Genomic DNA, 57671 nt, shown 5'->3' with positions numbered 1-57671 from the left:
TCATAACGTTACCTTAAGTTAAAAAAATGAAATAAATCAATGCAGCCAAAATTATTCTATATATCACATACGGCCACATACCAAAGCGATTAAGCCACTTCAGGAAAAAGTGAATTGCAGTTAAAGCCATGATGAAAGAAGTGACTCCGCCTACTAAAAAGGCAAGCGAATCGATATGAGTGTCACTTGCACCAACCTCAAGTAATTTGGCACTCGCAGCCAATGAAGTAATAGGGATAGCAAGTAAAATGAAAAACGTGAAGCGGCTTCTCGGCTTAAACCTAGCAATGCCACTGTAGATGAAAAACGCGGACTTATTTATCGCATGCGCCTAAATATGAAACAAAGCACCATCATGGTTGAAGGTAAAGAGATAAAACTGATACCTGGAATGGCGGTAACCGCCGAAGTGCAAACGGGCAAGCGACGTATTATCGAGTTTTTTATTGCACCGTTATTGAGGTACAGACAAGAGAGTATTAGAGAGCGTTGATCACGACGTTGAATAATTAGAGGCCATAAGATTATGTTTTTTTTATTAGTTTTGATTTTGCCGATTATTTTATTTTTTTCCAAATGGTGTACTCACTATATTCAACCCGGCATGACGAAATTACTGAGCTTCATCGGGGTGCTGTTCACCTGTTACATGATACTGATTGGTGATGAGGTCTTAGGGGGAATTCAGTTTGGTTACCTGTGTTATTTATCTCCAAGACTAGAGGTGTTAACGGATGAGCTTGAAGGTAGAAAGATTAGATCTACATCCAGTATAACGGAAGTAAAGCTATCACCTGTAAAAATCAAAGAAGAGCTGGTGGTTATGAAAGATGTGGACACAGGACAACCTATTTTTAAATATTCATATTATCGTTTTTACGGTGGTTGGTTGGCACATTGGATCAATTTTAATGGCTTTAAAGGACCCTATTTTTATTCTAACACCTGTAATCAAGGTTCAGGTAGTAAGCTATTAATTATTAATAATAATATAGTAGTGGAAGAATAACGTTTTAAAAATTAAATACTTGATTTTAGATAAGGGATTATAAGATGACAGATATTAGAGAAGCGTATATCAATGCACTGTTAGCGGATGCAACATATGCCGTTAACAAAGTGATAGAAAATGATGACAAGACTCCACAAGAAAAATTATTGGATGATCTTTCCGACCGACTAGGTGAAAGCTTAGCCCATTATGTTGTCGCTAACTTCGAACTCGATTTTGATTCCATCATTAATACCAGTGAAGAGTGGCTCTGCTTGAGTGCGCTGATTAGCGTAAATTGTTCATCGAGTCTGACATCAAGAGAGCGGTAGCCTTTTTTAGGATAAGATTGTGCTCCTCAAGACGAGCTATTTGCTTCTTCAGCTCACGGATTTCAATTTGTTCAGTAGTAATCGGAGATGCTTTTGGTATGCCACCCTGGCGTTCTAGTTTTAACTGTCTCACCTATTTATCCATAGTGGACTTACCTACGTTCATCGCCTTTGCAGCTTCGATGATGTTATGGTTTTTATCGAGGACTAATTGGGCTGCTTCAAGTTTGAATTCAGCACTAAATGTTTTTCTGGTTGTCGATCTCATGTGTTCACCTAAAGTCATCTACGAGGTAATAATATCACCTCTATTTAGGTGGCCAAAATTAGTGTGCCACTATAATCCATAGAAATCTTAATCCGAAACTAACTGATTAGAGTAAAAATCTAACGCGTTTTTGTCCAGAACCTTACTAGCGGGGCCCGTCAATAGAAAGGGTAGTTATTATGCAACAACTTAAATTCGGTAAGATCAAAAACTACAAAGACGATCGTGGCTTCGGTTTCATCTTCTCGGAATGTAAATTCATTCACCATGCAATCATGGGTTCTAAAGAAGTGTTCTTTCACATCAAACAGGCTAAGAAGTTTGAATCCACACTGAAATCAGCTACACCTCAAGAAGACCTATGCTTCTGGCTTACTACAGAAACTACTCGTAAAGGCGAGGCCGTTAAGCAGATGTGGATCAAGCTATCCGACATCCCTCAAGATATTCGCGAAGGTAACGCCGAGTTCATTAAACAAGTAGCAGAGAATATTAAGATCTATGAAGCAGCTAAAGCAGAGAAACGTGCTCGTGAAGCTGAGGAGCGTATTCAGCAAGAGGCTCTTCGTAAAGCACGTGAAGTTCGTGATTCTGAACTCAATGCCCTGATTGTAGCTGCACGTAGCCAAGGGTTCTCAACTAGTGGACAATTGTCAGCATGGATTCGGGCTAATAAGCTGTGGACTAAATATCCGACACTAACAGGCGACTTGACTATGCACGATGGCGAGGTGTCATGGAACTTTGGGGCAGCTATTGACCCTCAGTACTACAGGCAGGTTTGCCAAGCTTTAGGTCTACATAACGCGGGTTCTAACGCAAGAGCTGGAGCTTTCCGTTCGTATGCAAGTATGGAGCGTTAATGTAAGGAGGTGTAGTGGTTAACAAATAATGGTCACTGGACTGGAGGTTTTGCCATACTTCTGATAATTCGCCGTAAGCTAAATTAGCAAAATAGGTGGCACGCTTTTGTCCAAAAACGAGTCACATATCTTTTTTAAAATAAACAGGCTACACCGATGTTAAACAGGAGAGCCATGGTGATTAGCGAGACGACCGTCCGCCCCATGGATGGGGCGGTCGAGCATCCACGGATGGACTCGCTGCGTGTCGTCGAGCAAATACCATGGATCGCCCTTCTATATTTAACGTTCTTCTATCCCAAAATGAATTGCATGGGTATCCAGCCAAGGTTGTACTACATAATCAAAACTGCCCGTTCGGGTATAAATGAGTCGGCTTAATGAGATGGTGCGACAGGCGTCATCTCTATCCCACGAAACAGCTGATAGCGGTCGATATCATCATCGAGATATTGGATATTCTGCGTCCATTGCCATCCCCCCGCTTGATTTTGAGCCTGAGTTTGAGTTTGAGTTTGAACCTGAGCCTGAGCCTGAGCATCAAAGAGTAACTGGATCAACGCGGGTCTCGCATTGACAACCCCTTCCCCTAGCAGGGAATAATCCCCATTTTGTCGATATAAACTAAAGACTTGCTGTTTATCTTCCGCCACACCGTCGTAATAGGTCAGTAATACTTGATCGCCCTGCTCCCTAAACCACCAAGTTTCGCTAAAGGGCGCCTTCGTGCCGATACTCACAGATAAAATCAACTGGCGCTGATCGTGGGAGCAAAAGCCCGTAACGGCCACTTTTTTCGGAATTTCCCCCGCCTTGGCAGCATCACCCGCCCATTGCCCCACCAATTGTGGACAAAATTCCTTGAAACTGACCTTAGCGGCCATGACTGAGAAGGACGAAAACACGCTCAGTACAATGGCAAGACCCAGCATAAGGTTCAAACGGTCGATTTTAAGCGGCATATCTCTAGCACCTATCCGAAACAGATCAATACATTAGCGTTAAAAGCATCAATCGACAAATCCCCTAACGCAAACGACTCTTTTAACTACGGAATGAGCGCTTTTGTATTGCCGTCAGCCTGATTTTTTAGCGCCGATATCAACCTCCTTTGAGCTGAGATACCCAACAAAGATTCACAGTTGCTTACATAACAGCTTATTCAGGCATGGCGGGTTTTCATGCTAACTTGCCACTTAGCAAAAATACGCAACATCATAATCCTAGTAACTGTTTGTATCACAAGGAGACTCATAGTGAAGAAGACAGGCATTTTATTACTCTGTTTACTGATGCCCTTTAGCTCGGCATTTGCAGAACAGGGCAAACCACTCTCAGCGGAATTACTTTGGCAACTCAAGCGTATCGGTAGCCCGATTGTATCCCCAACGGGCGAACACATCATAGCGCCAGTCACAGAGTACGATCTCAAAGCTGATAAAGGCTCGACCCAGCTGTGGCGTTTCGATGGCAAGCATAACCGAGCGATCACAGCCAAAAGTTTAAGGGTGAGCGAGCCCGTGTTTTCCCCCGACGGCAAAACCTTGGCATTTGTGAGTCAGCGCAATGAAGACGAGGCGAGCCAAATTTACCTGCTGCCGATGGACGGTCCGGGTGAAGCGCAGCGCTTAACCGATATTCCCACTGGCGTTAACAGCATTAAGTGGGTTGGCAAGCATCTGTATTTCATCAGCAATATCTTCCCTAATCAAAGCTGGGAAGAAATGAAAACCCAGCTCGCCACAGATACAGACAATAAGGTTTCCGCCCATCAATGGAACGCCTTGCCCTATTCCCAATTTGATCACTGGTTAGATGAACGTCGCCAAGCCCACGTATTTAGAATTCCGGCCAAAGGCGGTAATGTCGAAAACATCACCCAGCCTGTGGGCCATGAATTACCACGCTCAGACCAAAGCAGTGCAAGCTATGATGTTTCCCCCAATGAACGCTGGATTGCCTTCAATGCCTACGGCTCAGAGAATAAAGTCGATCCTAAAATTGATATATTTCTCGCCACGATTGGAGATAACAAGGCCGAAAATCTCACCGCAGATAATCAAGCGCCAGATCTGAATCCTAGCTTTAGCCCTAATGGTAAAACGCTCGCCTTTACCCGCCAAAAAATCCCCGGTTTCTACTCCGATACCTCAAGACTGATGCTGCTGGATATCGACAGCCGTAAACTCACAACACTCACTGCTGACTGGGACCGTTCAGTCTCTCAATTCAGTTGGACACCCGACAATAAGGGCTTTTATGCCACAGTGGAGGACGCCGCCACAAACCGCATTTACTCTATCGATGCCAAGAACGGCAAAGTAAAAGCGATCACAGAGGCAACCGATTTTAGCCAACCCGCCATAGGCAAAGACGGCGAACTGATTGCCACCAATCAGAGCTTTTTGTATCCCGCTCGCTTGGTCAGCATCAATCCTCGCAATGGTAAGATTGAACGCCTAGAAAACTTTAACGACGATATTCTCAAAGATGTCGACCTAGGTACCTATGAATCAGTGACCTACAAAGGCTATCAAGGTAAAGATATTCAAATGTGGGTTCACTATCCCGCAGGGTTTGATCGCAGCAAAAAATACCCACTGTTTATGCTCGTCCACGGCGGGCCACACAATGCCATTACCGACGGTTTCCATTACCGTTGGAACGCGCAAACCTTTGCCTCTTGGGGTTATGTCACAGCGTGGCCAAACTTCCACGGTTCGAGCGGCTTTGGTCAGGAATTTGCCGATTCCATTAATCCCGATTGGAAGACAAAACCCCTCGAGGATGTGCTCAAAGCGGCAGACTGGTTTAAACAACAAAGCTGGATAGACAGTGATCGCATGGTGGCGGGTGGTGCAAGTTATGGTGGTTACCTGACCTCGATTATTTTAGGTCAGCCGCATCCCTTTAAAGCGCTATTGATCCATGCTGCGGTTTACGACATGTATGCACAAATGGCATCGGACTTTGCCGTACATAGCACCCGATTTGGCAACTATTGGGATAATCCAGAACTGTATAAAGCCATTTCGCCCCATTACTTTGCGGCTAACTTCAACACTCCAACCTTAGTCAGTCATGGTCAACTCGATTACTTAGTGCCGGCGACCCAAGGTTTCGAGCTGTTTCACACCCTGCAAAGTCGACATGTTGAATCGCGGATGATTTATTTCCCCGATGAAAATCACTGGATTATGAAGCCTAATAACTCAGTCTACTGGTATAACGAAGTGAAGAAGTGGATGACCCACTTTGCCGAACCTGGCGCGCGTTAAACGCGATTCATAGATACAAAAAAGGTCTGCAATGCAGACCTTTTTAATGGGTTTACTTAAACTAAAGCGTAGGCTAACGCTTTAGTTTGAAATGACTTAGCTTGAAATGACTGAGCTTATTGGCCAAAGCCCGTGGCTTTAATATCCACGGTTTGCACTTTGCCATACTTAGCGGCGATAGGTGCAATTTTAGCCGCGTTGCCAATCAGCACAAATTGCAGATCTTTTTGCGGGAAGTAAGTTTTCACGAGCCTTTGAGTTTCTTCTAAGGTCAAACCATCCACCTTAGCTTGGAACTCATTGATAAACTTATCATCGAAGCCGTATAGATACATGCCAGACAATAATCCCGCCAGTTGGCCTGAGGTTTCAAACTTAGGTGGGAACTGACCTTTCACATAGGCTTTAGCCGAATCTAAGGTGGTTTGATCTACGCCTTTCTCCCATAAACGAGCATAGGTTTTCAGTGCGAGATCAATCGCTTCTTGAGTGGTTTCCGTCTTAGTGAAAGTGCTAATAGTAAACACACCCGAATCGGTATAAGGACTAAAACCTGAGCGTGCGCCATAGGTTAAGCCAGCGTTTACCCGCAGTTCGTCGTTAAGCCAAGAGGTAAAACGACCACCTAAAATAGTATTCACTACCGTTAAACCGACATAGTCTGGGTTGTCACGACTAATGCCTAAACCGCCGATAACAAAGGTGGTTTCGATTGCATCGGGTTTATCCACCAGCAAAACTTTCGCCGCAGTTAACTGAGGCAAGCCTTGATTTAAGTCAGGCTGCACCAGCTTTTCGCTGCCTTTCCACTGACCAAAGGTTTGTGTCAGCTTGGCCTTCATCGCAGCAACATCAAAGTCACCCACGACGGTAATCGCAGTATTGACCGGTTGGTAGTAACTCTTATGGAAAGCACGCAGTTGCGACACAGTCACTTGTTCAAGCGAATCGCTGTTACCCGAAGCCGCATTACCATAAGGATGGGCACCAAATACCAGCTTATCGAAGTAACGACCAATCACCGCCCGTGGGCTTTCTTTATCTTGCTGCAATCCCGCAATCGCGCGTTGCTTGAGTTTATCGAACTCGGCGGCGTCAAAGTCTGGCGTTAACATCGCCGCGCTAAATAAGCCCAGCATGGCATCAGTGTCTTTCGCCATAAAATCGGCGCTGAGATAGCTGCCTTCTTTATCCGCTTCCGCGCCTAAACTTGCACCGAGAAAATCCACTTGCTGCTCGATATCCGCCTTAGATTTACCCGCCGCCCCTAACAACAAACCTTCTGCCGTCATTTGCGCCACGCCTGCAGTGGTGTCATTGACAGCACCCGCACGTACCACGGCATTTAAGGTCACTAAAGGCACTTCGCGCTGCGGCATTAAATACACAGTTAAGCCGTTATCCAGTACGAACTTGTCGTAACTTGGCATCACAAAGCTGCCAGTTTCAACGCGTTTTGGCGCCGATGTCGTAGCACAACCCGCTAAGGCTAAACTTGTGCCTAGGGCTAATGCGGCCATTAACTTAGAAGGTTTCCCGATTGATGCCATCTTAAGTGATTTCATTGCTGTCGATTTCATTGCCATCGATTTCGCTGCCGTTGATTTCATTGAGAGATCTCCTCGTTTGCCGCCAGCACAGCTACAGTGCGATTCGATTTACGTAAATAGGTTTGGGCAACACGTTGAATATCCGCTGGCGTCACCTTGTTATAGGCTTCTGGCGCATTAAATAGCTTGTCGTAACTGCCAAAATACATCTCATAGGTGCCTATGGTATTAGCCTTACCATTAATGGTTTCCATCGAACGATAAAAATCCATCAACTTGATATTTTTAACTTTATCCAGCTCTTGCTGAGTAACACCCGTTGTCGCAATCGCATCGATTTGTTCAATCAGCGCCTGCTCCAGCGTCGAGGCTTTCACCTCAGGTGTGGCAACACCCATCACATAGAAGAGGTTCGGGTCGACCGACATAGGCATATAGGTTTGCGCCTCTAAGGCCACTTGTTTATCAACCAGTGATTGATATAAACGCGAGCTATTACCTTGGCTTAAAATCGAGCTTAATAAATCCAACGCATAAAAATCTGCGTGAGTCGCAGCCGGAATATGGTATGCCAGCATCACATTCGGTGTGCTCACCGATGCCTTTTGCACAAAGGTACGACGCTCACCCTTTTGCTCAGGTTCTACGGTGCGAATCGCTTTAGGCGGAGTTTGTGCCGGAATAGGCGCAAAATACTTGTCGGCCAAGGCTTTAACTTGGGCAACCTTTACATCACCGGCAATCACGACCACGGCATTGTTCGGCGCGTAATAGGTTTTGTGGTACTGCACGAGATCTTCCAGCGTCCAAGCGGCAATATCCGACTCATGGCCGATCACCGACCACGAATAAGGGTGAGCTAAAAATGCCACGCCTTTGATCTCACCTTCAAGGGCATTCCAGTTAGAGTTTTCTAAGCCAGTGGAGCGCTCCGACTGCACTACGCCACGTTCGCTATCGACCATAGTTTGGTTGATATCTAAGTTAGCGATACGGTCGGCTTCGAGATCGAACATAGTTTCAAGCGCATTGGCAGGGAACCAATCGGTATAAACCGTCATATCTTCAGTGGTATACGCATTGTTCGCGCCACCTGCGGCTTCCATAGTGCGGTCGAACATTTTCGGGCCGTACTTTTTTGAACCGTTGAACATCATGTGTTCGAAAAAGTGCGAAATACCGGTAATGCCGGGCACTTCGTTACGTGAACCGACTTTCCAAAACAAATACATGTTGGCATTGGGAATTGAGGCATCTTCTAGCACCATGATTTTCATGCCGTTATCTAGCGTGAAACTCTTAATGTCTTCTGCCGTGGTGGCCTGTGCTTGGCTTAGGGGATTCAAAAGTCCCATGGCCAACACAAGAGCCGATAGCGTGCGCTTCATCTTGTTCGCTCCTTGCTGTAAATATCCACATATAGAGGTAAATTGTTTAACAAATCAAGCGCAGAAAGCGTATCCCGCGCCGGTTTTTTGTAAGCTCAAGTTATACCGAAGAGCTTACGGAATAACGTCTGTCCGACTTATTGCGCATTTAGCGCAGTCAACGCCACTTTAGTCATGGCCTCAACCCCGACTTTTAGCGCACTTTCATCCACATAAAATGCCGGAGAATGATTGCTGGCCGCGGTTTCTGGGTCAGTTCCCTTTGGCGTCACCCCGAGGAAGAAAAACATCCCCGGCGCTTCTAAGGCGTAATAAGAAAAGTCTTCGGCACCTGTGATTAATCCAGGTTCAATCAGCATCTTATCGCCCACCACACTGGCAAGCACAGGACGCATGCTAGCGACTAACTCGGGATTATTGACCACAACAGGATAACCAGGGTGGATCTCTGTGGTCGCGCTCGCACCAAGCGTTTTCGCCGATAACTCGGCCATTTCAGCTAAACGCACTTTGATATCGGCGCGCATGGGCTGGTCGAAGGTGCGAATCGTACCAATCAGCTCGACTTCATCGGGAATAATGTTAGAGCGAATGCCACCATTAACCGCACCAAAACTCACCACAGCAGGGGCTTTAGTGATATCCACCTGACGGCTGACAATCGTTTGCACATTGGTAATAATTTGCGCCGCGGCGACAATAGGATCGACCCCATTCCAAGGACGCGAACCGTGGGTTTGGCGGCCTTTCACTTTGATAGTAAAGGAATCTTCACTCGCCATCGCTGGACCACTGCGCACACCAATCATGCCACTCGGCATACTCGAGGTAACATGCATACCAAACACTTGGTCAGGTTTACGCTTAGCAAACAGCCCTTCTTTTAGCATCAATTCTGCGCCGCCTTCTTCCCCGTCTGGCGCGCCTTCTTCGGCAGGTTGGAAGATAAACATCACATCACCCGCGAGGCTGTCTTTCACTTTCACGAGGTTTTCAGCCACGCCCATCAACATGGCCACATGGGTATCGTGCCCACAGGCATGCATCACCCCCACCTTTTGATCACGATAGGTATCGGTCGCTTTAGAAGCAAAGGGCAAATCGACCACCTCAGTAACAGGTAAAGCATCCATATCCGCCCGAATCGCAATCAACGGACCAGACTTGCCACCTTTCAGCTTTCCGCCTTTTAAGATTGCCACCACGCCAGTATGCGCCACACCCGTTTGAACTTCTAAACCTAATGATTTCAGATGCTTTTCAATAATCTTGCTGGTGCGAAACTCACGATTAGACAACTCAGGATGTTGATGTAAATCGCGGCGCCAGTCGATCACCTTTTGCTCCACACCCGCCGCCAACTTAGCCGCATCCGGCATAGCACTGGTCGCCGCTTGCGCCGAACTCAAACCCGCGCCCATAAAGCTCAAGGCTAAGGCCGAAGCGAGTAAGGTCTTGGAAAAAATGGCTTTGTTTGCTGAGGATTTAGAGCCAAATGCCTTCGGGATTGCTGATTTTGAGATTGCAGATTGTGATACAGAGGGTAAAGTCATAGCGATAACCTATTGTTGTTTTTATAAGCTACCTAAACTACACGGACATTGAGGAATTGTTAACAGATTTAATGATGAAGGTAAAAGAGACAGTGCTTTATTGGAGACGGTCTCTAGTCGTCATTCCCGCAATACTTCTGAGCGGGAATCCAATTTAAACCATCATTCCCGCAATACTTGTGGGCGGAAATCCAACGTTGAGTAGAGCCAGCCCAAGGAAAAAGGTAAAACAGATTAGCTACTTGTCGCTCAACAGACTCAGCATTTATCTATACTTTCACCATCAACCCAGCTTTGAATGAGTTTAGTGGTATCAGACCAACTGTCTGACATACCATAAGCTTCGACAAAGGATGGACAAGTACTGAGTGCGCTGATATCAACACGCATTTGATAGAAGCGATTCCAGTTGGCATGTACTACCGAGGCTAGTGTGACTGTATTCTTTCCAGTATCTTGTTTCTCAATAAATGTATTACTTGTTCCACCAACAATTTCTTGTACTCCATGAGCAAAACAGCGATTCAATTGTTGTTCTATAATTGCAACGGTTTCTTGATGGCTTTTGCCAGAACAAAACGAATGCTTAGCCTTTCCAGCCGCTTTAATTTCATCAACAGACTTAGGGACTGATACACATCCCGCTAAGGTCATGACCAAACATATAGTCAAACACTTTCCCATGATATCTCCGTAACGTATTAATTTTTTTATTGTAAAATGTATTCTCAAAGACAAGTTAAACAACGTAACATTAACAATTTACATTGCCTACAAAAATCAATGTGATCTCAACAACTAGAAAAATAAATCAGGGCATGCATTAAAATACCCATCCCATACCTGTTCATCAAGAATAGGGCTGATAGCTCTATGCTAAAGAAGAACATGCGATATTACTTCTTTATAATCTCAGCGATTAAGCACTGCCATTACAATGACACGCAGCCAGTCCATCAATGGATAAATGACTATAACTTTAGGCGCAAATTTGCATGACCATAGGCTGATATGCATTCTCTATGTCTCGCATTGAATCAGTTCTCTAGAGATTTGATTCATCTTAAGGGAAAAAACCGCCCCAGAATAGCCGCAAACTGGGCAATAGGACGGGGTTTAGCGGCTGACGTGAATCAGTCTGGTGTAGAGTGATTCACGGGCGAGTTTTTGACGCTCAAAGCAGCTGGGCGGTACGCGTAGGCAGCCTTTGCTTATTAAATGCTGGACGCTACTGAGGAATTTTAATATTAGCCAGCTCCATTTGCTCTTTCGGGTTCCAGTTTGGCGGAATCAACTTTTTATTGCCCCACCATTTACAGTTATCTTGTTTAACCCACTTGCGACGGATCTTAGCAAGATGCTCGGGTGTAGAGTGCAGATCAAATTCTACACCTGACTCAGAGCCACAACACGCGCAGATTTCAAATGTGGTGCAGCTGAAATCATCTAGAACCGTTATATCTGCATAACCGCAGATTGGACACCCTTGCTTGTTCATACTCATGGCATTTAACGCCCTGTTAAGGGGGGGTAATGCATGGCTATAATCGTGAGGAACGAACGTCAGCCATGCGTTAGATGTCCATGCCTTAAACAGCTTGTATGGTTTTAGTAACTTACAGCCCAGATAAATATAGCTATTTGACAACAACTTACAGTGAATATTACTTTACCGACTTTTGAATAAGTTACAATCAATTGCTTACCTAAATAGGCACCCAATATAGAAAAAGGTAAAGCATAAAATGAAAAGTAAGCCACTAAAATCAACGCTTCATGCCTAAGGGAGTGTTCGGGATTTACATAAAAGCTATATACCCAAAAACCTTGAAGGGATAATACTGTGATTAAACCAAGCGCGATTATAAGTGCAATTATTAAAGAGTAATTCCGCATTCGTCCTTCTTAGTATTTATGCGCTGCGCGTTTATTACATTAGACCTATTAAAACGCGCAAGCTAATCAGTTTAAAAACACTCAAAAGCATCTACATTTAAATACGACTCTATATCCATGCATTGTAAGTCACTTTACGATAGAGCCAAACATTAGGCACATAGATGAGATTTTGTCGGGCAACTCGTTCGTCAGTTTTCGATTCACTCAACAAGTGCTAGCAAAAAATTGGTTATCCCGCAACTGCGAAAAATGATCGTGTGCAGGGCGTGAATCAGACTAGGTAAGTTTGATTCACGGATTTTAACGACCATGTATTTAAACCTCGTCCTAAAGACATTTAATAAAACCTTCAGGTCATACATTTTCATTGATAAATGCCTTGAAAACATCGGACTGGCCACCCTCTGCTAAACAAGGCCAAGTCGCTATGCATCATTGGTAAGATAGACCAATTTAGATTGTCTATTTTGTCACAATGCCATAGTCAGCACGAAAGGATTTTAACCCTCGGCTTGAAAATTGTAGGGCACGGGTGTCGAGGACTTTCTCTGCCCAGCCTTTAGCCAAAATATCCTTAAGAACCCATTGACCTAGAACACCCGCAAGATGACTGCGACGCTCGCTCCAATCGAGGCATGACTTACATAAAGGACGGCGAGATTGACGACTTTTCGGTACATCGAATACATCATCTGGTGCACCCAGCAACGAGTGTTCTACGCCACGTTTGGCAAAAAAGGTCATCCCTGCCGCGGTGATTTTTGTTTCGCCCCCTTCATGGGCGATCAAATCCTGCCGACTTAAGCTGTCGTAAAGTGCAACCCCCAATTCACCCGCGAGATGGTCATAACAAACACGAGCCAGTCTCAATCTAGGGTCCGCAGGTCCATGGATTACCTTAGGGCTTGCAATGGCCGCGCTCATGTTGAGCAGACTTTCCAACAGTTCGGCCACTTGGCGGCTCTGCAGCTGAAAATACTTATGCCTCCCCTGCTTACGCACGAGCAATAGTTCACCTTCAACCAACTTAGTTAAATGGCTGCTGGCAGTCTGCGGTGTGATATCTGCTTCAAGAGCCAGTTCTGTCGCCGTCAATGCCTCTCCGCCCATTAAAGCTATCAACATACGTGAGCGGGCGGCGTCGCCAATCAAGTTGGCAATAAAAGCGATGTTAGGTTCCATGCTTGTAATCTCATTTGGGGACAGTTCGATAACCATCGAAGCATTAAGTTTTCAGGTAATTACAATGCAACTAAAACCTTTACCACACAAGTCAATGGCGCCAAACACTATGAAAATTACCTGTTTTATCGAATACAAAATAGACCCCTTCAAATTGGAACAATTTGCCCAATATGCTGAAAACTGGGGCGATATCATTCCAGCCTACGGCGGCGAACTCCTTGGCTACTTTCTGCCACACGAAGGCACCAACGACACTGCATTTGGTCTCATTAGCTTCGATAGTCTGGCCCACTATGAACGCTATAGAGACAAACTGAAGACAGAAGCCGCAGGCAAGGCAAATTTTCAGTTGGCCAAGCAAGGAGAATTCATTTTGAGTGAAAAACGCAGTTTCCTAAAGCCGATTGCAAAGACCTATCAAAGAGCTGCGGAGACAAAACTATGATGGTAGTTATTTTTGAAGTCGTGCCGAATCCCGGCTGCCAAGAAAGGTATTTAGAGATAGCCGCCGACCTGAAATCGAGCCTGAGTGAGATTGCAGGATTTATTTCAATCGAACGGTTTCAGAGCATGGTCAATCCCGAACGCTTATTATCGCTGTCATTCTGGGAGAATGAGGCTGCGGTACAAGCTTGGCGACAACAGATATATCACCGCGAGGCGCAAACTCAAGGACGCGAACAATTATTCGCCGATTATCGTCTGCGGGTTGCCGAAGTTGTTCGTGACTATGGCATGTTCGACCGTGCTCAGGCACCAAGGAGCAACTGATATGCTGCTACTTGAGTATCTGAACGCCAATTTTTATACTCGGCAACAACTGCTCGAAGTGACAGGGCAGACAGAAGCTAGGTTGATTAACTACCAAACTCAAGGCGTTATGCCTGCATGCTCCTATCGACTGCAGCTCAGCATAGTTTGCGATTCTGTCTTTGGCACACATAATGAACAGCTGGCAATTGAATACTATGCCAAAGGCTATGGCGCTTGGTTAACTATGCTGCATCAACTCGATACAGACACAGACATTTATCCCATCTTTCAGCGGCGCTATCTTGAAGCCATTGAAAAATTAACCGCCCCAGAAGGCAACGGCCTCGAGCGGATTCCAGACACCAATCTAGAGCAACATATACAGCAGGAATGGGAGCATTTCCTAGCGGGCACCTATGGCTTATGTACTCAATCTGGATTACCGGAAGATATTGCCGCCAAAGAACTCGCCATAATCACAATTAACGCTTTAACCAGCAAAGACGAGCTGAGTCATAAAGAGCTGCTCAAACTGACAACGGCAGTCACGCTGCTAGATGAGGTCAGCGCTGCATTTGCGCCGCACGAAAAATCCCGAAGTTCCCGCTATCGTCTAGTGGATGAAATACGTCGGCGTTATCGACTAGCGGATCACGCCAACACATAGCCTTAGCTGCAAAGGACATGATTTCAGTTAAACAACTACGACTGCATTAATTTACTTTATGCATCTCTTTATATAAAAACACTACGTCTTTATCGATGATTTCGAGTCGCCAGCCATAGTGCTGCGCGAGCCATTCGAAGGTCGCTTCGGCGTAAAAATTGATATGGGTAGGGTCATTTTTATAGTGCCAGGTGGCAAAGGCGGTTTGATTTTGCACGCGCTTGGTCATCACAGCCAAAATACCCTTGGGTTTTAATAACCTATCAAGTTGGGCAAGCAAACCTGCGGCATCGCTCACATGCTCTATGACTTCAGTTAACGTTATAAACTCGTATTGGCGAGCCAAGGCTTCAGGATTGTTGGCGTAATAAAGGTCGTAATTATCGATTTGATAACCCCGCGCCTTTGCCATCAAGCTCAAGGCTTTGCCTTCGCCGCAGCCAAAATCGAGCCCTTGTGCCGCAGTGCTAACACGGCTAAGTAGTGGCTCGAGTGTGCGGTTTAAAAAGGTTTGATAGCCAAAGTCATTGGCATGATTCTCGTGCTTATCGTACTCGGCTTTTTCTGCCTCGGCCGAGAGATAAAACTCAGGAGGCACGCTCACCAGTTGGCAGGTTTGGCATTGATGGTAGTCGCGCTTTTTATCTTGATGATAAGCGAGCAATTCAGTGCCATGGCATAAGGGGCAGATATTCAACAACAATTCCTAGGATAGTAAGGTGCATAGTAATGAGAATAGTCGCAATGCCAACAAATAATGCTCGCACAGCCTGGCTGAAATCGACTGTGTCGATGGCATGATTATGGCTTAGGGATTTTACGCTCTTTTGCCGCGGCTTCTTTTGCTTCCCGTAAATATTTTTGCTCGCGACTTTCCCTCTCGTCGAACTGTTTCTGTGCCTTGAGTTTTTGCTGAGCCTCCCAATCATTGGTTTGGGACTGCTGTTTGATTTTATCTTCTCGCTCTGCCCTCTCTTTGGCCGCTTGGCGCGCCTTTTCTAATTGGGCCTGCTCTAATCGCTGGGAGTCTATGCGTGCTTTATCGGCTCTTTGCTCTAGGGTTAATTTTGGCTTGGGGGCATCGGCGGCATCGGCTACAGCAAAATGAACACTGGAAATCAGTATGAACGACATCAACATTTTTGAGATAAGCACCTTAGATAAATGCGCCATTTCCGGCCTCCTTTATTTGGTCATCAGATGGATGAACGATAACAGCCAACTCAAACACGATGCGAAAAACATAGCATAAAATCTGTCAAAGTTTGAAATATGCAGCAGGTGTTCTTAAAAAATATGCTTAAATACAAGTCTTAAACTACACTTTTTGAGTTTCTATTTGAGTGAAACAACAATTAGGTTTATTTTTAACCCCATTGGAATGATGTACTATTGGGCAACTTCGTATCAACGAAGACCTAAAAAATAGGATGTGACCTTATATGTGTCACAAGGGAGTATCCTAAATGATCAGATGGCAACACTTACTTAAGAAACTCAGTACGGATGATCCAGTACTGCAAGAAAAGCTGTCGCTCTGGCAAGCACATCCCCACAAAACTCCCCTAGCCTTAATTCAAGGCTTCAGCTTTATTAGCGCCAACCAAGCGACACTCGGTTATTTTGAGACTGAGTATGACGCCTTTGTGAATGCGACGCCCTATGACTTTTCTCCGAGAATTCAATCATCCGGCCGCAACAGTGTTGAATATGCGAGGGAAATGATCCTTGAAGCCATTGCAGGAAATAATGTTGAATTCAACTGGCTACACTTGAGTCAACTCGGCAATGAACTGCCAACTCGAGTAAACCTTTATCGCTGCTATCTGCAGCAACAGCCCGTTGTGCTCGTGGAATTTCAAGCGCTCAATCGCCGTAATCAAATGCGCGAAATTATTACCGATGGCTTTGCCCATATTCCTAAAGAGATTTTGTCGACGACGCTCGAGGAAAGTGCCGAAGCTGTGTATATCACAGACTCAGATGATCAGATTTTGGCCGTTAATAAAGCTATGTGCCGTATTTGCGGTTATAGCGCCGAGCAGCTTATTAGTAAAACCCCTGAATTTTTAGAGCTAAGAAGCCATCATTTAGGAGAAGAAACCGAATGCCAAATTGCACTAAAACAAAGGGGCTTTTGGCAGGGTGAAACGTGGAAAAGACGTTCAGATGGTAGTAATTTCCCTGCTTGGCAAAGTAGTCGAAAAATCATTACCGAAGATGGCGCTCACTATAATGTGAATATTTTCAGTGACATTAGTACCAAAAAGTTGTTAGAAACTCAGCTGACGACCCGTGCTATGTACGATACCTTGACTGGATTGCCAAACCGGTTCCACCTTAAGCAGATCCTCAATAGTGCCCTCGAAAAACTTAAAACCGATCCCTTAGCATTAGGTGCGCTGATGTTTTTAGATCTCAATGGGTTTAAAAATATCAATGACAGCTTCGGCCACTCCATGGGCGATAGAGTATTACAACTCGTCGCAGCCAGACTCGAAGCCGGTTGTATCGAAAAAGCAGACATAGCCAGGATGGGTGGAGATGAATTTACCTTAGTGCTGCAAGACTGTAGCTGCAAGGATGAAATCCAACTGTTTGCAGAACTGATACTCAGCTTATTTGAGAGCCCCTTTGAAATTGAAGGACAAAAGTTTTTCTTAGGCACAAGTATCGGCATTGCACTATTTCCGACCCACAGTGATAAGGCGGGACAACTGATAAGTCTTGCAGATACGGCTATGTACTGTGCTAAAAAGAGCTTACCGCACCTCGTATTTTACGATAAGGCTATGAGCCAGGCCGCAGAGTTAAAGCTGCAGTTAATCAATAGTCTAAGACATGCTCACAGCTTAAAACAGTTCACTCTCGCCTATCAGGCCATAGTGGATTTACACACAAATCAAACGATTGCAGCCGAAGCATTACTGCGCTGGCAAAAATCACCTACCGAGTATTATGACGCTGCCGACTTTGTACCATTGCTGGAAGAAACAGGGTTAATTGTCAGTATTGGTCAATGGGTATTAGAACAAGCTTGTGTGCAAGCGGCACTATGGCGGGCACATAATCAGGCAGACTTTAGAATTTCAGTCAATGTGTCACCACTGCAATTGGAACACTTAGACTTTATCGACCAAGTAATTAACGCCTTGGACATGGCTAATTTACCTGCTGAAGCACTGATTTTAGAAATCACCGAATCGGCACTGTTACGCCAACCTGAGCAAGCACGACTCACACTCAATCGCATCAAAGCTTTAGGTGTCAGCATTGCTATTGATGATTTTGGGACTGGGTTATCTTCACTCAGTCGCTTAGGCACTTTGCCCATAGACAGTGTAAAAATTGATGCCGAGTTTGCCTTGCGTTTAAACGAAGTGTCAGGACAAAAGCTCTGCAATGCCATAGTGCAGCTCGCACAGGCACTGGATATTCACTTCGTCGCCGAAGGCATAGAGACTCAACAACAAAGAGACATAATGACAGACATGGGCCAAGGTTTTGCCCAAGGATTTCTTTTTGGTTATCCGAGTTCAGTCGATAACTTCACCCAAACCTTTCTTGCGGAAAAACATATAGCTTAAAGCTCGATAGCCCTGCCAGCACGCCATCAACTAATTGTGATTAACAATGGAATCACTCCCCTGCAAAGCCAATTATTGACTGGCAAAGCACTTTCAACATTCGCACCGAACAATGAACACCTATGCAACTGTTTTCTAGGAAGAGTTTGATTAGAATTAGAGAAGAAACAGAGGCGTTACAGAAGTATTCTTGCGGAAAAACATATAGCTTAAAACTCGATAGCCCTGCCAGCACGCCATCAACTAATTGTAATTAACAATGGAATCATTCCCCTGCAAAGCCAATTATTGACTGGCAAAGCACTCTCACTATGATTAACAAAAACATATAGCTAAAGCTCGATAGCCCTGCCAGCACGCCATTAACTAATTGTGATTAACAATGGAATCACTCCCCTGCAAAGCAATTGGCTGGCAAAGCTATCTCATCATTTGCTGCGCAAATGAATCCTTATTATTAAACCGTATTTCACACTAAGTTAGCGTGATCTGAATAAGATTTTGACTATTTTAATTCGTACGCAGTATCAAAACTCAATAACTTAAAAGCACTGATTCAGACCTAAAACCTCTAAGACTAAATAATATCAAACCAATCACTTGACCTCGCCGTTAGGTTTGTTTGAGTTTTGATAACGCGCCTGCACAGTGCTCGGCATCGCCTTAATCCGCAGTTCAACCATAGCATCAAATGCCGTCATTAACGGCTGAACATCAAGCCTAGGCTCAAGAGCGCTTAGCATATAAGCACAAGCTTCTAAGGTCGATAAACTGTCGCTACGACTCGACTTACGGATCCGGTAGCGCGACTCATAACCTTCAGCCAAATGCACCGCAGGATACTGGGTTAACCAAGGATTCAACTGCAACATCTTAAATGCCTTACGCCAAGTACCGTCGAGTAAGAGCAATACACAATCTGGATTGATAGGCTGCTGTTCAACACTCACACTTTGCTCAGAAGGATAGACGAGATAAATCGGCTTATTACACGCCGCTAAATGTTCCCGTAAACCATTGAAGTCGGCCTCGCTTTCGCCCACATAAACTTGCGTTTCAGCAACAACAAGACTCAATACCCGCACACTATTTTTTTTATGTTCGACTTCACTCGGGTGCTGTAAAACCACCAACTGAGTCATTGGAGAGATAGGCTGAACACTCGCGCACAGACAAGCATTCTGGGGATAACGACAAATAGCACAATATTGACGGGACAAGCATTACCCTCGGTTTGAGTAAGTTATTTTACGAGTATACCAAAGGATAAAGGGGTGTTAGGCACAATAAAAATACCCACAGTTCGCGGTCAAACAAACTGTGGGTAAAGGGTGTACTCTGTGATTAACAACTTTGTAATTAACCTGTGCCGCGAACTAATGCTCGCCAGCTAACTGCTCTTGATGCCAGTGGTCAAATCGACTCAGCGCCATCATCAACAATAAACCGATAGGAAATACGCCCATCACTAAGGCCACTGCGTAAGGTGCGGTTAAACTCGTTTGTTGTACGAGTCCAGCAAGCACGGATGCGCCGCTCATCTGAATAAAACCTAACATAGCCGCCGCCGTTCCAGCTCGTTCACCGAAGGCCGACAGGGCCATACTGGTTGCAGGGCCAAGTAAGAAGGAAAATCCCACGCCTAACATCAACATAGGCAACATAAAGGCAAACGCTGCCATCATTCCAGTGCTCGGACCGAATTGCTGACCCGCCACAGTGATAGCGGCAGACAGAACGAGTATGGACAGCGCCAAAATCGTTGTCGGACGATTACCGAGTTTGCGAATGACCAGCGGCGCCGTAAAACAGGCCACGATATTAAACACAGCATTGAAACCGAATAGACCACTGAACATGAGCTCAGAAAGCCCTAAATGCCCAATCAGCCACACAGGCGCATACGACACGTAACACAAAATCGCCGCCATCGCCGACATACAAGCAAAGGCATAAAACAAAAAGTGAGTGTTACCCAGTACAGGCTTGTATCGACCCCAACGGTAAAGCGGCCCTGTGGTAACCGTATTGGCAGGTCGAGTCTCGGGTAAGCGATAACCGACAACGAGCAACATCAACATGGCATATAACGTCATGAAAACGAAGGTTGAACGCCAACCAAATTGCATTGCCAATAAACCGCCTAAGGTCGGCGCTAATGCAGGAATAACGCAAATGGCACCATTTAAGTAACTGTAAATCTTAGCGCCTTCCTTTTGATCGTAGCAGTCACGCACCGCGCTAAACACCACGATAGAAGTCGAACAGGCAGCTAAACCTTGCAGCAAACGGGCAATCTGTAACCAATGGAACTCGATAGCCGCAGCGGCTAAAAGGCTGCTCGCACCGTAGAGTAAGACTCCAAAGATTGCCACAGGACGGCGGCCATAACGGTCGGCTAATGGCCCGATCAACACTTGGCCTAAGCCCATGGCGAATAAAAATAATACGATCGTAGATTGCACATCACTGGCAGATACGGCGAATTCTGCCGCCATAGTTGGCATTGAAGGTAAGTAAATATCGATTGCCAATGGGCTGAGAAGCACCATTGACATCAGGATAGGTAATAGATTGCGCCGCATAAATAATCTCAGTTGATCAGGAAAAGGTATTTCAGTGGGCGCTATTTTAATTAACTCAAGGTATGAACAGAAATGGTATAATTTCCAAAGTAAATTTCCTCTGAGGAATATCTGTGAATATCGACAACTTAGCCAGAATCGATCTTAACTTGCTGGTCATACTCAAAGTTCTGCTAGAAGAGCAAAGCGTGACTCGCGCCGCCAGCCGATTACATATCAGCCAGTCAGCCCTCAGTAAGAGCTTAAATCGGCTCAGAGAAACCTTAGATGATCCCCTATTTCAGCGCACGGCCCACGGCTTAAAACCGACGGCGCACGCCCTAATTCTTGGGCAAAAACTGCCGAATATTTTGCAAGACTTATATCAACTCACCCAGCCTCCGACCTTCAATCCCGCCAGTAGCAATCGACAATTCTCCTTTGCCATGGTGGAAAGCGCCTATGAAACCTTAATCCCATATTTTATCGGCCCTATGCTGACCACGGCGCCTAATGTAAAACTTGACTCCTATGTCTGGACCGAAAAATCGATGCAGGATTTACAACAAGGGCAAATTGACTTTGGTATTTCAGGGCGGGACTTGCATCCATTGTCCGATTTTCAGGTGGATCGCCTGCCCGAAGGGATTGCCTATCAAACACTGTTTACCGATCAACAAGTGTGTTTAGTGCGTGAAGACCACCCGCTGATGGCGGCGCTCACTTCAGAACAATGGAAGCTCCCACTCTACCTCGACATGGCCCATGTGCAGGTTCGCTGTGAAGGCAGCGATTGGTGGGCACTGGATTACTTTCTTGCCGATCTCGGCCATCGACGCCGGCTCAGTACGACAGTACCCGATTTTTATGGTGCCGCCAGTGTATGCGCTCACAGCGACTTAATCTTCACTCTGCCCTCGAGCTTTGCAAGGCACGCCTGCCAGCTCTATCCGCTTAAACTACTGCCCTTACCCTTCGAATTTATGCCCATGGCCTATGTGCTGTTATGGCATCAAAGAAATGATGAAGATCAAGGGCATAAATGGATTAGAGAAACGATTTGTCAGAGTGTCGCTAAGTTATTTACTCCCGCAGAAATGCTTTAACACACCAAATCACCATCAATAAAAAAGCCCGATAAAGCAAAGGCGTTATCGGGCTCTTATCAAAGTGAAGCTCTACAAATAGTGGCTACAGAATAAAGGTCGCGACCTGTGCATTAAGATCATTAGCGCGGGCTTTTAAGTCTCGCGCCTGTGCCAAATCAGCCATGGCCGAGGCGGTAATCTCATCGGTCACATCTTTAATCGCAACCGTATTTTGGGTGATTTCACCCGTCACTTGAGTCTGCTCTTCCGCTGCAGTCGCAATTTGGCCTGCCATATCTGAAATCACGTTGACCGCTTGTGTAATCTCTTCAAGGGCTTTTGCCGCCGCATTCGCATCATCAACACTGTGACCCGCTAATGCTTGGCTGCTTTCCATCAAGCTGACGGCTCTAGCAGTCGTACGTTGCAGCGTTTCAATCGTGGTGTGCACTTCTTGGGTCGAATCCTGAGTACGGCGTGACAGTACACGCACTTCATCGGCGACCACGGCAAAGCCACGGCCCTGTTCACCAGCACGAGCCGCTTCAATAGCCGCGTTAAGCGCTAATAAGTTGGTTTGCTCTGCAATCCCTTGAATCGTTGCTAGAATGCTTGAAATTGATTGAGCATGACGGCTCAAATCCCCAATGACATCGGTCGCTTGAGTGACTTCATCGGCCAACGAATTAATCGAGTTACGGGTTTTATTGACTAACTCTTTACCCTGTAAACTGCTGGCTGCAGATTGTTGAGCGGCCGTCGCCGTGTTTTCAGCATTGGCCGCAATCTCATTGGTCGCACTTGCCATTTCAGTTACCGCAGTCGCGACCATAGCGACTTCCTGTTGCTGACGTTGCAGTTCAGCCACCGAGGTTTGCGTGGTGGTAAGACTACGTTCAGCATCAGCATCTAACTCATTCGCTAACTGACGGATATGGCTGATCAACTGATGTTGACTACCGACAAAACGGTTAAAGCTGTCGGCAAGTACGCCCACTTCATCTTGAGTATCGACAGAAATACGCTGAGTTAAATCACCGTTACCATCGGCGATACGCGCCAGTGCCTGCGATACTCGGCTCAACGGGCCCAGTAACATGCCAACTAACCAAGAAATCGCTAACACACTCAAGAGCAATACAAGTGCCGATAGCCCCAGCTGAGTAAGTAACAGGCTCGTGAGTGGCGCTTCTAGCGTTTCCTTATCAAGCACTAACACTAATTCCCAATCTGTATTAGGAATATCAACGCTCCAAACTAACTTGTCGCGTCCTTCATTTTCAAAATACATAGGTAACAGAGTGCCAGATGCACGGCTCTGTTCAGGCAAGTTACGATTCAGCTCATTATCGATATCACCTATAGGTTTCATCGTCTTAGCTTGATCTTTATAAGCGATAACCGTGCCGTCTTTGTGCATCATGATGGCATAACCGTTGGCCGGTAACTTCATCCGATTAACACCGTCCACTAGGCTGGCGATAGATAAGTCACCACCCACAACACCTTGTGCGGTAGGCTGCGCCATAGTCACAACCAGAATGTTATAAGCCACATCCACGTATGGTTTTGTCAAAATAAGACCGCGCTCACTGGTGGCTTGTTGATACCAAGGGCGGCTACGGGGATCATAGCCCGTTCGGTCTATACTCGGATCAGAATCCAGCATTTGCCCCGCTTGGCTCCCAAAATAAGTTAACTGGAAACGGCCCGACGCTTGTGCTTGTTGTAATGTATTTAGGCTATCACCCTCAACTTTACTCGCCAGTGCCCCCATAATATCTTGGCGGCCAGCCAACCATTCTTGAATACGCTCTGCCTGCTGCTCACCTAAGCGTTGCACTTGTTCTAGGCTGTTTTGTAACAGCTGGGACTTTTGGCTGGAATAACTTTGCCATGACAACAAACCAATCACGAGTGAAAGGGCTACCACGACGGAGAACAGAATTTTTTGCTTGAGCGAATATGAGTTCATGTTGGCGTCTAATTTATTAACAAAGCAGTGAAATAAGAGGGTGTCTGAGCGAGTTGAACAAACATTTACATCCAATGTAATAAGGCGGCTAACTGAGTTAAAACTGCAGCTTAATCTGAACTGAATTTTCTCATACTCTGTACAGTTCGCAAAGAAGTTGCTCAGATTTACATCAAAAAGATTCGCGTTAAAACATATAATTAACCGACTGTTATTCGATGAACAACATGAGCGACCTCGAGATCACATCTCAAGATGATACGTAACAGCTAAATAGCCTTAGAGGTAAAATAAAGTAAATTAATCAAGATTAACGTGACCTAGACACACTCGCTATTGCACACTAAATGTCCACTGCCTATCGAGGAGTTCTTATGATTTATCACCAGTTCCAACAGAGCCCGCTGCAGACCCGAATTTCTGGCCCACGGGCTTGGTTAGCCATGGCGCTTAGCGTTAGCCTGATCTGTTTATCGCTATTTTTATTGCCCTTCGTGCTTTTATTTGGAGCTATTGCGCTCGGTTGTTTAGTCCTGTTTAGCCGTTTTTACATGGCACGTCAGTTGGCTAAATTTAACCAAGCACAGGCAAACGCCAAGCAACATGCCCATGCAGCAGAAGAGCCACAGAGCCAAGTTTATGGTTCAGAAACAATTGTTAGGGAAACGAATGCAACGCGCTATCAAGGGCGAACTTTTGAGCATAAAGAGGATGAACACTAGTTCAATCGAAGCAAAACTGCGCTTAAGCGAGTAAGGTCTGTGCGCGATTAAGGCTATGAATTTCCGCGGGATCTTGAGTGACTTTAAGTACATTTTCAATCTGTAATGCAAGAGAACGCCAAAGAGGCTCGATAATATCAGCCTCTTTTTTATTGGCATTTTGTCGCGCCAGCTTCAGCAAAGCGGCGGCTCCCACAACATCAACTCGCCCTAAGATACCGTCGGCCAGCGCCATACTCAGCTCGATCATCGCGGGCACACTGTGGCCATATTTAATCACTTGGCGCAGATAATCCTCAGCCTGAGTCAAGTCACTACCAAAGGCATTATCATCATTAAGCATATGCTGTGCCCGCGTCAGCATGGCATCGAGTTGTCCTTGCTCGGCAGCTTCTGCCATCCAATACTCGCTGGCAATCATATCTCGAGTACAACCGTCACCATTGGCGAGCATTAATGCCAAATGATACTGAGCGTGGGGATAACCCGCTTGTGCGGCTTTACTTATAAAATGATAGGCTTGGGTTATATTTTTTTGCTGATAATGCAGCACCCCCAAGTTCGCCATCGCTTCGGTTTGCTCACCCTCCGCTGCGCGCTGTAAGTATTGCTGCGCTAACTTGCTATCGGGTTGAAACGACTCACTGCCGACAAGATAAAAATATCCCAATAACGCCATCGCATTGACGACCCCAGCCTCGGCCGCCGTCGCAATAAGTTGCTCACCTTTCGCCACCTCTGGCACACCTTGATAACCGTGGATCAAGGCCACACCGTGCTCATGTAAGGCTTCCATATGCTTAGGCGCCGCAAGGGCAAACCAATAGGCGGCACGGGCAAAACGGTCAGCGGCGCTGATGTGGGAAGTAAGAGGTAAAACGCCAGAAGGTTCTGGATTAGAAGTAGCTTCAGCTGAAGTGGCAAACTCTTGATCTTGTTGCTGCTCTTGCTCTTTCAGTATCAGAGCCTTGGTCTTAAAGGATATCCCCACTAGATATTGGGCTTCGGCGTCATCTTCCATCACAGCGCGGTAGCATAAATCCTTCGCCGTCAGAGTATCAGATGCTTCATAACGATAATCAGGTGCGACTTGGCCTTTAACCTTGGGATACAAGTGTTCGACTAGCGCCAAAACATCTTTAATAGATTTTTGCGCCAGCGCGAACAATTGCGCTTGGGTCAGGTGATATTTTTCAGGATGAGCGCCGCGGTTACCGTCGGCCCGCAATCGATGCAGGGCGCGGGTCGTCTTAACATCAATAACACGCTGCTGATTTAGTTGCTCGATCCTGTCGTATAGATTCGGACTCGAGAACGCGATTTGCTTATCTTGTCCCAGTAACTCAGTAAGCTTGTGGGTAAAGCTGCGAATGTGCAGTAGCGACTGAGTCGGCACATCCTGCACATAGCTTTTCGCTTTGAGATAGTCATCACTCAAGGAAGCCGAAAAATCTTGGATAAACTCACTATCCTTAATGACTGTTTTCGTCCCCATGAGTGATTCCCTGCAGGCTGAATTGAGTTTACATTACTCGACGCTTGGTTTTTTCGACACCATATATAAGCGGAACAAAGCCACGTTAACGAATAAACCAATGAAAGACATAAAGGTATCCGATAGCATTTGCAGCGGCAATCCGCCCATAGCGGCGGCACCTGACAGCAGATTACCCACCACAGAAAGAGGCAGATATAGCATTAATAGTGCAATAGTTTTCAGCACGATAGGGCCACTAAAGCTAAAACTGCCCTTGATGGCTTCCAGCGGTGTTAAACGCTCAACCACGACCATAAAGTTCACATAGGCCAAACGGGCGAAGAGATAGAAGCTAATAACCAACCCCACCAGCCACACAGGACCAAAGGCAGCAAACAGCATCACTGGCGCTAAAATCGCTAAACCAGAAAACACCCCAGCTAATAATAGTGGTGGAACAAAAGGTAAACTGGCCTTCAGCACCATGCCAGCAGAAGGACTATGCCCTTGAGAACGCAGTTCTAAAAACAGTGTCAGGGCGGCGATTAATACCGAAAAAGTGAGCAGTAACAGCATCATGGCGACCATGTGTGGTGCGCCAAACTGTGGATTTTCAAGATCGACTTTACTCATCTCTACGCCAAGCCACAACTGGATCCCCACTTGGATCAAAAGTAATGGAATCGTCAGCATAGCGAGTTGCGCCAGATGATTACGGAAGAAGTTATAGGCTTCTGACAAAATTGCGGACAGTGACATGCGACTTTCCAAATAATTGAAATGAATTAACACTTAGAATTGCCGCTAAGGATACCGAAAATCCCGAAGCAATGCACAGCAGAAATCACCAGTGTGAATCGTAAATCACAGAAAACTACTGCAACAAAAGTTGCAAACCCGCTAAACTGTCCTGCGAACACGTGCGCAAACCATCAAAGGACGCTTCCATATGAAACACACTCTTACCCTCTCGATCTTCCTCGGCACTTGTATTTTAGCGGCGCCAGCCAGTGCAGGATGGTTAGATAACTTGGCCGGAACTCAAGCCAAAACGGAAAAAGCGGCCACGACGGCGGCAGCGACTCAGTCAAATGATTTGGTTGGCAACGTCATGTCACAATTGGGTTTAAACCAAACTCAAGCCGAAGGTGGCTTAGGCAGTTTATTAGGCTTAGCACAATCTAGCCTAGGGACAACCGACTATTCAAAACTGGCTGCCAGCATTCCTAATGCCGATAGCTTGTTAGCGGCAGCACCTAAATTGGACTCAACATCAGGCGTTTCTGGCTTGTTATCCAAGGCGGGTAATTTAGGCTCATCACTGCAAGGCAGTGCTATGGTGTTAGACGCCTTTGAAAAATTGGGTATTTCTAAAGATCTGGCGATGCCAATGATCAACATTGCTAAGTCTTACTTAGAAACCAATGGCACTGAAGGCACCTCTGACTTACTGATGAAAGGTCTGAACTCGCTACTGTAATCCCGTTTTATCTCACCCTAAGCAACTCAGTGCTTAGGGTGAACTTTCGCCCCTCAATCGACTCTACCTTATATTGCCCCCAACATGAGAACCGCCAAATATGATTGCGAAGTTAAGACGATTCTTTGAAGCACATACGCAAGCAGTCTCACCTGAAGACAAGGCGCATCAACTTAAACTCGCCGCAGCGAGCATGTTACTTGAAGTGGTGTTTGCCGATGATACCTTAACGGCAGAGGAAGAAGCCTTATTGCCCAAGTTACTGACAGATACACTATCAATGTCAGAAACTGACGCTAAGATACTGATTGATGAAGCCAAAAGCGTGCAAGGTAGCGCGACCTCACTGTTTGAATTTACCTCAGCCATTAACGCTGAATTTAGCCTAGCGCAAAAGCAGCAATTATTGCTCGCGATGTGGCAACTGGCCTATGCCGATGGACAGTTATCCCAATATGAAGACCAAATCATTCGTCGCACCGCTGATTTGCTGTACCTCAAACACAGCGAGTTAATTCAAATGCGCAATCTTGCCATCGCCGCCAATCGACATATAGATCAGGCGCCTCAGTGATTCAACGGTTGAATCAAAGTACTAATCGATTAATCCGCCGCATAAAAAAGCGTGAATGCGAAACGCTATCTCGTTTCACATTCACGCTATAGTCTCAAGACTCTATTGATATCGCCTTTGACTAAAAATGATTTGTCCTGCCGCGCGATTGACTTAAACCCAACTCACCTAAACCCTAAGCTAGGGCTCTACCGATTTCGAACCCTGAGCCGCGTAACTCAGTCAACTTAGTCCGCAATCCCCCCATCTCCATCCTTAATCCTTTCTTGGTGGCTAACTGAGATAACCAACTGGTTTTCTCATCATCCTCAATCGTGTCCCACTCATCCAACACTTTGTAAGATAGGCATAATAATGCGGCAAGTTTTGAAAATGGGTCCGAATCCTTAGGGTGATCTTGATATAAAATACCTTCCACTAACGCTGTGGTGAATTTCCAATTTTTAGCCAGCAATGCGCCAATATCGGGTGAATCATATCCAAGCAACTCACGTTCAAACTCATGCTTATCTTTGCCCTGAGCCACGGCTTCAGCAATTTTCGCCGCATCTTTAGGTGACACAGCCGCAATGAGTAAGTCGCCAATACGGTGCAAGATACCGCAGGTAAATGCTTCTTCAGGCATAGCACCACAACGTTTCGCCATTTCTTGGCTATAAAGGGCAATCTCAAAGGTTTGTCCCCAAAATTGGGCTAAGTCGATTCCTTCACACTTAGGAACCGCGCCAATGACGGCCGATGCAAGCACTAAGGTACGCAGGGTTTGCATCCCAAGACGCACCACGGCTTCGTCGATCGTGCCCACCTCTCGACTGCGTCCGTAGTGAGCACAGTTGGCAAGGCGTAATACCCTAGCGCTGATTAAGGGATCGTGTGCAACCTTAGTGGCAATACTTTTTACTGTCGCATTGTCGTCATTGACTGCGTCTAATAGCTCACTGATCGCCTTGGGTAACCTGGGTAATTCATCCACTCGATTGAGTAACGCAGCTGAATCCATTTTTATGCTCCTTCTATATGAATGATCAAAATATAGAACACAAGTTATCGCCTCGCTCACCGAGATACATTAAATATCAGTAATGTGCGGTCCTTCGGCAACAAAGCATGGTGGTCATCAGACTTAAGGTTTACCTCTCGATTTAACTTAATTTAATCACACGCGATTCTATCCTGCTCCGAGATCAACAAAGCGCTACGCAGGCTGACGTTAAGCTAAAGCGGAGTTGAACCCTTAACGCTAAAGGAGCAACCTTAGTTAAATTGTAAATAAATATTTCAAAAATTCAGTAAAGAGTGATATTGATAAAAGGCTATTAACTCACTGTAAGGAAGCAATATGAGCCAAAACGCACTCGTTAGCCGCACTGGTCTTATCTTAGCTAGTGCTTTAATCACCTTAGGGCTGTTCGTCTTTATGGCGCAGCTCATCAACAATCCACAAACTGTCACAGGACAGGCCTCGGATGCGCCGCAAATCAATATACTGATGGCAGAACGCACGCCGATACCGCCAAAAGAAAAAACTAAGCCCGAACCACCCAAGCCCATTCCTGCACGGGAGCGTGTGAGTGTTCCCGGTGAAACCAGCGAGTCGTTAACTTTTACCCCTGAGACATTCATGCCCGAAATGCCAACGCAAACCACCCTCTATACGCAATCTGCGATGACAGCCGAAGCTCTGCCAGTTGTGCAAGTGTCGCCTCGTTATCCCATAGATGCGGCGCAAAGTGGTAAAGAAGGTTATGTCGTTGTGGGGTTTGATATTACGGCCGATGGCACTGTGAGTAATGTGCGGGTATTGGATGCGAACCCTAAGCGTGTTTTCGATAAGGCGGCGTTATCAGCGGTGCAGAATTGGAAGTACAAGCCGAAATTTGATGCAGGCAAAGCCGTTGCGCAACTCAATCAGCAAGTGCAGTTAGACTTTAAATTAGATCAAAAGATTTAATCCACAGACGAATCAAAACGCACAAAAAAGCCCTGCAATCTCTTTCGAATTAAAAGAGTTCAGGGCTTTTTGATTGAACTTTTTTCAGGATTACTCAGGAATCGCTAAACCTTGTTTGCGGCTGATATGGGTCTTTTGCCACCAGAGAAATGGCGCCACCACTAATATCAACACCAACACATAGGACATGCTCGTACCTAGGGCAAAACCTAATGCCAAGCAAAACGCACAACCCAGCGCTACTAGTGGCCAATTATGGCGCGGTAATAACTTAGCGGCCGCTAACATAGCCATCAAATAGATCACCACAAATACGCCGTTGCTCCATGCAATAAGGTGTTCTAACTCTTGTCCAGTAAGATAAGTCAGCACTATCACGCTCGCCATCACAGATAACAGTGCAGCCAGCGCGCGAATAGGTACGCCGTGGGCATTCTTCACCGCAAAAAAGCGCGGCAAAATGCCTTCACAACTAAAGCTCCACACTAAACGTGCCGCACTGGCCGAATACACGTTCACGGTTGCCAATCCACTTGCAATCCCCAACACGCCAATCACTTGCGCGCCGTAACCACCAAGCAACTGATCAAACACGCCGATCATAGCGACGCTTTTATCCGTCGGCACTAACAGTAGTAATAGTGTACAAGCCACATAAATGACGCCCACCAGCACAGTGCCCATCATCATAGCGGGGATCATATCCTGCTGCGGACGGCGAAAATCATCGGCCAGATGGGTCATAGCTTCTATGCCCAAAAAACTCCAAAAAGCGATGCCAGCGGCAATCATCACGGTTGGCATTTCAGGCATACCATGGCTCGCGAGTGTTGTCAGATGACCAGGCTGAAAACTGCTTGCGCCAAATAAGAGGACAACGACGGCCACTATGCACAGCGTTAAGCCAAATTGCAGCTTGGCCGACACTTGAATGCCCCTTAAATTAATCAGGAACAGGCCAAAAATCACTAATACTTCAACACCGACCTTGGACCAACCCGATATTGGCATTAAGGCATTCACAAACTGAAAGGTCATCAAAATCGCGGCGGGGGCGCCCATGGGCACAACCAGTAAAAAGATCAGTCCAATTGTTCGACCAGCGGTGCGACCAAAGGCTTTTTCGACAAAGTAAGCGGGGCCAGCGGCATGGGGAAATACACTCGCTAAACGGCCAAAGACCAGCGCAACAGGAATAATGGCTAAGGTGAGCAATATCCATGCGACTAGCGCGCCAGATTGCGCTTTTTCAATTGTCATCTGAGGCAAAATAAACACCCCAGTACCGAGCAAAGTGGTCGCCATTAGACCCGCACCTTGCCAACGACCTATAGTTCCGCTATTTGAATTCATCTGTTAATATTCTGTGGTATTTGAGCTGTCAGTATAGTGAGATTTTGCCCCACAATCTGCCGTTAATTTCAGTGTTCTCCACGCCCCATACCGGCAAAATCACGGCAAATAGCGTTATTTCCGTCAAAATGACGGCCAGCTTAAGGTGTGGTGAAATTATAAGCTCAAATACTCAGTAAATTCTGTTGCCATTCAAACCAATGGCAAAATTGCACACAGATCCAATATAGCCATTTTCACTGGAGTCACCCTTGGATAAATTCGATACCGCCATCATTCATAGTTTGCGTCAGGATGCACGCCAGAGCGTGTCGAATATTGCCGAACAAGTGAACCTTTCCCGCAGCGCGGTAGCCGAGCGGATTAAAAAACTCGAACAGACTGGGGTGATCCGTGGCTATCAAGTACTCTTGAGTGAGTCGCAAAAAGAAGGGGTGTCGGCTTATTTCGAAATCCAGCATCAATGTCCACGTTGCGCCGACGTAGTACACGTATTCCAAGCGATCCCAGAAGTGATCACTTGCCGTGGTATTTCCGGTGATATGGATTTACTCGTGTACGTGCATGCACCCTCAATGCGCCGCCTGCATGAGATCCGTGAATATATCGACACGCACACAGATATCATCAAGATCAAAACCCATGTGGTGATGAGTGAGTGGATTAATAATTTAGGCGAGTAAAGGAAAATCGAGTGGCCCTAAAGCAAGAAACGCCACCCTAAGGAATAGAGGTGGCGAGGCCCATTTGGAGGCAGGGCAAAATATTGAAGTGTAAAATATGGCATCCTTGCCCAGCGACCTCCCTGTTACACAACCAACCGCGACTAGACTTACCCCTTGAGAGCTCAGCCAGCGCCGCAAGGGCCTCATCTACAATGTTTTCCTTTGACATTGTTTCCGCGATCCGTCGATTTCCTTGATTCTTATCATCTTGTTCGGCTTGAATGAAGCGTTCGCACCTTAAGCGATCGTCATTTGTCCTGTGTACAGTATGAAGTTACGTAGCAATAACACCCCGATTAAGCTCAGGCAAGCCGTCCCTGCTACATAAGCCCATTTGCGTTTCGACGTCGTGGTCATAAACAGGTTCATCGCTAACGGGCCTGATAAACCGAGTCCGATAATCCCTACCCAGAAAATCCAGCCCCAGAAGCCATAACCTAAGGCATTAAAGGCGGCAATTTTACTCTGTCCTCCGGTGAGCAATAAGCCAACGAAGAAGGTAAACAGCAGCACAATCTCAACTAAGATCAGCGGGATTTCAACCTTGTGGATAAAGTGCACCTCTTTGTCATTCGGTTTGCCATTCATCAACACGCCACCGAGTAAAGAAGATGCCGCACCGGAAGACAGCCCAGATGCCAAGAACAGTAAAGGCAGCACAGGATTTTTCAGCATGGGATAACCAGGTAATGCCGATAACAAGAAGCCGGTATACGCGCCCAATGCTAAGGATAGAATCACCAGTAATCCCGTGATCGTCGCCTCAAACCGAGCTAGCAAAGCCGTCAGTTTAAGGACGATAGGAAAGCGCGATTCACACCAAGCATCGACTGGTTTGCGAAAGATCAACCCAATCCACATAAACATAAACACTTGGTAAATCAACAGAATCAGTACACCCATCGACATCACAGATTTAGGGTTGTAAAACACCAAAATCTTCCAGAAATCGAGGGGTTTAGTTAAATCTGCGACCAATATGCCTAAGCCCGCCATTACGGCGACTGGGGCGACAATACAGGCGGCACGTATAAAACCAGACTGATAGGCGTTTTGCTTCAAAACAAAATGTTTCAACAGTACGGCGAAGAACATAGCCCCTGCTGATACACCCGCTAAAAACAGGTAAATTGCAATCGGCCAATGCCAGACTAAGGTATCAAAATGTAGGGCACTCATAGTATCACCTCCCCGGATTTTGCCAGGATACGGAACAACTTAGGTCGCGTTCCGAGGGCGACTTTCGCGCGTTGAGTTGGGTTAGCGCGCAGCACTTGTACTAACTCAGACGTTGGATCTTTTAAATTACCAAACACTAACGCCTTAGTCGGACAAGCCTCAACGCAGGCAGGCTGTTTACCTTGCGCAAGATTCGTCTCACGGCAGAAATCACACTTATCCGCCGCGTGGGTGACTGGATTAATAAAACGAATTTTGTAAGGGCAAGCCGCAATACAATATTGGCAGCCGACACATTTCCACGCATTGACTGACACTATGCCGGTTTCTTTATCAATGAAGGCAGCCCCCGTTGGGCAGACGTTGACACAAGGTGCATCTTCACAATGCTGGCAAGAAACACGGCTAAAGTGATAATACTCATTCGGATACTCACCGAACGGTCCTGTTTGCTCAATCCTGACCCGTGAAACCCCTTCTGGCACTTGATTGGTTTCACGACATGCCACTTCACATGCGCGGCAACCAATACACTTAGCTTCATCATGAATCATCGCATATTTAATATCTGACTCTGCTTTAACACTATCCGATGCATTCACTGTGGCGAGCAGTGATGCGCCCGTAGCGCCAGCAAATAAGGCACATGTGCCTTTTAGAAATCTTCTTTTAGAATTTTCCATAACCTACCCCTACTGGCCACTATGGCAATTGCGGCACAGCTCACTGCGAACTTTTGGCGTCATATCCGCCATAGGTTCGGTTGGGCTATGTAATTTATGACAGGCGGCACAGGGCACTTTTTGTGCATGCACATTATGCGTCCACTCGGTTTCACCCAGTTTTCGCTGTGTATGGCACTTGTGACAAACGGCGAGCTGAGTATCAAGCTCCGAGCCATCTTTCAGACCAAACACCACGATATCATTCGGCTTTTTAGGGTGGTCGCCTTTTTCGCCATGACAGGTTGAACAGGTCATTTTCATCGCATCTTGGCCGTGATGCCCTAACATTTGACCGTTACGTTTGTGACACTTCATACAACTCATGTCACTGTTAATTTGAAGGGCCGACTCGGCACTTGTCGCACCAAAGCTTAAAAGCAATGCAATTGCACCCAAGCGAATCGACCACAGCCATTGTCTTTTGGACATAGGGAGTCCTCACATTTATTTGGGGAAGGAAGAAGAGGAGTGTCAGGGTTCGGAGTTACCCGAACCCGACGGTCGGATCAGACGGCTAACGCTTGCTTTAGGCTTTGTGTATCCCACTGTTTATGTTGGTTCATTTCAATAAAGTTGATATTGAACTTACTAAACAGCTTTTTCATTGGCGAGTTGTGTTCTTTACCAAAATCACTGATCACCATTTTCACTTCAGATGAGTCATGATCTATTAACACATAGTCTAGTCGGCACTCGTGATTTAAATCAGCATCATGCTGGTCCATTTCAAATACAGTGTCTAGCGGGACATTACAACAAACATCGTATTTGCCTTCCACTACGGTTTTTAAAGATTTAAAAAAGTTAAAACTTTGTTTATCGAACAGTACTGGTTTAAGTTTCATTTCATGATGTTCTGCCTCATCTGGGCCCGCTTTAAAAAACTTAATGCAGGTCATGACGAACATGACAAAAACAAATGGCACTGCTACAAACAGCACGAAATACATAAACGCATAGCTGAGAATGACTGAAGTATTCATAACGCCTCCAATAACCTATTTATTTTTTGTTATCTCTTTTAAAGCAACTTTAGTATTAACGTGAAGCGTTTTATTTTTTTTGACCAAGATCACATTTAACAATGGCAATTTAATAATAAACAACAAGTTAAGAATTCGATCTCATTTCCATTTAGCGCAAATCTTGAATGTAAAAATAGATAATTGATAATCGCCAATGTGAAATTCAATTAAATGAATTTCACCTTTTAAAATTCCAAATTTATCTTTATCACATTTTTAAATATAAAAAACATTAAATCTAAAAACGACACTAGCAGACTGCGATATTATAGTTTTGAAGTTGAGATATGTTTCACATTAAATTTATTTAATGACGCCATAATTAATCGTTCTTTAAAGTATTTGCTCGATAAAAGGGATATAAAAAATGCACATTAGTAACATGGATGGCCTGGATATTCTGAGTTTGAAAATACTCGTTTCATTATATGAGAACAAGTCTGCAACTTATGTATCTAAGGCTCTTGATATTCCGGCTCCTAAAATAAGTCGTAGCCTTAAAAATCTACGGGAAATTTTTGGTGATGAACTTTTCATTCGTCGTAAATACGGACTATTCCCCAATGAGTTTGCGACCCATTTATATCCAATCGCGAAAGAAGCCATTGAATGTACTGATAAGTTTCATAAGGCAAGAGCCGCAAATGCTAACTTAGTGAAAACGCATATCGAGATTGCTGCTCCCGGCTTGATTGCTTACGCTTTTCCGAAAGCGTTAATGCAGGCCATTAAAGATGAACAGAAGCTGATGCACATTAATATCACGCCTTGGTCTATGCATACGACCCAAGACATTATTAACGGTGATACTACGCTGGGCATTTGCTGCAATAAAAGCACGGCTGATGTGGCCGCCTTTGGCGATAAACTCCTGACGACCACTTTGCAACGCATGGATAAGGTTTACCTTATTGCGAGCCGTAATCATCCTATTTTCAAACGAGAAATTACTTTAGAGACGATTGCAGAATATCCCTACGTCAATACCGACCTCGGTAATCCCAGTTCTAAGCTCAGTCCTTACCAAGAGTTTTGTCTGAAGAGCAACATTAAACTCAATACTGAAATTACCATTACCAGTATTTCAAGTTTGTTTGAATACTTAGGAGAGAGTCAGGCACTGTCGTTATTGCCCTATCGCGTGGTTTACGAGATGGTGGGTGATGTGGCTGAGCTGCACACATGCCAGCTGTCGCAACTCGAAGCCGAACGTTTATATGCTCACGCCGAAGCGCCAACCATTTTCTTAGTGCAAAAAAATCAGCCAAACAAAGTGAATGATGATTTAGTGTGGCTAAGTGGACAGATTAAAAAGATTGTTGACCATATTATTTAGCCCAAAGCAGCTTGCACAACCCATAGACTAGCCACTGTACAGAGGTGATAGGCATCCCTTGCCTTAGCTTAGGCTCCACCTCAGCCCCCATACAAACCCGCCGAGAATTGTTAAGCCAAGCATACATCTTGGGGCATAAACACGTTACACTAAGCCCATCTTTATCCTAATAGATTCAGCTATGCGGACCGAAAATACAGCCACTCTTAATCTTATTTGGGGCGCCCTTATTCTTGAGGAGTTAGCACGTCTTGGCGTGCAACATGTGTGTATGGCACCGGGCTCGCGCTCGACGCCGTTAACCCTCGCCGCCGCCCAGCAAACTAAACTCCAGCGTCACCTGCATTTTGACGAACGTGGACTCGGCTTTATGGCCTTAGGTCTGGCAAAAGCCAGCCGCGCACCGGTCGCTATCATTACCACCTCGGGCACTGCGGTCGCTAACTTGTATCCTGCGATTGTTGAAGCTTGGCTAACCCACGTGCCTTTGATCGTCTTAAGCGGCGATCGTCCACCCGAATTACTCGGCTGCGGCGCCAATCAAGCCATAGTCCAACCGGGGATTTTTGCGAATTACGCTACCCAAGTGAATTTGCCAACGCCGGATGCGCATATCGCACCGCAGGCGTTGCTCACCACAGTGGATGAAGCGGTGGCGAATCAAACTCGTCCAGTGCACATCAACTGCATGTACCGTGAGCCCTTATATCCGAGTGAACTCAGTGGCGTGATTCTCGATACCGAATCGCCTTACCTCAAACCACTGCAAACTTGGCTGCAGCTCGCCCGCCCGTATACCCAATACGGCAAGTGCAAACAATTGAGCAGCCCCAGTGACGATGCCATCATGCGGTTCGTCCACGGTAAAGGCGTGATCGTTGTCGGCACACTCACGCCCGAACAAGATCCACAGCAACTTATCGCCCTGTCGCAAAAAATCGGTTGGCCGTTACTTACCGATGCCCAGTCGCAATTGCGCCAACATCCCGCGGCAATAGGCAACATAGACCAACTGCTGCAACATCCAAGGGCACGCAATCTATTACAAGAAGCCGATCGTGTACTCGTGTTCGGCGGGCGTTTATTGTCAAAACGGGTGATAGGTTATCTTGCCGAGCAGAATTGGCATAGCTACTGGCAAGTGTTACCCGAGCAAGACAGGCTAGATCCAAGCCACAATGCGAAGCACATTTGGCATGCCAATGCAGAGCAGTTTGCGGCCTTGAACTGGTATCGCTCATCCTCGGCAAACTGGGCGAATACCTTAATCACCTATAACGATGAATTGCATAACTTATTTGTGCGTAATATCGATCAAGGGGAATTTGGTGAAGCGCAAGTCATACGCGCCATCGCTAACACTCGCCCCTTAGAACAGCAGCTTTTTATCGGCAACAGCCTCCCTGTAAGACTATACGACATGTATGCCCCTGTCAGTTGCTGCACAGCGACCACTTATACCAACCGTGGCGCTTCGGGTATTGACGGCTTACTCGCCACCGCCTGCGGCATTGCGGCCCACAAAGGCAAACCTACCAGTTTGATCATCGGTGATTTATCGCAACTGCACGATCTTAACTCGCTGGCCATCGCCAAAGGCTTAAGCAGCCCGCTGGTGATCGTGATCCTCAATAACGATGGTGGCAATATCTTTAACTTATTGCCGGTTCCCAATGAACAAGTCCGCAGTGATTATTATCGACTCAGCCACGGCTTAGAATTTGGCTACGCCGCAGCCATGTTTAATCTGCCCTATAATCAAGTGGATAATTTAGCCGATTTTCAAGATAGTTATAATGAAGCGCTGGATTTTCAGGGGGCTTCGATCATTGAAGTCAATGTGAGCCAAAACCAAGCCAGCGACCAAATCGCCGCGCTCAACCTTTGGGTGAAACAAAGCTAATGCCAACCATGGCCCGTTACGGCGATCCTTCACTACCGACCTTAGTGCTACTACATGGCTTTTTAGGCACTAAGGCCGACTGGTTGCCGTTAATGCCTACGCTAAGCCTGCACTTTCATTGTATTTGCTTGGATCTGCCGGGCCATGGGGATAATCAAGCTGAAGGGTCGACTGAAGCTAAGCTCGATTTTGACTTTTGCGTCGAAAACATAGTGACGCGGCTCAATAGCCTTAATCCAAGTCCCGACCAATTTCATCTCTACGGTTATTCCTTAGGCGGGCGTATTGCCTTGCACCTTGCAAAAGCCTATCCGCAGCGCTTGTTAAGTCTGAACCTCGAATCCTGCCATCCGGGGCTCGCAGACCCGCAAGAAAAAACGGCCAGAACCAAGAATGATGCCCAATGGGCCGAGCGTTTATTGCATCTGACCAGCAAAGATTTTTTAAGCCTGTGGTATCAGCAGCCCGTGTTTGCTGACATGACTGTGGCCAAACGTAAAGCCTTAATCGAGCATCGTTCTGCAGCATTAGATCTGCATCCTAAACAGCTGCTTAAAGAGGTATTCTTAGCCACTTCACTTGCGCGCCAAGCATCGATGTGGGATGTGCCTTCGCAACTTGCCTGTGAGTGCCATTTCTTTGTGGGCAGCCAAGATACCAAGTTCCACGCCCTCGCCCAAGAATGGCAATTACACGCGCCCATCCTCGTCCATAGTATTCACGGCGCCGGCCACAACATACACCAAGCAGCTCCCGAGGCATTAATCGCAACAATAGTTAAGCTGCTAGGGTAAATAACAGCATTTAAATGTAGGAAATATATGATCTTAACTTCGCTTAACCTGTATCAATATCGACTACCGCTCGACGTATTATTGCCCGTCGGCAAGCAACGCATCGATCACAGGGCTGGATTAGTATTGCAAGCCTGCGCCAGAGCCGAGGGCGAGCACAGACAAGTCGAAGTTGAAATTGCCCCACTCTCAAGCATAGATGTCGATGAACAAGTCTTAGTGGGATTTAGCCGCGAAACACTGGCTCAAGTGCAAACGGCGTTAACTGAGTTATTACCCCAACTCGACGGTCAGCATATCGATACCCTGCTGGATTACGCCGAGCAAAGCCCTTACCCTTCCTTGGCCTTTGGTTTAAGTCTGTTGCATGCCAAGTTAATGGGTAAGCTCGATGCTATCCGCCCACAAACTGCCACAGTCCCTTTGATTTATCATCCAACAGATGCGGGCAAAGACTTGCTCGATAACAAGATTGCGGCGCTCGGCATGCATGTTCATTCGGTGAAAGTTAAAGTCGCGCAGACCTCAATCGAAGACGAACTGAGCCTGATTTATGGCATTTTACGCACCCGCCACGATCTCAAGCTACGTTTAGACGCAAACCGAGGGTTTACACTGGAACAAGCGATCGAATTTGCCGCTTGTTTGCCCCTAGACACCATCGAATACATTGAGGAACCTTGCCTGAATCCTCATGATAATCATGAATTTTATCAAGCGATTGGTATACCCTACGCCCTCGATGAATCGCTCAATGATCCAGAATACCAGTTTGTAATGCAAAATGGCCTGACTGCGCTTGTCATCAAGCCTATGCTGCTCGGCAGTATCGAAAAGCTAGCTAATTTAATCGATACGGCGCAAAGCTATGGCGTACGTTGCATTATCAGTTCGAGTCTTGAAAGCAGTTTAGGCATTAGCGATCTGGCCCATTTAGCCGCGATTCTCACACCCGATGAAATCCCAGGACTCGATACCCTCAGCGCCTTTAGCCAAGATTTAATCGTGTCATCGGGTAAAAAACACTGCCTTACTCTGGCGCAACTTGAGCCCGTTGCACAACACGCCATTGATTCAACGCCGCAAAGTGATTTGGCTGCAGCCAAGCGTGAGGAAAACTAGTTTGTCTGACACCCGTCTATCAAAGTCGCTAGCATTGTCACCCCTGCACCAAGGCGCACTGGCGTTTCCACAACAGGCGGCCATCAAGTTGGCAAGGCAAGACATTCGTTACTCTGAGCTTAGCCAGCGCGTTATCGCTCTAGGTCAGCAGCTAAGAGCAGCAGGTCTTACAGAGGGTGAGCCACTCGCCTGTATTGCAGTGAATAATCTCCAGATGATTTGCCTCTATTGGGCCTGCATCGATATCGGGGCGATCTTTTTTCCTATCTCACCCCGTTTTCCTCTCGCGCAGATCCAAGGTTTAATCGATGAACATCAGATCCGCTATGTTTGGCGTGCTGAGATTTCTGATCTGCAGAATTGCAGCCAATTAGCCTTAGATTTTAATCGCCGCAGCAACGAGCTTGCTCAGCCTGTCGATGTTACCCGACCCGCCAATGTGATTTTAACGTCGGGGTCTAGCGGCTTTCCCAAAGCGGCGGTGCATTGCTTAGCCAATCATATTGCCAATGCCGAAGGTGCCCGCAGCTTAATCCCGCTCGAGCAAGGTGATGCTTGGCTGCTCTCATTGCCCTTATTTCATATCGGCGGCCTAGCGATATTAAACCGCTGTGCCTTAGTCGGTGCCAGTGTTGTTATGCCAGACCAAGCGCTAAGTCTGAGTCAGCAAATTGACCAAGATAAGCTGACCCACCTCTCTCTGGTGCCTGCACAACTAAGTAAATTACTGGCCGATACAAGTAGTAAGCTTAAAAGTATCAAAGCGCTATTGCTAGGCGGCGGTGCAGTCTCATTAGACTTACTCGTCGAGCTTAAGCAACGCAATATCGCCAGCTATACGAGTTACGGCATGACAGAAATGGGCTCGCAGATCACCACTGGCCCCGCGTTAAGCGATGGTAGCAGTGGCAAATTACTGCCCAAGCGTGAGCTTAAAATCGAAGACGGTGTGATTTGGGTGCACGGCGAATGCCTGTTTATGGGTTATCTCACCGCGGATGGAATACAAAAGTGCGTTGAACAAGACGGCTGGTTTTACACCAAAGACATGGGCGAATGGGACGAAAATGGTAATCTGCGCATTCATGGCCGCGTCGATAATATGTTTATCTGCGGCGGCGAAAACATCCAGCCAGAAGAAATCGAAGCCGCGCTTAAACTGCACCCACAAATAGACGATGCAATCGTTTTCGCCATACCAGATGTACAATTTGGCAATCTCCCTGCCGCCATCATTCGCGGCAGTTTAACCCACCACCCAGAGTCGATTGCAAATACGCTCGAACTGTTCCTTGCCAACAAAATCGCCCGCTTCAAACGTCCAAGACAATATTATTCATGGCCAGAAAATAATGAACAAATAGGACTGAAAGTGAACCGAAAATCCTTGATCCGTGAGCTAACAAAAACAAGTTAGTCCACTAAAACTCAAGGCTAAGCTCCTGTAGTTCTTTAAGCTGTAAACTCGCAGGAAAAAAACGTTGGATAAATGTTTGCTCATCAATAGGACGAGAAAAACAAAAACCCTGTCCAATCGTACAGCCAAGCTGTTGCAACAATACTAATTGGGAATTTGTTTCAATACCTTCTATCACTAACTCCATATTAAGTGCTTGTGATAACGCTATCACACTGGATATTGCGGCTTGGCACCTAGGCTCAACACTAAGTTCACGCACAAAACAACCATCTAATTTAATTTGTGAGAAAGGCAATTCGCATAAACGTGCCAATGAAGAATGTGCAGCACCAAAATCATCAATCGCTAATTCAAATCCTTGCATTCGCAAGCGGATTAAATTCTCCATATTCACTGCTGGCGCAGCCAACAAACCCGTCTCAGTAATTTCGAGGGTAATGCATTGAGGAAGAATGTTAAATTTCTTTACCATATCGACAATCTGATACACTAATTTAGTCGAATTAAGTTGAGAGATATCGAGATTATAGGCGAGAGAAATTAGGCTTTCATGTTGTTGTAAACGCTGTTGTAAAGCGCAGCCTTGCTCGAATAACTGTAAGAATAAATCGTCAAGTAAGCCATGTGAAATTAACCGGTCAATAAAAGTACTGGGATTTAACAATCCAAAATCAGGATGATGCCAGCGTGCGAGCATTTCTGCCCCTTTCAAGCTAAAACCTGCAACATCAAACTTAGGCTGATAAAACCCCACGAACTGCCTTTGCTTCAATGCTTGTTCAAAATCCTCAAATACAAAATTTTCGGGGCACCTAGCAGCGATAAAACCCGAAGAAATTTGACACCTTTGAATGCGACTGTTGGTAAATCTATCTAACATACGCTGCAAATTATCCACTGATGGACACTTACTTAAATCACCAAGATATTCAAAATTAAGCATTTTAATCATCTGCGATACAGACCGCCTGAGTTCCTTATCAATACAACTAAATAATGCAACTGAAGCTATATCGTATTTTGCTTTTGCTTTGCGCAAAAACGATAGACCATCAATACCTGCCATCATGAGATCGCATATCACTATGTCCGCACTATGATGCTCATCGAGCCAAACAAGCGCATCTTGTGCTGCCCCAAAAGCAAACACCTCAACGTTGGTAAGAGATGCAAGATTATGCTCAAGTACTGCACGTTGAAAGGGGTGGTCTTCTAAGACAATCACTCTAACCTTACCCATTGAATACCCTTTAAAATTAAAATACTAATAGACAAATGCCTGTTACGCCCTTGCCGCAAAAAAGCTGCAACACCGAGATATAGATAGTCAGCTATAATTTAAATCACTAGAGGATCAAAACTCGAGATACAAATATATACAGATGTGTATGAATTAAAAACAATGAGAATGCCTATGATTAAATTCATCTGCCTTCAAATATTTTACGACTATTATTTAAAAGAAATTGCTGAAAAATATGTAGGAAAAATCTTAATCACATAGTTTTATTTCACTGTAGCGACTTACAAAGGATAAAATCTGTACTCAATAGTTACGGAGTTACATGAATGAAAAGAAAAATATTAATAGTAGATGATCATCCAGTTGTTGTTTTAGCACTAAAAATCATTTTAGAACAAAGTGGCTTTGAAGTGATAGCAGAAACCAATAATGGTGTTGATGCATTAAAACTTATTAAAGAACTCTCACCCGATGCTGTTATTCTCGATATTGGCATCCCCCAATTAGATGGATTAGAAGTGATAGAAAGGTCAAGAAAACTCGTAAAGAGCACGCCAATTTTAGTCTTGACGGCACAACCATCTGATCACTTTGTTTCCCGTTGTATTCAAGCCGGAGCTTCAGGTTTTGTCTCTAAACAAAAGGACATGAATGAAGTCACTGGCGCGCTTAGAGCAATTCTCACAGGCCACTCCTATTTTCCGATTATAAGCAATAACAACATGATTGCTAAATCGAGTCAGGACGAGGCTGAACTCGTAAAAAAGCTTTCAACTCGCGAAATGGTGGTGTTGCAGCAGCTAGCAGTCGGCTTATCTAATAAAGAAATAGCCGAGCGTATGCTGTTAAGTAACAAAACCATTAGCACATATAAAACTAGACTACTTGATAAACTAAATGCAAAAAATTTGGTAGATATAATTGAAATAGCAAAGAGGCAAAACTTAATATGAGAAATGTTATTTTCATTCTTATATTGAGTCTAAATTCAATTTATTCACTAGCACATGAAAGTAAATTTACCCATTATCATTTGGTCGGCTATCAAGAGAAGGCTGCATTGCCTATCCAGCTATCATTAGAAGAGATTGATACACTTAAAAAATATAGATTGCTGAATATTGGCATATCGTCACCTGACTATCCACCATTTGACATGACAGTAAATGGTGAACAAGAATTTTATAAAGGAATTAGTGCTGACTATATACATATTATTGCTAATATGCTCAACATTGAAGTCAATATAAAACGTTATGCATCTCGGGAAAAAACAATTACCGCAGCGCTCAATGGAGAAGTAGATCTAATTACTACAGCAAATAAATTTGAACAAATGCACGGTCTGCTACTAAGTACACCTTATACTGTTGATAAGCCCTCTATATTCAGAAATGCTAACTTAGGTGATAATGAACAAATCAAGTCAATGTCTATGGCCTATGAGTACTTACCAGATGAAGCGATAACAGATATTTATCCAAATAGAAAATTACTCAAATTTTCCTCTAGACAGGCGGCCGTTGCTGCAGCTGCATTTCGGCAAGTTGATGCTGTGATAGTCGACCAAGTTTCCGCCAACTATTTAATAAACAACAACTTCTCAGGAAAACTTAAATTAGACACTCACTTGTCTCTAAACTCCTATGGCAGCGCCTTTGCTACAACAGAACAAAATAAGGCCTTAATAGATATAATTAACAAATCTATTAATAATATTTCACTCGAACAAAGAAAGCTTATAAGAAAACGCTGGAGTGGCGGTGGAAGCACCATTCCTTTTGCCTCAGAACTCCCCAGTTTTACAGCAGATGAGACGGCTTGGCTACAAAAAAATCCTAAAATAACAGTGGCAATTAATAAGTATGCGGCACCGCTAACATACCTTGATGATACACATAACGCTGAAGGGTTTGGCATTGAGGTTTTGGAACTAATACAAATGTATTCAGGGCTAAAGTTTGACTATATTGTTAACAATAGGTTTTCTGAACAGATTAGTTCCGTCCTCAATCATAAAGCTATGATGACAATATTTTCACCAAGTGAAGATCTTAATAAAAATATTATTTTTACTAAAGAATTTTCAAATTCACCTTATGTTTTTGTAACACAGAAAAATGCACAAGACCTAGATATTAACGCTATAGTTGTTCCCGATGGTACTTTTAATGATAACATGCTCAGAAAAATAAATCCTAATGCAGACATTATAATCGCTGACAATTATCTTGAGGCATTGAATAATATAGCGACTGGTGCAACAAATACCACTATTGTGCCACTGGCTTTAGCCGACTTCTATGTAAATAGTTATTTCAGCGATACTTTAGAAGTAAGTAAGATCATAGATGAATTGCCAAGAGCGTCTGTGGCATTCGGAATGGCGAGTTCAAATAAACTACTTAAGAGTATACTTAATAAAACATTAACTGTTATTCCTCCTGATGAATTACAAATCGCAGAAAATCGCTGGCGCCGCAATGCCCTACCTGCACGCCAAAGCTGGAAGGATTATAAGTACACTATTTATACTATTGTGATTGCCTCAACGATCATGATTTTAGTCTCAATTATTTGGGCTCTTTACACTCGAACTAATTATCGCAAGCGGCTATTAGCCAAAAAAGAACTTAATCAACAACTGCAATTTATGCAGTCCATTGTTGATGCCATACCTCATCCTATTTATGTAAGAAATAAGCGGCGTGAACTGACTATGTGTAACGAGAGTTACCTTAATGCTTTCAACGCCTCACGCGAAGATTTGCTATATAAGACCACAATGGAAGGAGCCAGTCGCTCTAAAGAGGCTCCTATTGTAGATAAAGAATATGTACAAGCCTTAGAGGATGGTATTGCCGTATTTAAGGATAGAGAACTTCATATAAATGGACATAAATATAATATTTATCATTGGTTTAAATCCTATGGCGATGAAGCCGGCAATATTGAAGGGATTATTGGTGGTTGGATAGATGTCAGCGATAGAGTCAAGCTTTTTGAAGAATTAGAATATGCTAAGGAAGCTGCGGACAGTGCAAGCCAAGCAAAGAGTACTTTCTTAGCAACTATGAGTCATGAAATCCGTACGCCAATGAATGCCATCATAGGAATGTTAGAACTGGTACTAAAACGTACAAATTCACAACAGTTTGATTTAAATTCAATTAAAGTTGCCTATGATTCCGCTAATGATTTACTTGAACTTATTGGTGATATTTTAGATATTGCTCGTATTGAAGCGGGTCAGCTGTCACTTTCGCCCATGAGAACCAATCTTAAGACAATTGCAACCTCTGTCGTGAGAGTGTTTGATGGACTAGCAAGGCAAAAAGGAATCACTTTACAGTTGGATTTCGATCCTGTTATTGCGAATGATGTACTCGTTGACCCTATGAGGATTAAGCAAATACTGTCAAATTTAATTGGTAACGCCATTAAATTTACTGATAGCGGTGGAGTAAAAGTGAAAATTCAATCAGAAAGTTTCACCAATACAACCCACACGATTCTATTTACTGTCACGGATACAGGAATTGGCATTTCGGGGGACGACCAACAGAAACTATTTACCCCTTTCAGCCAAGCGCAAGGAACCCACACAACCCATGGTGGTACAGGGCTTGGGCTCATGATTAGCCGCTCTCTGTGCGAAATGATGGGTGGGAGTTTAACCCTTGAAAGTAAATTGCATAAAGGAACTCAGATCAGCATGCAATTAACCCTCACCCAGCTTGAAGCCGAAGCAATCCATAACCCTTCACAACCCATTCCAGAATCGCATGTGAGTAATCCCCTCGATATCTTAATTGTTGACGATCACCCTGCGAATCGCTTGCTATTAGCCCAGCAGCTTAAATATTTAGGCCATAGTGTTGTTGAAGCAGAAAATGGCTTAATTGCCTTAAACATGTTCGAAAGTAAACAGTACCCTGTGGTGATCACCGATTGTAATATGCCAGAAATGAACGGTTATGAACTCTGTCAGAAAATTCGCCAACTCGAACACAAACGTCACACGCATGCTATCGTCATCGGCTATACCGCTAATGCCCAAAAAGAAGCCAAGGATGCCTGTTTAACTGCAGGGATGGATGACTGTTTATTCAAACCCATCAGCCTAATGGAGCTAGAAAGTATGATTAAACGGTTTACCCCAGAGAAAATCACCATAACCGCCACACATTTTGCCGCTGACGCAGTAGAAAAACTCACAGGAAATAATGCAGAGTTAGTCGATAAATTGCTTAAAGAACTCCTTAAAAGCAATCAAAGCGACTTGCAGTCCCTGTATGTAGCCCTCGAAAATAATGATTTGAGTACCATCAAAGAACTCGCCCATAAGATCAAAGGTGCTGCGAGAATTATCGATGCACAGAAGCTTATGTCTGCCTGTGAAATGCTGGAAAATGCGAGCCATCAGCAGTTGAATACTTATGTTGAAGCCGTATCTCAGGCTATTGCTTCACTCGAGGCAGAAGTGATCTCTTATACCCAAACAGCCTCAAAATAATGCCCAAGCCCATAGCTTCAAGTCACGCTGTATAAATGCATATACATAAGGCCCTGTTGTAAACAGAGCCTTATGTTCAATTCACTGTCAAAGCAAGCGGCTGAGCATTCCCCTCATCGTCTATGTACTCGGCCTTTAGGATAAGCCCAAGCTGATCGATTAACTCGCTCTCAGTGATAGTCACAGTTTCTGCAGAGTAAGGGGCTAGCATTCCTTGAAAAATAGCATAATCCCTCCCTTTAAAACTCAAACTGAGGTTCTGATAGGTCACATAGTAAGGTGACTTATTCTCTATTGATAACATATTGTCTTTCAATATAAATGACTGCCACTTTGCTAAGTCTAAAACATCAATAGCGAGCTTATTGGGCCGCACAAAAACCTTCATTTGAGTACGTAAAGCGACAATCAATAGTTGCCCCTCAGTTTCATTAATATTTTTGGCGGGGGTGGGTGGAACTTCGTATACATTCAGCCAGTATAACTGTTCTTGTTTTTCAGGTTCCTGCTCCGCAATATTAAGCAGATTTATGTGCTTGCGCTCCTTTGGGGCAATTTGCAACAAGCCAGGATAGGGCAAAATTGGCGCATTTGCCGTTTCAGGGCCAGAGTCTGGATCGCCGTCATCCACCCACAGTTGCACCATCACAGGGTAGTCATTAATATTCACCAGTGACAACCCTTGCTCCCGATCGGAAGCCGCAAAAATAATTCGACTACGATCGGCGACTACGCCAGCCAGAGCGGTTTGCAACATTAGGAGCCATAAAACTAAACTACTGAACCCGAATAAGCACTTCCGCTTTTGCATAAAATTTTCCTGCCGTTGGACTCATTCCTGGCAACTTACCAAAAACAACTCTGTAATTATCCATATATTGATAACTCGTACCGACAATACCAGTCCGATTCCCCTGTAATGGCCGCCAACCGTCTTTCCATGCATTATATTGTGAGTCTAAGCTGGTTCTATTATCAAAATTTAAAAAGGGTTGAATTACACCATCATTGCGTTGTAGCTTTACCCCCACACCATTAGCAACCGTATTAGTACCATAGCCGTTACTGACTAGATATGTCACAGCATCCTGGGTAGCAAACCCCAACTGTCTCGCTATCTGGTAATTATTACTCTCAATCTTAAAGGCGATAGCATTCGCATTAACTGCGGGGCCATTAATATTGGCTTTCTGTTGGCAACGATAATTAATCTGGATGTCAGCTTCTCGGGTAACGCCGCTGTTTAATTCCGCGATAGTCACAGTGGGGAACAACACATAAGGTGTGACATTCATTACCGCACAACCTCCAGCCCTTCGCGTATACAACTGTTGATATAAGCTGATATTCCCAGGCCAATTCGCATACCAGCCTGGATAATGACTAATATGGTCAACCCCTTCAGTAGGATAGGCAAGGCCAGGCCCACCAAAAGCAATATAAGCTGCAGGTTGATTATAACTGTATGCGATAGACTCAGTCACACCTCTGATATTGCCAATCTGGAACAGCTCTATCGTGACATCAGTAAAGTTTTTCGCCTTCACTAATATTCTTCCCTGAGCATCACGGTCTAACCCCCGCAGCGGTCGATATTGCCATAAGCGCGAAAAATACTGACCGGTGGCATTATTCTTAACCCTGAGCACAACATTTCGATGGTAAGTGGCATAACCTTTGTTAATACCATAAGCAACGCCATCTTCGTACATGCCGCCATAAGCATTATCTGCGTTTACTGAATAGATCTCATTTAGTAGGTGCTCATCCGCCGCATCGCAACGAAAAAGTACCTGATCAGGATCATACCCGCCAGTCTGTCCATAGGTACTGAAGGGCGCAACACTCGATCCCAATAACGTGCCATTGGGTTGAAAACTTTCATCGGTAACATTGATGATAGGCAGATTAAGTATGCCCCTATTAGCATCGTAACCACCAGACCATATAGCTGTTTTACCATACGCAGGTGCGACATAATAAAAATTTGCCGGATCTGTTGTAGTCGTCGATATACGGTAGCAAGTCGCCATAGCTTGACCACTAACTAAAGTGGCAAACACAAAAGATACCACTGCCAACAGCCGACCTAGGTTGAACTCAATCATAGTTTTTATCTCAATTAACCCGCTCACATAGCGCAGGCATTCTTAATAAAGTGTTATCACGACTGCTTTCGAGGGTATAGTCAAAGTGACATTGCTGATCGGGTTTATTTCCCCAATTAACGGTCAACTGACCACTCGGTTTAGAAGCTCTGACATAAGCCATACCAGCCTGTCCAACCATGCCCAATACTAGGCCATCTTCGTCCACGACTTCGGCGCCAATAGGAATAACGCCGCCGTTGGCTTGCTGAGTCATGAAGACGACGGCTATCCCGTGTCTAGTCTCGAATTTCATCTTAACGATAGAGCCGGCATAGGGCGCAACTTGCTGTTGTGTCTCGATAAGTTCTGTACCACTTAACATAGATCCCGTATCAAGCGTGACACTATTTGTGCGATAAGGCGTCAAAGATGGGATAATTGCATATCCCAAGTCATCAATCTCAGTACCCCAATTATTAGTCACTTTTGCGCCAGAAGCTCCCTCAGCTTGAACAATCGCAAAAGTATCACTGAGGTTTTGGCTTAATGTTACGCCGCCAGAATGCACCACTGCTGCACCACTCAACCCAGCGCCAACCTGCTGATAAGTATCAGAAATCGAATAGTTACCCGATAAAGTCGCTTGGCTAAAACGCTTTTGCGTATTGACGCTGACACTTTCACTCGAACTATCCTGCCGCTGCAGTGAAGCATTCAGGCCATATGTCCAAGTATTATCATCGTCCACAGTGCCTGCGAGTCCTAGATTATACTGTTCATTACCCCTAGATGAGTGACTAAACCCACTGCTAAGCATGTTTGACTGGCGACTACCAAATGGAATGGACACGGTGAGACTCACAAGATCTTCCTTCACCCTATCAGAGGAATAACCGCTCATTTCAGTTAATAGCTGACCACCAAACCCATTCTGTAGCGGAACTTGACTGGTATATTGACGTGAAAAAGTGAGTCCTATATTCACACGACCAATACCCACCGTATAACCGAACTGTAGTTGATCGTCATCATCGCGCCCATCACGGTATTGACGTTTAGAACCACTCAAATACACAAAGCCAAAGTCATCTAAACTCTGATTCACACTTAAACTCATTTCAGACCGCTGACTGTAGGTCTCAGATTCAAAAATATTCCCACTCTCCAATGCCCTCCTCAAACCTAAAACATCATTCAACTCCCGAAATGACTCAGTAGAGTAGTGATATCCAGCAAGTGCCACTGATGTCCCCGAATCGAACGAATGGCTATAATTAAGTCCAACACGCCAGCCATTTTTCCACTCATTTAATACTGAAGACTGAGAAATACGAGACATAGAATGTACTGCGGTTAACCCTAGAGCCCCCCATTCTGTACCTAATACAGTCCCTAGACTCAAAGCAAAATAATCATCTCCGACACGCCCACCACTATTTAGCGTCAGTATATTACTCAAACCATATTCAGAAATTAAATCGACAAAGTACCCACCAGACTCTGCTTGATCTACTTCACCAAATGATAACCCGTACTGGAAACTTCCTTCACGCAACGAGCCAGGCACAGCACTGAATGGCACAGTAAAACTAGAGACCTTTCCATCGGCTTCACTAATTTCAACTAACAAATCCCCCTCATAGCTTGTGGGAAATAAGTCATTAATAACAAAAGGCCCCGCCGCTACTGTGGTTTGATAAATACTCACACCATTTTGCTTAATCACTACGCTGGCGGTTGAGTTAGCGAGTCCTCTGACGACAGGTGCATAACCACGCTGGGATTCTGGTAACATACGATTATCAGTCAGCAACTGTACGCCGGTAAAAGCTAAACTACCGAAAATATTTCCTCGAGTGTAGGCATCACCAAGCAAGAGTTCGCTCTGCATATCCGGCAAGGCTCTGGTGATATAAGTTCTAATAGAATTAAAACTTTCTTGAGTATTTTGGCCAACATCCTTGTACTGATAACTCGATTGATTTCTCAGGCGCCATAATCCTAAATTGACACCTGAATTAAGGCCCGTATAAATGGCACGCATATCGCTACCAGCACTGCGGCTATTAGTTTGATAGTAGTTACTGTTGTAACTGATAAATCCAGCATTCTCTCCCTCACTCCAAGATGAAGGATCAACATAGCCACGCGGAATCTGCCGTAAATAAGCTTGTGGGATCGCAATCTCTAATCTTAATTTCTCGGCATCAAATTGCGTCGATACCCCCTTGACCACAGTATCAGGGGCCGCACATTCAGCCTGCAATAATGCATCTTCGTTTATGTATATTGCAGTCACATTCGACTTGTTCCAGAAATTAAGGTCGAGACAAGGCACAACTCCTTGGGAGCCAACCTTAACAAAATTAATAATTTCCCTATTTAAGTAAGTACCATTTATATAAATATCAACTTGGTATTGACCTGGAATAGTTTCTGCAATCGAGTTAAAGCGAGAAAGATAACTATCGCCATAACCACCACCAAGTAATAGGCTGTCATCAAATGTGAAATCCTGTAAGTCATCAGCCCTCAACGATGAAGACATGCAAAAGATCACACCAATCAATAGCAGCAAAGAGTAAATTTGGCTCATCAAACGCATGGATTTTTTCATAACCAATCTTATCAATGATGTGCAGATGCAATAACATATTCACTTTTTACAAATCCGCCGTAATCATTGACTAAAGTGAATTCAATCGTCATTGGATATGTGATGACAAACTGCTGATTCTGAATGTCTATCAACTGATTAGACTTAGGTTCAAGCATAGTAATAGGGATGATTAGCTCTTGTTTTCCCGACTTAATTTTTGCCTCAACAAAAGAGGCAAAAAAAGCAGCATTATTTTTCACATCAAGGTGAATTCCAGCATCAGCATACTGAACATCAAAGGCAATCTCTTTTGCCACATCATCTGGATTAGATTCAATCTCTACAGGCCGATAAAATATTTTCACTCTATTTTTTAGCATAACCAACATTTGGTTCTCACCCGCGTTATCTTTAGATAATGGGGGGATTTGTAGAAAGTTAAGATAAAATAAGCTTTCCCTATCTTTAGGTAATTCTCCACCACTGTATATTAAGCGGAACAACTGTCCTCGATTAGGCTCTATTCTGAAGATCGCTGGCAAAGCTACAAATGGACCATCTGCATTTTCAGGAGTAGACTCAGAATTATTAATGTCTGTCCAAACCTGAACTACGTTTGGAAAACTATCATTATTTTTTAACTGAACACTACGCTCTTTAGCATCACTGGGATAAATTACTCGAGTATTGGTCATCACAACACTTGCACTCGATGGGAAAACAATAATTAGCAATGAAATTAGAACTGATAAGCGCACAGATAAAGGAAGAATTGACATATTATTTCCACAAAACCGGAGTGCTCACTCAGAGATCTGAGTGAGCAAGAGCAGAATTTGGCTTTAATTACAGGTAAGAAATCGCGTATTGAACAGAGCTAACTACAGTACCTGCTGTTGCTGCACCTTCAGCATAATATTGAACAGCAAAGTCATGTGATGCAGTGCTATCACCAGCGGCTACATTCAAGCCATCAACTGTTGCAACACCAGTCAAATCAACAGCATTACCACCAACAGCATCTAAAATTTGTAGCGATACGTTTGTTGCAGTACCTGTGTTACCTAAGTTACCGGCTGCAGTAACGCTGTTACCAACGAAAACAGTTTTAATTGGAAGAGCTTGAGTAGCATTGATAGTACAACCACTTACAGACAGAGTGAATGGTGTTTCACCAGCAACAGAGCCAGCGACAGCTAAATCAGCAGTTGAAACTGTTGGTAATAATACCGTTGGATTAGCGGTTGCACCATTGATAGCAACTTCGCAAGTTTGATCAGAAACTTCACCTAAGAAAGTAATAGTATTATTTGCGTGAGCATTAGCGCCAAATAAAGCAGTTAAAACTAGTGCAGAAAGAGTTAATTTTTTCATCAGAAATTCGATCCCATAAAATTGTTAATGATACAATGGGTTTACTTACTTAAACCTGTGTATACAATAACAATAATATCCAGCAGTCCCCATAGGACTAACCTTGCACTGCTGTAGGAAATATCTGATCAACTAATATCAATAATATAGGCAGCCTTAAATATCATGGCTGCCTATAATTAAACGCAGTTTCTATTAATTATAATTAAATGAAATCATTACTTCATTTCTATCCAACCGATTAAATACCAGTGAGTTTATTTGGCTAAAATTAGTTGGAATACTTTTGGCAATGCCATCAAGAGAAGATACTTCGGAAAAATTTAAGGATATTAGTTGAGTGTCGAATTGATGTGTAGATTGATTATAACAACTGATAGAAGATAAATCAGAGTAGCAACTAGGTTCTGCCACCTCACCTCGAAATGTAAGAGTACTAAACTCTGTTGCAGCTACTACTAAATTCAAACCCACAATGAGTAGTGCAGCACTACAGAGTTTGCCCCAAAATGTTAATTTTCTCATAAAGCACCTCTTCCGGCGTTAAGGACACAAGTTAAGTATCGGCCAGAATAGAGATGTCTGAAGCTAATTTTTCAAATTAACAACAAATTATTTATTATGAATAACTGATTAATTTTTGAGATTACACACTAAAATTTAATGTAAATATGAAACTTTAAACTTTAATTTAGTATACACCCTCCATAAAATTCTGATTTATTTAATTCTATCGTGTGTTTTTTCCACTGAATATAATAGATACTTGATATATTACTCGGCAATAACCAACGAACTCTATCATCCTCCAAGAAGTATGGAATTTCATTAAAATCAAGAAATTCAACCAACTTTTGCAATGAAAATTGGCAAACAACAACGACCGATCCTATAAAGTCGCTTAGGGTAATATCTCTCATATCACAGGGCATACCTTTGCAAACTAACCAAAACAAGCTCTGCTGACATACTTCGACGCCCCCATTGACACGAAATGCAGTACCCCAACCTGATTCTGATGATAGGGCTAACTTAGTGATCATTGAGAACATAACTTCCCACCTTTGTAAGCATTAAAAAAACCGCATAATGAGTATCTATCGTAAATTGGCGGGCATCCCTTCTAACTTAAAAGCTTTCCTTGGTACATAATCCATCGCTACCCGACCAAATCTTCCGTGCTCAATATCCATATCAACTTTGCTTAAGGCGATACTCAAAATGCGGAGGAACAAGAACGTTCTGTAATAAGCATCGAAAACAACTTTTGAATTGAGGCTCAAAAGTTACAGATATATTAACTATTTATAACGGTTCTAAATGTAGGATAAATCTGATGTCTCGTGGTGAAATCAGCCATAGTTGCGTACGTTTCAATACGATTGAGCTTTATAGCTATAGCGAAATTCACTTTAAGTGTCGCGATTAAATCTATTCTTTCTCCCATAAAAAAACCTGCCGCAGCAGGTTTTTTTATGTTTAAGTTACAATCACTTTACACGTGACGTGACTTAGGCTTCCATACAAGCTTTTAGCTTGTTCATGGCATTTTTCTCAAGTTGGCGAATACGTTCGGCCGACACTTGGTAAGTCTCTGCAAGTTCTTGCAGTGTGGTTTTATCGTCATCTAACCAACGGGCGCGCAGAATATGCTGGCTGCGTTCGTCTAAGGTCTTGATGGCCGATAATAAACGACCTTGGGCATTCGATTCCCAGTTGTCGTTTTCAATGTTTTCCGCTAAATCCGATGAATGATCTTCCAAATAATGGACTGGGGCAAAATCATGCTCCTCGTCTTGATCATTGGTTAAATCAAATGCAGGATCTTGCGCAGCCATACGTGATTCCATTTCGGTCACATCGGCCTTAGATACACCTAAATTTTCAGCCACCATAGTGACTTCTGCATCGCTGAACCAACCTAAGCGTTTTTTCGCTTTACGGATGTTAAAGAACAACTTACGTTGCGCTTTAGTGGTCGCGACTTTAACTATGCGCCAGTTTTTAAGCACATATTCATGAATTTCAGCTTTGATCCAGTGCACAGCAAAAGACACTAGACGCACGCCAACATCGGGATCGAAGCGTTTAACCGCTTTCATCAAGCCTATGTTGCCTTCTTGGATCAGGTCTGCCTGTGGCAAACCATAGCCTGAATAGCCTTTAGCAACGTGCACTACAAAACGTAAGTGCGACATAATCAGTTGCTTCGCAGCTTGTAGATCACCAGTTTCCTGTAAACGCTTGGCTAACTCATACTCAGCCTCAGCGTCCAGCATGCTGATGCTAGTCACTGAATGGATATAAGCTTCTAGACTACTGGCGCCCTGTGGGACTGTCAGTGCCATTGATTGCGTTTGAAAGGTCATTCGCTCTCCTACATTTATCAGACTACTTACGAGTGCATTCTAAGGTTCAACAACAAAATACCCTAAGAATAAGCTCACGAACTATCGGCTAATTGACAGAGTATGTCAACCTCAGCTCGTTTGCAGATACCCTTTTTACCTCGCTGAAGTAGACATTGCAAGTGAACAAAAGTTCATTACTCAGCATATTTTTCATCACTTTTTTTAGTTTAATCGACTGATTATTATGAAGGTTCAATCGACCGTAAATGCTGGCGTACAGACAAATACGAACCTAACCAACCTAAAAATGAGGCAAGTCCAACCAATTGCAGCAGTTCAATAAAAGTGAGTGATTTCATCTCGAGCTGACTGCCATACAAACCTAAAAGTTCGGCAAGGGCAGAATCGAGATACCACACTAATAAGTTGATGATAAGCCAAGCCAATATGCCGCCAATGACTCCGTACCAAATCCCAGTGTAGAGAAATGGGCGCTGGATAAAGGCTTCAGTTGCTCCGACTAGCTTCATCACTTCAATTTCGCTGCGCCGATTCATAATCGCTAAGCGAATCGTATTACCTATCACTAAGACCACGGCCAGCACGAGTAACGCGGCAATCGCCATCACAGTACGTTCGAGTAGACGCACTACCGCCTGTAACCGTTCTAACCATTCGATATCTAAACGGCCAAAGCTAATCTCAGGCTCGCGCTCTAGTTTAGTTAACAGTTCACGGGCGCCCACTGGCGTTGAGTAACGCGGTGTCGGCGTGACGGTAATGACCGCTGGCAGAGGGTTTTTATCTAAATAGGCCAAGGCCTCACCAAAACCAGATAAGCGTTGAAACTCTTCTAGGGCTTGGTTTTTATCTATGTACTGCACTTTATCCACTTCGGAATAAGTGCGAATCCGCGTCAGCAGGCTCTGAATCGTTTGCTCGCTGCGATTGTCTTCGATAAACAAAGAGATCTCCGCAGCACTGTTCCAAGAGCTGGTAATGGTTTCAGCGTTTTTCACTAACACTTGCAAAGCCGCAGGCAAGCTCAGGCTCACTCCCAATACCGCCATCGTCATCACGGAAGACACTGGATTGCGCCAGAGCTCTCCCATACTCGCCATCGCTTGCTGTGCGTGACGAATAAAGAACATCACAATCCGCCCAGACAGAGGTAACTTACTGCGGGTTAATTTAGCGCTGTCGCTCATTGCCCTTCACCTCTATTGGTCGGCGCGCGCGTATGCACGCTAGGATGTAATTCCTGTGCGCCCAACATACGACCCTGTTTGAGGGTGAAAGTGCGATATTTCATCCGCGCGATTAAGCCTAAATCATGGGTCGCGATTAACACGCTGGTTCCTGCATCGTTGAAGGTTTCAAACAGACGCAAAATATCCATAGATAATTTAGGATCTAAGTTACCCGTTGGTTCATCGGCGAGCAGTAAGGGCGGCTTGTTCACAATCGCACGGGCAATGCCGACGCGTTGCTGTTCACCGCCGGACAACATAATCGGGTTATGGCGCTCTTTGCCATACAAGCCCACCATGTCGAGGGCGCCGGCCACTCGCTTACGGATTTCACCGTGGGAGAAACCTTCAATCACCAAAGGCAAGGCCACATTGTCGAACACGCTTCGGTCCATCAATAGGTGATGGTTTTGGAAAATCATGCCGATATTGCGACGCAAATAAGGCACATGCTTAGGGCTGACTTTGGCGATGTCGTGGCCATTGATGGCGACACGACCGGTCGTCGCCCGCTCGATAAC

At 44.8% G+C, this 57671-nt stretch carries 53 protein-coding genes and 3 pseudogenes (2 of these 56 cut by a window edge); 22 read left to right on the top strand and 34 right to left on the bottom strand.

Going from position 1 to position 57671, the window contains the following annotated elements; translation table 11 throughout:
* Positions 1–4: pseudogene (locus Q4Q57_RS11825) on the bottom strand (calcium/sodium antiporter) (its annotated part extends 164 nt beyond the left edge of the window); the annotation flags it as partial.
* Between the two features lie 9 nt (positions 5–13).
* Positions 14–285: pseudogene (locus tag Q4Q57_RS11820) on the bottom strand (undecaprenyl-diphosphate phosphatase); the annotation flags it as partial.
* 52 nt (positions 286–337) lie between these two features.
* On the opposite strand from Q4Q57_RS11820, the gene Q4Q57_RS11815 reads away from it, so the two are divergent.
* The 3 genes from Q4Q57_RS11815 to Q4Q57_RS11805 are packed head-to-tail and all read left to right on the top strand — an operon-like array spanning position 338 to position 1323.
* Positions 338–493: a hypothetical protein gene (locus Q4Q57_RS11815; protein ID WP_311890934.1), complete on the top strand. Its 156-nt coding sequence runs from the start codon at positions 338–340 to the stop codon at positions 491–493.
* 33 nt (positions 494–526) lie between these two features.
* Complete coding sequence (locus tag Q4Q57_RS11810) at positions 527–1009, top strand: hypothetical protein (RefSeq protein WP_259483502.1); 483 nt, start codon at positions 527–529, stop codon at positions 1007–1009.
* Positions 1010–1053: 44 nt separating this feature from the next.
* Entirely contained in the window at positions 1054–1323 is a 270-nt protein-coding gene (locus Q4Q57_RS11805) for a hypothetical protein (protein WP_259483562.1), read from the top strand.
* On the opposite strand, the pseudogene Q4Q57_RS11800 reads toward Q4Q57_RS11805, so the two are convergent.
* A pseudogene (locus Q4Q57_RS11800) lies at positions 1242–1591 on the bottom strand (transposase); the annotation flags it as partial. The gene Q4Q57_RS11805 and the pseudogene Q4Q57_RS11800 overlap by 82 nt on opposite strands.
* A 179-nt stretch (positions 1592–1770) precedes the next feature.
* Here Q4Q57_RS11800 and Q4Q57_RS11795 point away from each other — a divergent pair.
* Positions 1771–2454, top strand: coding sequence for a cold-shock protein (locus Q4Q57_RS11795; protein WP_063883635.1), 684 nt, complete (start codon positions 1771–1773; stop codon positions 2452–2454).
* Positions 2455–2831: 377 nt separating this feature from the next.
* Here the strand turns inward: Q4Q57_RS11795 and Q4Q57_RS11790 are convergent, their stop codons facing one another.
* A complete protein-coding gene (locus Q4Q57_RS11790) occupies positions 2832–3416 on the bottom strand; it encodes a hypothetical protein (protein WP_311890933.1) in 585 nt (194 codons plus the stop codon).
* Positions 3417–3710: 294 nt separating this feature from the next.
* Between Q4Q57_RS11790 and Q4Q57_RS11785 the strand changes: the two genes are divergently transcribed.
* Positions 3711–5732, top strand: coding sequence for a S9 family peptidase (locus Q4Q57_RS11785; RefSeq protein ID WP_311890932.1), 2022 nt, complete (start codon positions 3711–3713; stop codon positions 5730–5732).
* A gap of 116 nt (positions 5733–5848) precedes the next feature.
* Here the strand turns inward: Q4Q57_RS11785 and Q4Q57_RS11780 are convergent, their stop codons facing one another.
* From Q4Q57_RS11780 to Q4Q57_RS11755, 6 genes are all read right to left on the bottom strand, one after another.
* Positions 5849–7312, bottom strand: a complete 1464-nt coding sequence (locus tag Q4Q57_RS11780) for a M16 family metallopeptidase (protein ID WP_409438190.1) — start codon at positions 7310–7312, stop codon at positions 5849–5851.
* 26 nt (positions 7313–7338) lie between these two features.
* Positions 7339–8670, bottom strand: a complete 1332-nt coding sequence (locus tag Q4Q57_RS11775) for a pitrilysin family protein (protein WP_259566080.1) — start codon at positions 8668–8670, stop codon at positions 7339–7341.
* A 137-nt stretch (positions 8671–8807) separates the two neighbouring features.
* A complete protein-coding gene (locus Q4Q57_RS11770) occupies positions 8808–10223 on the bottom strand; it encodes an amidohydrolase (protein ID WP_311890930.1) in 1416 nt (471 codons plus the stop codon).
* A gap of 258 nt (positions 10224–10481) precedes the next feature.
* On the bottom strand, positions 10482–10907 hold the full coding sequence (locus tag Q4Q57_RS11765; protein ID WP_311890929.1) for a hypothetical protein: 426 nt from the start codon (positions 10905–10907) through the stop codon (positions 10482–10484).
* 544 nt (positions 10908–11451) lie between these two features.
* Positions 11452–11727 (bottom strand): hypothetical protein, encoded by a 276-nt coding sequence (locus Q4Q57_RS11760; protein ID WP_220591404.1) that lies wholly within the window; start codon positions 11725–11727, stop codon positions 11452–11454.
* An 857-nt stretch (positions 11728–12584) separates the two neighbouring features.
* A complete protein-coding gene (locus Q4Q57_RS11755; protein WP_311890928.1) occupies positions 12585–13304 on the bottom strand; it encodes a winged helix-turn-helix domain-containing protein in 720 nt (239 codons plus the stop codon).
* Between the two features lie 64 nt (positions 13305–13368).
* Between Q4Q57_RS11755 and Q4Q57_RS11750 the strand changes: the two genes are divergently transcribed.
* Genes Q4Q57_RS11750 through Q4Q57_RS11740 form a run of 3 tightly spaced genes read left to right on the top strand, consistent with a single transcriptional unit; the run spans position 13369 to position 14727 of the window.
* Positions 13369–13752: an NIPSNAP family protein gene (locus Q4Q57_RS11750; RefSeq protein WP_041408565.1), complete on the top strand. Its 384-nt coding sequence runs from the start codon at positions 13369–13371 to the stop codon at positions 13750–13752.
* Positions 13749–14078: an antibiotic biosynthesis monooxygenase family protein gene (locus Q4Q57_RS11745; protein ID WP_012586457.1), complete on the top strand. Its 330-nt coding sequence runs from the start codon at positions 13749–13751 to the stop codon at positions 14076–14078. The genes Q4Q57_RS11750 and Q4Q57_RS11745 overlap by 4 nt, the downstream gene beginning before the upstream one ends.
* A gap of 1 nt (position 14079) precedes the next feature.
* Positions 14080–14727: a DUF6058 family natural product biosynthesis protein gene (locus Q4Q57_RS11740; RefSeq protein ID WP_311890927.1), complete on the top strand. Its 648-nt coding sequence runs from the start codon at positions 14080–14082 to the stop codon at positions 14725–14727.
* A 46-nt stretch (positions 14728–14773) separates the two neighbouring features.
* On the opposite strand, the gene Q4Q57_RS11735 is transcribed toward Q4Q57_RS11740, so the two are convergent.
* Together Q4Q57_RS11735 and Q4Q57_RS11730 are read right to left on the bottom strand one after the other, a co-directional pair.
* Positions 14774–15424, bottom strand: coding sequence for a methyltransferase domain-containing protein (locus tag Q4Q57_RS11735; protein ID WP_012586455.1), 651 nt, complete (start codon positions 15422–15424; stop codon positions 14774–14776).
* A 104-nt stretch (positions 15425–15528) separates the two neighbouring features.
* Positions 15529–15900, bottom strand: coding sequence for a hypothetical protein (locus tag Q4Q57_RS11730; protein WP_012586454.1), 372 nt, complete (start codon positions 15898–15900; stop codon positions 15529–15531).
* 293 nt (positions 15901–16193) lie between these two features.
* Between Q4Q57_RS11730 and Q4Q57_RS11725 the strand changes: the two genes are divergently transcribed.
* Positions 16194–18314, top strand: a complete 2121-nt coding sequence (locus Q4Q57_RS11725; RefSeq protein WP_311890926.1) for an EAL domain-containing protein — start codon at positions 16194–16196, stop codon at positions 18312–18314.
* 596 nt (positions 18315–18910) lie between these two features.
* Here Q4Q57_RS11725 and Q4Q57_RS11720 read toward each other — a convergent pair.
* Both Q4Q57_RS11720 and Q4Q57_RS11715 read right to left on the bottom strand, forming a co-directional pair.
* The gene (locus tag Q4Q57_RS11720; RefSeq protein ID WP_311890925.1) at positions 18911–19534 is read right to left on the bottom strand and encodes a tRNA-uridine aminocarboxypropyltransferase; all 624 of its coding nucleotides are present in this window, start codon (positions 19532–19534) and stop codon (positions 18911–18913) included.
* 156 nt (positions 19535–19690) lie between these two features.
* Positions 19691–20899 carry a multidrug effflux MFS transporter gene (locus Q4Q57_RS11715; protein ID WP_012197777.1) on the bottom strand — a complete coding sequence of 403 codons (1209 nt, stop codon included), beginning with the start codon at positions 20897–20899 and terminating at the stop codon, positions 19691–19693.
* A 113-nt stretch (positions 20900–21012) separates the two neighbouring features.
* Here Q4Q57_RS11715 and Q4Q57_RS11710 point away from each other — a divergent pair, with 113 nt between their 5' ends.
* The gene (locus Q4Q57_RS11710; protein WP_311890924.1) at positions 21013–21984 is read left to right on the top strand and encodes a LysR substrate-binding domain-containing protein; all 972 of its coding nucleotides are present in this window, start codon (positions 21013–21015) and stop codon (positions 21982–21984) included.
* A gap of 85 nt (positions 21985–22069) precedes the next feature.
* On the opposite strand, the gene Q4Q57_RS11705 is transcribed toward Q4Q57_RS11710, so the two are convergent.
* A complete protein-coding gene (locus Q4Q57_RS11705; protein WP_261272365.1) occupies positions 22070–23941 on the bottom strand; it encodes a methyl-accepting chemotaxis protein in 1872 nt (623 codons plus the stop codon).
* A gap of 374 nt (positions 23942–24315) precedes the next feature.
* Between Q4Q57_RS11705 and Q4Q57_RS11700 the strand changes: the two genes are divergently transcribed.
* On the top strand, positions 24316–24663 hold the full coding sequence (locus tag Q4Q57_RS11700; protein ID WP_106649060.1) for a hypothetical protein: 348 nt from the start codon (positions 24316–24318) through the stop codon (positions 24661–24663).
* A 22-nt stretch (positions 24664–24685) separates the two neighbouring features.
* On the opposite strand, the gene Q4Q57_RS11695 is transcribed toward Q4Q57_RS11700, so the two are convergent.
* Positions 24686–26158, bottom strand: coding sequence for a DUF4145 domain-containing protein (locus Q4Q57_RS11695; RefSeq protein WP_311890923.1), 1473 nt, complete (start codon positions 26156–26158; stop codon positions 24686–24688).
* A gap of 33 nt (positions 26159–26191) precedes the next feature.
* On the bottom strand, positions 26192–26899 hold the full coding sequence (locus tag Q4Q57_RS11690) for a hypothetical protein (RefSeq protein ID WP_106649058.1): 708 nt from the start codon (positions 26897–26899) through the stop codon (positions 26192–26194).
* A 190-nt stretch (positions 26900–27089) separates the two neighbouring features.
* Here Q4Q57_RS11690 and Q4Q57_RS11685 point away from each other — a divergent pair, with 190 nt between their 5' ends.
* Positions 27090–27620 carry a DUF2780 domain-containing protein gene (locus Q4Q57_RS11685; protein ID WP_220591418.1) on the top strand — a complete coding sequence of 177 codons (531 nt, stop codon included), beginning with the start codon at positions 27090–27092 and terminating at the stop codon, positions 27618–27620.
* 100 nt (positions 27621–27720) lie between these two features.
* On the top strand, positions 27721–28194 hold the full coding sequence (locus Q4Q57_RS11680; RefSeq protein ID WP_006084588.1) for a TerB family tellurite resistance protein: 474 nt from the start codon (positions 27721–27723) through the stop codon (positions 28192–28194).
* A gap of 175 nt (positions 28195–28369) precedes the next feature.
* Here Q4Q57_RS11680 and Q4Q57_RS11675 read toward each other — a convergent pair whose 3' ends face one another.
* Positions 28370–29194: an HDOD domain-containing protein gene (locus Q4Q57_RS11675; RefSeq protein WP_006079648.1), complete on the bottom strand. Its 825-nt coding sequence runs from the start codon at positions 29192–29194 to the stop codon at positions 28370–28372.
* Between the two features lie 339 nt (positions 29195–29533).
* On the opposite strand from Q4Q57_RS11675, the gene Q4Q57_RS11670 reads away from it, so the two are divergent.
* The gene (locus Q4Q57_RS11670) at positions 29534–30145 is read left to right on the top strand and encodes an energy transducer TonB (protein ID WP_063882434.1); all 612 of its coding nucleotides are present in this window, start codon (positions 29534–29536) and stop codon (positions 30143–30145) included.
* Positions 30146–30235: 90 nt separating this feature from the next.
* On the opposite strand, the gene yjeH is transcribed toward Q4Q57_RS11670, so the two are convergent.
* Complete coding sequence (gene yjeH, locus Q4Q57_RS11665) at positions 30236–31498, bottom strand: L-methionine/branched-chain amino acid transporter (protein ID WP_311890922.1); 1263 nt, start codon at positions 31496–31498, stop codon at positions 30236–30238.
* A gap of 251 nt (positions 31499–31749) precedes the next feature.
* Between yjeH and Q4Q57_RS11660 the strand changes: the two genes are divergently transcribed.
* The gene (locus tag Q4Q57_RS11660; protein WP_006079646.1) at positions 31750–32181 is read left to right on the top strand and encodes an Lrp/AsnC family transcriptional regulator; all 432 of its coding nucleotides are present in this window, start codon (positions 31750–31752) and stop codon (positions 32179–32181) included.
* 279 nt (positions 32182–32460) lie between these two features.
* Here the strand turns inward: Q4Q57_RS11660 and nrfD are convergent, their stop codons facing one another.
* The 4 genes from nrfD to Q4Q57_RS11640 form a co-directional block, all read right to left on the bottom strand.
* Positions 32461–33402: a cytochrome c nitrite reductase subunit NrfD gene (nrfD, locus tag Q4Q57_RS11655; RefSeq protein WP_311890921.1), complete on the bottom strand. Its 942-nt coding sequence runs from the start codon at positions 33400–33402 to the stop codon at positions 32461–32463.
* Positions 33399–34085, bottom strand: a complete 687-nt coding sequence (locus Q4Q57_RS11650) for a 4Fe-4S dicluster domain-containing protein (RefSeq protein ID WP_220591421.1) — start codon at positions 34083–34085, stop codon at positions 33399–33401. Before Q4Q57_RS11650 ends, nrfD begins: the two co-directional genes overlap by 4 nt.
* Before the next feature lie 9 nt (positions 34086–34094).
* Positions 34095–34556: a nitrite reductase gene (locus tag Q4Q57_RS11645; protein ID WP_107402906.1), complete on the bottom strand. Its 462-nt coding sequence runs from the start codon at positions 34554–34556 to the stop codon at positions 34095–34097.
* 77 nt (positions 34557–34633) lie between these two features.
* Positions 34634–35110, bottom strand: coding sequence for a DUF2726 domain-containing protein (locus Q4Q57_RS11640; protein WP_006079641.1), 477 nt, complete (start codon positions 35108–35110; stop codon positions 34634–34636).
* A 409-nt stretch (positions 35111–35519) separates the two neighbouring features.
* Between Q4Q57_RS11640 and Q4Q57_RS11635 the strand changes: the two genes are divergently transcribed.
* The 5 genes from Q4Q57_RS11635 (at position 35520) to menE (ending at position 41724) form a co-directional block, all read left to right on the top strand.
* Positions 35520–36488, top strand: a complete 969-nt coding sequence (locus Q4Q57_RS11635; RefSeq protein ID WP_311890920.1) for a LysR family transcriptional regulator — start codon at positions 35520–35522, stop codon at positions 36486–36488.
* Positions 36489–36669: 181 nt separating this feature from the next.
* Complete coding sequence (gene menD, locus Q4Q57_RS11630; RefSeq protein ID WP_311890919.1) at positions 36670–38391, top strand: 2-succinyl-5-enolpyruvyl-6-hydroxy-3-cyclohexene-1-carboxylic-acid synthase; 1722 nt, start codon at positions 36670–36672, stop codon at positions 38389–38391.
* Positions 38391–39185: a 2-succinyl-6-hydroxy-2,4-cyclohexadiene-1-carboxylate synthase gene (gene menH / locus Q4Q57_RS11625; RefSeq protein ID WP_311890918.1), complete on the top strand. Its 795-nt coding sequence runs from the start codon at positions 38391–38393 to the stop codon at positions 39183–39185. The genes menD and menH overlap by 1 nt, the downstream gene beginning before the upstream one ends.
* 27 nt (positions 39186–39212) lie before the next feature.
* A complete protein-coding gene (gene menC, locus Q4Q57_RS11620) occupies positions 39213–40307 on the top strand; it encodes an o-succinylbenzoate synthase (RefSeq protein ID WP_311890917.1) in 1095 nt (364 codons plus the stop codon).
* Between the two features lies 1 nt (position 40308).
* Positions 40309–41724: an o-succinylbenzoate--CoA ligase gene (gene menE / locus Q4Q57_RS11615; RefSeq protein ID WP_311890916.1), complete on the top strand. Its 1416-nt coding sequence runs from the start codon at positions 40309–40311 to the stop codon at positions 41722–41724.
* Positions 41725–41728: 4 nt separating this feature from the next.
* On the opposite strand, the gene Q4Q57_RS11610 is transcribed toward menE, so the two are convergent.
* Positions 41729–42967: an EAL domain-containing response regulator gene (locus Q4Q57_RS11610; protein ID WP_311890915.1), complete on the bottom strand. Its 1239-nt coding sequence runs from the start codon at positions 42965–42967 to the stop codon at positions 41729–41731.
* 329 nt (positions 42968–43296) lie between these two features.
* On the opposite strand from Q4Q57_RS11610, the gene Q4Q57_RS11605 reads away from it, so the two are divergent.
* Positions 43297–43923, top strand: a complete 627-nt coding sequence (locus Q4Q57_RS11605) for a response regulator (protein ID WP_131525758.1) — start codon at positions 43297–43299, stop codon at positions 43921–43923.
* Entirely contained in the window at positions 43920–47486 is a 3567-nt protein-coding gene (locus Q4Q57_RS11600; RefSeq protein WP_311890914.1) for an ATP-binding protein, read from the top strand. Before Q4Q57_RS11605 ends, Q4Q57_RS11600 begins: the two co-directional genes overlap by 4 nt.
* A gap of 76 nt (positions 47487–47562) precedes the next feature.
* Here Q4Q57_RS11600 and Q4Q57_RS11595 read toward each other — a convergent pair whose 3' ends face one another.
* The 10 genes from Q4Q57_RS11595 to ftsE all read right to left on the bottom strand — a co-directional run.
* A complete protein-coding gene (locus tag Q4Q57_RS11595; protein WP_311890913.1) occupies positions 47563–48297 on the bottom strand; it encodes a molecular chaperone in 735 nt (244 codons plus the stop codon).
* Positions 48263–49594: a fimbrial protein gene (locus Q4Q57_RS11590; RefSeq protein ID WP_113940274.1), complete on the bottom strand. Its 1332-nt coding sequence runs from the start codon at positions 49592–49594 to the stop codon at positions 48263–48265. Before Q4Q57_RS11590 ends, Q4Q57_RS11595 begins: the two co-directional genes overlap by 35 nt.
* Before the next feature lie 10 nt (positions 49595–49604).
* Positions 49605–52193, bottom strand: coding sequence for a fimbria/pilus outer membrane usher protein (locus tag Q4Q57_RS11585; protein WP_311890912.1), 2589 nt, complete (start codon positions 52191–52193; stop codon positions 49605–49607).
* 11 nt (positions 52194–52204) lie between these two features.
* Entirely contained in the window at positions 52205–52954 is a 750-nt protein-coding gene (locus tag Q4Q57_RS11580; RefSeq protein ID WP_311890911.1) for a molecular chaperone, read from the bottom strand.
* 67 nt (positions 52955–53021) lie between these two features.
* Positions 53022–53549: a fimbrial protein gene (locus tag Q4Q57_RS11575; protein WP_311890910.1), complete on the bottom strand. Its 528-nt coding sequence runs from the start codon at positions 53547–53549 to the stop codon at positions 53022–53024.
* A 195-nt stretch (positions 53550–53744) separates the two neighbouring features.
* The gene (locus Q4Q57_RS11570) at positions 53745–54074 is read right to left on the bottom strand and encodes a hypothetical protein (protein ID WP_311890909.1); all 330 of its coding nucleotides are present in this window, start codon (positions 54072–54074) and stop codon (positions 53745–53747) included.
* A 161-nt stretch (positions 54075–54235) separates the two neighbouring features.
* Entirely contained in the window at positions 54236–54601 is a 366-nt protein-coding gene (locus tag Q4Q57_RS11565) for a hypothetical protein (protein ID WP_311890908.1), read from the bottom strand.
* A gap of 459 nt (positions 54602–55060) precedes the next feature.
* Entirely contained in the window at positions 55061–55918 is an 858-nt protein-coding gene (gene rpoH, locus Q4Q57_RS11560; protein WP_006079635.1) for an RNA polymerase sigma factor RpoH, read from the bottom strand.
* A 224-nt stretch (positions 55919–56142) separates the two neighbouring features.
* Positions 56143–57108 (bottom strand): permease-like cell division protein FtsX, encoded by a 966-nt coding sequence (gene ftsX / locus Q4Q57_RS11555; protein WP_311890907.1) that lies wholly within the window; start codon positions 57106–57108, stop codon positions 56143–56145.
* Positions 57105–57671: the 3' portion of a cell division ATP-binding protein FtsE gene (ftsE, locus tag Q4Q57_RS11550; protein WP_006079632.1), read on the bottom strand. Its footprint extends 147 nt past the window's final position; 567 of the gene's 714 nt are visible here — the last part of the coding sequence; its start codon lies beyond the right edge, outside the window; the stop codon is at positions 57105–57107. Before ftsE ends, ftsX begins: the two co-directional genes overlap by 4 nt.

Origin of the sequence: Shewanella sp. SP2S2-6, assembly GCF_031931965.1 — a bacterium.
Classification (GTDB): Bacteria; Pseudomonadota; Gammaproteobacteria; order Enterobacterales; family Shewanellaceae; genus Shewanella; species Shewanella baltica.
The sequence above is the reverse complement of the archived record's forward strand: the minus strand, read 5'-3'. Positions and strand labels throughout refer to the sequence as shown.

Bases quoted from the DNA above. Each gene is read 5' to 3' on its own strand.
- Q4Q57_RS11700 (WP_106649060.1), top strand. From the start codon at position 24,316: ATGATTTATCACCAGTTCCAACAGAGCCCGCTGCAGACCCGAATTTCT.
- Q4Q57_RS11715 (WP_012197777.1), bottom strand. From the start codon at position 20,899: ATGCGGCGCAATCTATTACCTATCCTGATGTCAATGGTGCTTCTCAGC.
- Q4Q57_RS11610 (WP_311890915.1), bottom strand. From the start codon at position 42,967: ATGGGTAAGGTTAGAGTGATTGTCTTAGAAGACCACCCCTTTCAACGT.
- Q4Q57_RS11575 (WP_311890910.1), bottom strand. From the start codon at position 53,549: ATGAAAAAATTAACTCTTTCTGCACTAGTTTTAACTGCTTTATTTGGC.
- Q4Q57_RS11570 (WP_311890909.1), bottom strand. From the start codon at position 54,074: ATGAGAAAATTAACATTTTGGGGCAAACTCTGTAGTGCTGCACTACTC.
- Q4Q57_RS11590 (WP_113940274.1), bottom strand. From the start codon at position 49,594: ATGATTGAGTTCAACCTAGGTCGGCTGTTGGCAGTGGTATCTTTTGTG.
- Q4Q57_RS11645 (WP_107402906.1), bottom strand. From the start codon at position 34,556: ATGTCCAAAAGACAATGGCTGTGGTCGATTCGCTTGGGTGCAATTGCA.
- yjeH (WP_311890922.1), bottom strand. From the start codon at position 31,498: ATGAATTCAAATAGCGGAACTATAGGTCGTTGGCAAGGTGCGGGTCTA.
- Q4Q57_RS11790 (WP_311890933.1), bottom strand. From the start codon at position 3,416: ATGCCGCTTAAAATCGACCGTTTGAACCTTATGCTGGGTCTTGCCATT.
- Q4Q57_RS11780 (WP_409438190.1), bottom strand. From the start codon at position 7,312: ATGAAATCGACAGCAATGAAATCACTTAAGATGGCATCAATCGGGAAA.
- Q4Q57_RS11640 (WP_006079641.1), bottom strand. From the start codon at position 35,110: ATGAATACTTCAGTCATTCTCAGCTATGCGTTTATGTATTTCGTGCTG.
- rpoH (WP_006079635.1), bottom strand. From the start codon at position 55,918: ATGACCTTTCAAACGCAATCAATGGCACTGACAGTCCCACAGGGCGCC.
- Q4Q57_RS11680 (WP_006084588.1), top strand. From the start codon at position 27,721: ATGATTGCGAAGTTAAGACGATTCTTTGAAGCACATACGCAAGCAGTC.
- Q4Q57_RS11745 (WP_012586457.1), top strand. From the start codon at position 13,749: ATGATGGTAGTTATTTTTGAAGTCGTGCCGAATCCCGGCTGCCAAGAA.
- Q4Q57_RS11685 (WP_220591418.1), top strand. From the start codon at position 27,090: ATGAAACACACTCTTACCCTCTCGATCTTCCTCGGCACTTGTATTTTA.
- Q4Q57_RS11585 (WP_311890912.1), bottom strand. From the start codon at position 52,193: ATGAAAAAATCCATGCGTTTGATGAGCCAAATTTACTCTTTGCTGCTA.
- Q4Q57_RS11805 (WP_259483562.1), top strand. From the start codon at position 1,054: ATGACAGATATTAGAGAAGCGTATATCAATGCACTGTTAGCGGATGCA.
- menH (WP_311890918.1), top strand. From the start codon at position 38,391: ATGCCAACCATGGCCCGTTACGGCGATCCTTCACTACCGACCTTAGTG.
- Q4Q57_RS11580 (WP_311890911.1), bottom strand. From the start codon at position 52,954: ATGTCAATTCTTCCTTTATCTGTGCGCTTATCAGTTCTAATTTCATTG.
- Q4Q57_RS11750 (WP_041408565.1), top strand. From the start codon at position 13,369: ATGCAACTAAAACCTTTACCACACAAGTCAATGGCGCCAAACACTATG.
- ftsX (WP_311890907.1), bottom strand. From the start codon at position 57,108: ATGAGCGACAGCGCTAAATTAACCCGCAGTAAGTTACCTCTGTCTGGG.
- nrfD (WP_311890921.1), bottom strand. From the start codon at position 33,402: ATGAGTGCCCTACATTTTGATACCTTAGTCTGGCATTGGCCGATTGCA.
- menC (WP_311890917.1), top strand. From the start codon at position 39,213: ATGATCTTAACTTCGCTTAACCTGTATCAATATCGACTACCGCTCGAC.
- Q4Q57_RS11765 (WP_311890929.1), bottom strand. From the start codon at position 10,907: ATGGGAAAGTGTTTGACTATATGTTTGGTCATGACCTTAGCGGGATGT.
- Q4Q57_RS11740 (WP_311890927.1), top strand. From the start codon at position 14,080: ATGCTGCTACTTGAGTATCTGAACGCCAATTTTTATACTCGGCAACAA.
- Q4Q57_RS11695 (WP_311890923.1), bottom strand. From the start codon at position 26,158: ATGGGGACGAAAACAGTCATTAAGGATAGTGAGTTTATCCAAGATTTT.
- menD (WP_311890919.1), top strand. From the start codon at position 36,670: ATGCGGACCGAAAATACAGCCACTCTTAATCTTATTTGGGGCGCCCTT.
- Q4Q57_RS11730 (WP_012586454.1), bottom strand. From the start codon at position 15,900: ATGGCGCATTTATCTAAGGTGCTTATCTCAAAAATGTTGATGTCGTTC.
- Q4Q57_RS11705 (WP_261272365.1), bottom strand. From the start codon at position 23,941: ATGAACTCATATTCGCTCAAGCAAAAAATTCTGTTCTCCGTCGTGGTA.
- Q4Q57_RS11815 (WP_311890934.1), top strand. From the start codon at position 338: ATGAAACAAAGCACCATCATGGTTGAAGGTAAAGAGATAAAACTGATA.
- Q4Q57_RS11650 (WP_220591421.1), bottom strand. From the start codon at position 34,085: ATGGAAAATTCTAAAAGAAGATTTCTAAAAGGCACATGTGCCTTATTT.
- Q4Q57_RS11760 (WP_220591404.1), bottom strand. From the start codon at position 11,727: ATGAGTATGAACAAGCAAGGGTGTCCAATCTGCGGTTATGCAGATATA.
- Q4Q57_RS11565 (WP_311890908.1), bottom strand. From the start codon at position 54,601: ATGTTCTCAATGATCACTAAGTTAGCCCTATCATCAGAATCAGGTTGG.
- Q4Q57_RS11670 (WP_063882434.1), top strand. From the start codon at position 29,534: ATGAGCCAAAACGCACTCGTTAGCCGCACTGGTCTTATCTTAGCTAGT.
- Q4Q57_RS11595 (WP_311890913.1), bottom strand. From the start codon at position 48,297: ATGCAAAAGCGGAAGTGCTTATTCGGGTTCAGTAGTTTAGTTTTATGG.
- Q4Q57_RS11675 (WP_006079648.1), bottom strand. From the start codon at position 29,194: ATGGATTCAGCTGCGTTACTCAATCGAGTGGATGAATTACCCAGGTTA.
- Q4Q57_RS11775 (WP_259566080.1), bottom strand. From the start codon at position 8,670: ATGAAGCGCACGCTATCGGCTCTTGTGTTGGCCATGGGACTTTTGAAT.
- Q4Q57_RS11605 (WP_131525758.1), top strand. From the start codon at position 43,297: ATGAAAAGAAAAATATTAATAGTAGATGATCATCCAGTTGTTGTTTTA.
- Q4Q57_RS11810 (WP_259483502.1), top strand. From the start codon at position 527: ATGTTTTTTTTATTAGTTTTGATTTTGCCGATTATTTTATTTTTTTCC.
- Q4Q57_RS11690 (WP_106649058.1), bottom strand. From the start codon at position 26,899: ATGTCACTGTCCGCAATTTTGTCAGAAGCCTATAACTTCTTCCGTAAT.
- Q4Q57_RS11725 (WP_311890926.1), top strand. From the start codon at position 16,194: ATGATCAGATGGCAACACTTACTTAAGAAACTCAGTACGGATGATCCA.
- Q4Q57_RS11635 (WP_311890920.1), top strand. From the start codon at position 35,520: ATGCACATTAGTAACATGGATGGCCTGGATATTCTGAGTTTGAAAATA.
- Q4Q57_RS11770 (WP_311890930.1), bottom strand. From the start codon at position 10,223: ATGACTTTACCCTCTGTATCACAATCTGCAATCTCAAAATCAGCAATC.
- Q4Q57_RS11755 (WP_311890928.1), bottom strand. From the start codon at position 13,304: ATGGAACCTAACATCGCTTTTATTGCCAACTTGATTGGCGACGCCGCC.
- Q4Q57_RS11795 (WP_063883635.1), top strand. From the start codon at position 1,771: ATGCAACAACTTAAATTCGGTAAGATCAAAAACTACAAAGACGATCGT.
- Q4Q57_RS11600 (WP_311890914.1), top strand. From the start codon at position 43,920: ATGAGAAATGTTATTTTCATTCTTATATTGAGTCTAAATTCAATTTAT.